Origin of the sequence: Bacillus sp. YBsi01 (assembly GCF_038406745.1) — a bacterium.
GTDB classification, from domain to species: domain Bacteria; phylum Bacillota; class Bacilli; order Bacillales; family Bacillaceae; genus Bacillus; species Bacillus siamensis.
Window position 1 is genome coordinate 3,080,001 of record NZ_CP151679.1, and the last position, 54,939, is coordinate 3,134,939.

The window sequence follows — 54,939 nt, forward strand, 5'->3', positions numbered from 1 at the left end:
AAAAGGCACAGATAGTGAGGAGGAACAAGGGTAATGTCGCTCAAGCATTTTATTCAGGACGCATTAAGCAATTGGATGAAGCAAAAGGGACCTGAAAGTGACATTGTACTCAGCAGCCGTATACGATTGGCCAGAAACTTTGAAAATATAAAGTTTCCTGCCCGGTATACGAATGAAGAAGCCTCATCCATTATTCAGCAATTCGAAGATCATTTTTCAGGGAAAGAACTGCCTGATATCGGTCAATTTCATTTAATCAGAATGAGTGAAGCTCAGCCTTTGGAAAAACGGGTGCTGATGGAAAAGCATCTGATCAGCCCGAATTTAACGGAATCACCGTTTGGCGGCTGTCTGCTTTCTGAAAATGAAGAAGTCAGCATTATGTTAAATGAAGAAGATCATATCAGAATTCAATGTCTCTTCCCCGGCTTCCAGCTTCTCAACGCCATAAAAGCGGCAAACCAGGTTGATGACTGGATTGAGGAGAAAGTGGATTACGCTTTTGGGGAGAAGAGAGGATACTTAACAAGCTGTCCTACAAATGTAGGGACGGGACTAAGGGCTTCGGTCATGATGCATTTGCCGGGTCTTGTACTAACTAGGCAATTGAATCGAATTATACCGGCAATTAACCAATTAGGTTTAGTTGTTAGAGGAATTTACGGGGAAGGCAGCGAAGCATTAGGAAATATCTTTCAAATTTCAAATCAAATCACACTTGGAAAATCAGAACAGGATATCGTCGATGATTTGAACAGTGTGGCTGCCCAGCTGATTGAGCAGGAACGCTCAGCCCGAGAAGCGCTTTATCAAACCTCGAAAATTGAATTAGAGGACCGGGTATTCAGATCTTACGGCGTTTTATCCAACTGCCGAATGATTGAATCGAAGGAAACGGCGAAATGCCTTTCTGACGTTCGGCTGGGGATAGACCTGGGGATCATTAAAGGGCTATCAAGCAATATACTTAATGAACTGATGATTTTGACACAGCCCGGTTTTCTCCAGCAATATTCGGGCGGCGCATTACGGCCGAACGAAAGAGACGTGAGAAGAGCGGCTCTTATCAGGGAAAGGCTGCATTTAGAAATGAGTGCAAATAGACAGGAGGATGATTCGATATGATGTTTGGAAGATTTACAGAGCGGGCTCAAAAGGTATTGGCACTGGCACAGGAAGAAGCACTGCGCTTAGGCCATACAAATATCGGAACTGAACATATATTATTGGGGTTAGTCCGTGAAGGTGAAGGGATAGCATTTAAAGCTTTAGAAGCGCTTGGCCTCAATTCAGATAAAATGCAGAAAGAAGTGGAAAGTTTGATTGGCCGAGGGCAGGAAAGCACCACCTCTGTCCCTCATTACACGCCTAGAGCCAAAAAGGTAATAGAACTATCAATGGATGAAGCCAGAAAGCTCGGTCATTCTTATGTAGGAACAGAGCATATACTTCTTGGGCTGATTCGTGAAGGTGAGGGAGTCGCCGCGAGAGTACTGAATAATCTGGGTGTCAGTCTCAATAAGGCGAGACAGCAGGTTCTGCAGCTTCTCGGAAGCAATGAGACAGGGGCATCTGGAGCAGGGACAAATAGCAGCGCAAACACGCCGACGCTTGACAGTCTGGCGCGTGATTTAACCGCGATTGCGAGGGAAGACAGCCTTGATCCGGTTATCGGCCGAAGCAAAGAAATTCAGCGTGTTATTGAGGTATTAAGCCGCAGAACAAAGAATAATCCCGTTCTGATTGGAGAACCGGGTGTAGGTAAAACTGCGATTGCTGAAGGTCTCGCACAGCAGATCATCAATAATGAAGTGCCGGAAATTTTACGTGATAAACGCGTAATGACATTAGACATGGGAACGGTTGTAGCAGGCACGAAATACCGCGGAGAATTTGAAGACCGTCTGAAAAAAGTAATGGATGAAATACGTCAGGCCGGCAATATTATTTTATTCATTGACGAATTGCACACACTGATCGGAGCTGGAGGAGCAGAAGGCGCGATTGACGCGTCGAATATTTTAAAACCTTCACTCGCTCGCGGAGAGCTTCAGTGCATCGGTGCGACAACGCTTGATGAATACCGCAAATATATCGAAAAAGACGCAGCTCTGGAGCGCCGCTTCCAGCCGATTCAGGTGGATGAGCCGTCAGTCGATGAAAGCATTCAGATCTTAAAAGGTCTTCGTGACCGCTATGAAGCGCATCACCGCGTATCTATTACCGATGAAGCAATCGAAGCGGCGGTTAAATTGTCTGACCGTTATATTTCTGACCGCTTCCTTCCGGATAAAGCGATCGATTTAATTGACGAAGCCGGTTCAAAAGTGCGTCTCCGTTCCTTCACAACGCCTCCGAACTTAAAAGAGCTTGAGCAGAAACTCGATGAAGTTCGCAAGGAAAAAGACGCTGCCGTTCAAAGCCAGGAGTTTGAAAAAGCGGCTTCTCTTCGTGATACGGAGCAGCGCTTGAGAGAACAGGTGGAAGATACGAAAAAAACGTGGAAAGAAAAACAAGGCCAGGAGAACTCCGAAGTTTCTGTAGAGGATATCGCAATGGTGGTATCCAGCTGGACCGGGGTGCCTGTATCTAAAATTGCGCAAACGGAAACAGATAAGCTTCTCAATATGGAAAGCATTCTGCACTCCCGCGTCATTGGCCAGGATGAAGCCGTTGTAGCCGTTGCGAAGGCTGTCAGACGTGCAAGAGCCGGTTTGAAGGATCCGAAACGTCCGATCGGTTCATTCATCTTCTTAGGCCCAACAGGCGTAGGGAAGACAGAGCTGGCAAGAGCGCTGGCGGAATCCATTTTCGGTGATGAGGAAGCGATGATCAGAGTGGATATGTCCGAATATATGGAGAAACATTCGACTTCGCGTCTTGTCGGTTCTCCTCCGGGATATGTCGGTTATGATGAAGGCGGCCAGCTGACGGAAAAAGTGAGAAGAAAACCTTACTCTGTCGTACTGCTTGATGAAATTGAAAAAGCGCATCCTGATGTGTTTAACATTCTCCTGCAAGTGCTTGAAGACGGACGCTTGACTGATTCAAAAGGACGCACTGTTGATTTCCGCAACACGATTCTGATTATGACGTCAAACGTCGGAGCGAGCGAGCTGAAACGCAACAAATATGTGGGCTTCAATGTGCAGGATGAATCACAAAACCATAAAGACATGAAAGACAAAGTCATGGGAGAGCTGAAGCGTGCCTTCAGACCTGAATTTATCAACCGGATTGACGAAATTATCGTCTTCCACTCCCTTGAGAAAAAACATCTTACAGACATCGTGTCGCTTATGTCTGACCAGTTAACAAAACGTCTGAAAGAACAAGATCTCTCTATAGAGCTGACGGATGCTGCAAAAGCAAAAGTAGCAGACGAGGGCGTCGATTTGGAATACGGCGCACGTCCGTTAAGAAGAGCGATTCAAAAGCATGTGGAGGACCGGTTATCAGAAGAGCTTCTCAGAGGCAATATTGATAAAGGCCAGCACATCGTTCTTGATGTTGAAGACGGCGAATTTGTCGTAAAAACAACTGCTAAAACGAACTAATATAGTGACAAACATGAGGCATACGTAAGCAAGTGTATGCCTCACTTTGTTATATAGAGAAATATTCGATAAGGAAGAGGTCTTACAGCATATATGGCTAAATCAAAAACAAAATTCATCTGCCACTCATGCGGTTATGAATCCGCAAAATGGATGGGGAAATGCCCGGGCTGCGGGGCTTGGAATACAATGGTGGAAGAAACCATCAAAAAAGCGCCGGCAAATCGGCGGGCGGCTTTCTCCCACTCCGTTCAAACCGTCCAGAAACCATCACCCATTACATCAATTGAAACATCAGAAGAACCCCGTGTTCAAACCAAGCTCGAAGAATTTAACAGAGTGCTTGGCGGCGGCGTTGTGAAGGGCTCGTTAGTATTAATCGGCGGCGACCCCGGCATCGGAAAGTCAACGCTCCTTCTTCAAGTATCCGCACAATTAGCAGACACGGCCGGCAGCGTGCTTTACATTTCCGGGGAAGAATCCGTGAAGCAAACGAAGCTGCGCGCTGACAGGCTTGGAATCAACAGCCAATTGTTACATGTTTTATCTGAAACCGATATGGAGTATATTTCGTCTGCTATACAAGAGATGAAACCCGCATTTGTTGTCGTAGACTCCATTCAGACCGTTTACCAAAGCGACATTACCTCAGCTCCCGGCAGTGTATCACAAGTAAGAGAGTGTACGGCTGAATTGATGAAAATCGCGAAAACAAACGGCATTCCGATTTTTATCGTCGGACACGTCACAAAAGAAGGATCGATCGCTGGGCCAAGATTGCTTGAGCATATGGTCGATACCGTTCTATACTTTGAAGGAGAGCGGCACCATACATTCCGTATTTTGCGGGCTGTAAAAAACCGTTTCGGCTCAACAAATGAAATGGGCATCTTTGAAATGCGGGAAGAGGGGCTTACAGAAGTGCTGAACCCTTCGGAAATTTTCTTGGAAGAGCGTTCTGCCGGGGCTTCGGGTTCGAGTATCGTTGCGTCAATGGAAGGAACGAGACCGATCCTGGTTGAAATTCAGGCGCTCATATCACCGACCAGCTTTGGAAACCCGCGCCGCATGGCTACAGGGATTGACCACAATAGGGTGTCGTTAATCATGGCTGTGCTTGAGAAGCGGGTGGGGCTTTTGCTTCAGAATCAAGATGCATATTTAAAAGTCGCCGGCGGCGTCAAACTGGATGAACCGGCGATTGATTTGGCAGTAGCCGTCAGCATTGCTTCAAGCTTCAGAGATACACCGCCGAATCCTGCAGATTGCTTTATCGGTGAAGTGGGTCTGACAGGAGAAGTCCGCAGGGTGTCAAGAATCGAACAGCGCGTAAAAGAAGCGGCGAAACTCGGCTTCAAGCGTATGGTCATACCTGAGGCGAATGCAGGCGGATGGACAATACCAAAAGGGATTGAGGTTGTCGGAGTAGCAAATGTTGCAGAAGCGCTTCGTACTTCATTAGGAGGATCATAATAGATGGAAAAAGAGAAAAAAGGGGCGAAACAAGAGCTTGACCTGTCTGCAATTCTGCAGTTCGTTGCACCGGGCACGCCGCTCAGAGCCGGGATAGAGAATGTACTGCGGGCAAATACAGGCGGCCTGATTGTTGTCGGATACAATGATAAGGTAAAGCAAGTCGTGGATGGCGGTTTTCATATTAATACATCATTTGCGCCCGCTCACCTATACGAGCTGGCCAAAATGGACGGTGCCATTATTTTAAGCGATTCCGGCCAGAAAATTCTTTATGCGAATACACAGCTTATGCCGGAAGCGACCATTTCTTCTTCAGAAACGGGAATGAGGCACCGTACGGCGGAACGGGTGGCGAAGCAGACCGGCTGTCTCGTCATCGCCATTTCTGAACGCAGAAATGTCATTACGTTATACCAGGACAGCATGAAATACACACTGAAGGACATAGGATTTATTTTAACAAAAGCAAACCAGGCGATTCAAACGCTTGAGAAGTATAAAACCATTTTAGACAAAACGATTACGGCTTTAAACGCTTTAGAGTTTGAGGAGCTCGTGACATTCAGTGACGTGCTGTCCGTCATGCACCGCTATGAAATGGTGCTCCGTATAAAAAATGAAATCAACATGTATATTAAAGAACTCGGAACTGAAGGCCACTTAATCCGTCTGCAGGTGATTGAACTGATTACGGATATGGAAGAAGAAGCGGCTCTTTTCATCAAAGACTATGTGAAAGAAAAAATCAAAGATCCGTTCGTGCTGTTAAAAGAGCTTCAGGATATGTCCAGCTATGATCTGCTTGATGATTCCATTCTGTTTAAGCTGCTTGGATATCCCGCTTCTACCAACCTTGATGATTATGTGCTGCCGAGAGGGTACAGACTGCTGAATAAAATTCCGCGTCTGCCGATGCCGATTGTTGAAAATGTGGTTGAGGCGTTCGGATTTTTGCCAAGCATAACGGAAGCCACTGTTGAAGAGCTGGATGATGTTGAAGGCATCGGCGAGGTGCGCGCCCAAAAAATCAAAAAAGGTTTAAAACGTCTTCAAGAAAAACACTATATAGATAGACAGCTTTAAGTATCGCTTAAACCTGTCAGAATCCGGGTATATTATTGTTAGTTTTTGTTTATTCTGATATTTGTAGGCTTTGACAGCCTGCTGAAAAATGTTACTTAAAAGGAGGTGGAGGTATGTTAAAACGAATAGTTCAGGCGTTCTTCATTATTGTGGGCGGCGTTGTCGGTATCTTTTTAATACCTGAATTGTTTGTACTGTCAAATATACAGGACATACCTTTAATAACAAACGCATATACGTCTGCTGCAATTGGTGCTATTATCTTTTTTCTCATCAGTATATGGACGACAGAATATGTGATTAATTGGGTGAAATGGATTGAAGATTCTTTGCTGAGAGCTCCGGTGCCGGATCTGTTATTCGGAAGTCTCGGATTGGTTTTTGGACTTATCATCGCATATCTCATTGTAAACGTGATTCCGCTGGACAATATTCCGTACCGTATATTCAGCACCATCATCCCGGTCTTTTTGGCTTTCTTTCTCGGTTATCTGGGCTTCCAGGTCGGATTTAAGAAAAAGGATGAACTGATCAGTCTGTTCTCCATTTCTGCAAGAATGCAGAAGAAAAAAGGAAGTGCCGATGAGGAGCAGGAGGAACAGGAGAAAAGGCTGAAAATCTTGGATACAAGTGTTATTATTGATGGGAGAATTGCAGATATTTGTCAGACGGGCTTTTTAGAAGGAGTCATTGTCATTCCTCAATTTGTGCTTGAGGAATTACAGCATATCGCTGATTCTTCAGATGTTTTAAAACGCAACAGAGGACGCCGCGGACTGGATATTTTGAATCGCATTCAAAAGGAACTGGATATTACGGTTGAAATTTATGAAGGCGACTTCGAAGACATTCAAGAGGTTGACAGCAAACTTGTCAAACTTGCGAAGCTGACATCCGGTGTCGTTGTGACGAATGATTTTAATTTAAATAAAGTATGTGAGCTTCAGAAGGTTGCGGTACTGAATATTAATGACCTTGCAAACGCGGTGAAGCCGGTTGTGCTTCCGGGTGAAGAAATGAATGTGCAGGTGATTAAGGACGGGAAAGAGCATAATCAAGGTGTGGCTTACTTGGATGACGGAACAATGATCGTTGTGGAAGAAGGCCGCAATTATATAGGGAAACATATTGATGTGCTCGTAACCAGCGTGCTGCAGACAGCGGCGGGGCGAATGATTTTTGCCAAGCCTAAGCTGCTTGAGAAGGCTCTTTAAGAGGGAGTTAATGATGGAGTATGTCGTAGTCATTCCGGCTGCCGGACAAGGGAAACGGATGAAAGCCGGGAAAAATAAGCTGTTCATCGGCTTAAAGGGTGCGCCTGTTATTATACACACACTGCGGGTTTTTGAAAGCCACGCGCCTTGTCAGAAAATAATCCTGGTGATAAACGAGAGTGAACGGGAAGATTTTCGCCAGCTGCTTGTCCAGTTTCCGGTTAAAGCGGAAATTGAGCTTGTCACCGGCGGGGCGGAGCGTCAGCATAGTGTATACGAAGGACTGAAAGTGATTGATGAGGAGTCCGTCGTCCTTGTTCATGACGGGGCGCGCCCGTTTGTCACGCATCAGCATATCGATAAACTCGTTGAAACAGCAGAAGAGACGGGAGCGGCTGTCCTGGCTGTTCCTGTGAAAGACACGATAAAACGGGCGGAAGGTTCCCGGGTTGCGGAGACCTTTGACCGTTCAAGCTTGTGGGCCGTTCAAACGCCGCAGGCTTTTCGTCTTTCTTTATTGAAAAAGGCGCATAGGGAAGCGGAAAACAAAGGCTTCTTAGGTACAGATGACGCCAGTCTAGTTGAGCGTCTTGATGGATATCAGGTGAGTATCGTTGAAGGCAGCTATACCAATATTAAGCTGACAACGCCGGATGATCTGATATCAGCGGAAGCAATCATGAAAGCGGAAAGTGGGAATCATAATGTTTAGAATCGGACAAGGATTTGACGTGCATCAACTAACGGAGGGCCGTCCTCTTATCATCGGCGGAATTGAAATTCCTTATGAAAAAGGGCTGCTCGGGCATTCCGATGCGGATGTATTGCTGCACACGGTTGCAGATGCGTGCCTCGGAGCGGTGGGTGAAGGAGATATCGGCAAGCATTTCCCGGATACTGATCCGGAATTCAAAGATGCGGATTCTTTTAAGCTGCTTCAGCATGTCTGGAACATTGTCAAAGAAAAAGGGTACGTACTCGGAAACATAGACTGCACGATTATTGCGCAAAAGCCGAAAATGGCGCCGCATATTGATGCGATGAGAAAACGAATAGCGGAAGGCCTTGAGGCAGACGTCTCTCAAGTAAATGTAAAAGCAACAACGACAGAAAAGCTCGGGTTTACCGGAAGAGCCGAAGGAATTGCCGCTCAGGCGACTGTTCTGATCCAAAAAGCCTGATCATTATTTTGATGCCCGGTCTATTTGGTGGTAGAATAGATACATATATTCGGCTAGAGGCTACAGACGAGATGAAAGGAAGTATTTGAACATGGGAAATGAAGTACGCGTCCGCTATGCACCGAGTCCGACCGGACATTTGCATATCGGTAACGCCAGAACGGCGCTTTTTAACTATTTATTTGCCCGCAGCCAAGGCGGAAAGTTTATTATCCGGATTGAGGATACGGACAAAAAGCGAAATATCGAAGGCGGGGAGCAAAGCCAGCTTAACTATCTGAAATGGCTCGGCATAGACTGGGATGAAAGTGTGGATGTCGGCGGAGAATACGGCCCGTACCGCCAGTCTGAACGGAATGACATTTACAAAGAGTACTATGAAGCGCTGCTTGAAAAAGGGCTTGCTTATAAATGTTTCTGTACGGAAGAAGAACTTGAGAAAGAACGTGAAGAGCAGATCGCCCGCGGGGAAATGCCGCGCTATTCAGGCAAACACAGAAACCTGACTCAGGAAGAGCAGGAGCAGTTTTTAGCCGAAGGAAGACAGCCGAGCATCCGTTTCCGCGTGCCGGAAGGAAAAATCATCACTTTTAACGATATCGTAAAAGGCGAGATTTCTTTTGAATCAGACGGTATCGGCGACTTCGTCATCGTTAAAAAAGACGGTACACCGACGTATAACTTTGCCGTCGCAATTGACGATTACCTAATGAAAATGACGCACGTGCTCCGCGGTGAGGACCATATTTCAAATACACCGAAACAAATCATGATTTTCCAGGCGTTCGGCTGGGATATTCCTGAATTCGGACATATGACGCTTATCGTGAATGAAAGCCGCAAAAAATTAAGTAAACGTGATGAATCAATTATTCAGTTTATTGAGCAGTATGATGAGCTGGGTTACCTGCCTGAAGCGCTGTTTAACTTTATCGGACTTCTCGGCTGGTCTCCTGTCGGTGAAGAAGAGCTCTTCACAAGAGAACAATTTATTGAAATTTTTGATGTGAATCGTTTATCTAAGTCACCGGCTCTATTTGATATGCATAAACTGAAATGGGTCAACAACCAATATGTCAAAGCGCTGGATCTTGATCAAGTTGTTGAACTGACCCTGCCTCACCTGCAAAAAGCAGGAAAAGTCGGCACTGAGCTTTCTGCCGAAGAGCGGGAATGGGTGCGTAAGTTAATCTCTCTTTACCATGAGCAATTGAGCTACGGTGCTGAAATTGTCGAGCTGACTGATTTGTTCTTTAAGGATGAGATCGAGTATAATCAAGAGGCAAAAGCCGTTCTGGCGGAAGAACAGGTGCCTGAAGTGCTCAGCGCATTTGCTGCGAAGCTTGAAGAGCTTGAAGAATTCACGCCAGAGCAGATCAAAGCCTCAATTAAAGCCGTTCAGAAAGAAACAGGCCATAAAGGCAAAAAGCTGTTCATGCCGATTCGTGTAGCGGTTACCGGCCAGACGCACGGTCCGGAGCTTCCGCAGGCTATTGAGCTGATCGGCAGAGAAACAGCCGTAAAACGCCTGAAAAGCATTTAAATATACGATTGTTGACAGGGAAGAGTATAAAACAATGACCATTACAGAAAGAATCTTCATCGGCTGAGAGAGATTCATGCGTTATGTTTTAGAAGTGCGCCCTTAAGACCTTTGAAGAACATTTCTGCGGAAATCAGTATTTAAAGGCGGCCGCCGCCGTTACCGGCTTTAAAGTTGGGAAAACAGCGTTTTGTTTTTCAAACAGAGTGGAACCGCGCGGTAAAAGCGTCTCTGTCATGTTTACATGCAGAGGCGCTTTTTTTATAGGCGGAAAAACAGACTGGAGCGGGGAGAGAATGGGGGGAAGCATGTGTTTTTTAAAATGCTAAAAGAAGACATAGATACAGTGTTCGATCAAGATCCGGCAGCAAGAAGCTATTTTGAAGTTGTTTTAACTTATTCTGGTTTACATGCTATATGGGCGCATCGGATTGCACATGCTTTATATAAACGGAGATTTTTCTTCCTTGCGCGCCTGATATCACAGATTGCCCGTTTCTTTACCGGAATCGAAATCCATCCCGGCGCGACCATCGGGAGAAGGTTTTTCATTGATCACGGTATGGGGGTCGTCATAGGGGAAACATGTGAAATCGGCAATAACGTGACGGTATTCCAAGGTGTTACTCTCGGGGGAACGGGAAAAGAAAAGGGAAAGCGGCATCCGACCATTAAAGATGATGCTTTAATTGCAACGGGGGCGAAGGTGCTCGGCTCTATAACAGTCGGGCAAGGCTCTAAAGTAGGGGCCGGCTCCGTTGTGCTGCGTGATGTTCCCGACTTTTCAACCGTTGTCGGCATACCTGGAAAAGTCGTCATTCAGAACGGAAGAAAGATCAAACGCGATCTCAATCACCAAGACTTGCCCGATCCGGTTGCTGACCGGTTAAGAGCATTGGAGCAGCAGATTTTTGAGCTGCAGGCTGAACTGGAAGATAAAAAAGAAAGGATCAACCAAAAATGACCATTACACTTTATAATACATTGACACGGAAAAAGGAAACATTCGTTCCTCTTGAGGAAGGAAAAGTAAAAATGTACGTGTGCGGACCGACTGTATACAACTATATTCATATCGGAAATGCCCGTCCGGCGATTGTGTATGATACCGTACGCAACTATTTGGAGTATAAAGGATACGATGTTCAATACGTATCGAATTTCACTGATGTTGATGACAAATTGATTAAGGCGGCCAATGAGCTCGGTGAGGACGTTCCGACCGTTTCTGAACGATTTATTAAAGCTTATTTTGAAGATGTGGGCGCCCTCGGATGCCGGAAAGCGGACCTTCACCCTCGGGTTATGGAGAACATGGACGCTATTATTGAATTTGTCAGCGAGCTGATTAAAAAAGGCTACGCTTATGAATCGGAAGGCGACGTCTATTTCAAAACAAGAGCCTTCGAAGGCTACGGCAAGCTTTCACAGCAATCAATTGATGAACTCAGATCGGGCGCCCGTATCCGTGTCGGTGAGAAGAAAGAGGATGCGCTGGACTTTGCTCTTTGGAAAGCCGCCAAAGACGGAGAAATTTCATGGGATAGCCCTTGGGGAAAAGGCCGCCCGGGCTGGCACATTGAATGCTCCGCAATGGTGAAAAAATATTTGGGTGACGAAATCGATATTCATGCCGGCGGTCAGGACCTGACATTCCCGCACCATGAAAACGAAATCGCCCAATCTGAAGCATTAACAGGCAAGACATTCGCAAAATACTGGCTTCACAACGGTTACATCAATATAGATAATGAAAAAATGTCAAAATCGCTCGGCAACTTTGTTTTGGTGCACGATATCATTAAGCAGTATGATCCGCAGCTTTTGAGATTTTTCATGCTGTCCGTTCATTACCGCCACCCAATCAACTATTCGGAAGAGCTGCTTGAGAAAACAAAAAACGCGTTTAACCGCCTGAAGACGGCCTACAGTAATTTAAACCATCGTTTGATTAGCAGCACGAATCTGACTGACAATGATGATGAATGGCTCGCTAAAATCGAAGAGCACCGCGCTGCATTTGAAGAAGCGATGGATGATGATTTTAATACGGCGAATGCGATTTCCGTTTGGTTTGATTTGGCGAAGCTTGCCAACTACTACATGCAGGAGGACAATACGGCGGATCACGTCATTAAAGCCTTCATCAGTATGTTTGACCGAATCGGATCCGTTCTCGGACTTACGCTCGGCGAAGAAGAGCTTGTCGATGAAGAGATAGAAGAATTGATCGAGAAGAGAAATGAAGCCCGCCGCAATCGCGATTTTGCTTTGTCAGACCAAATTCGCGATCAGCTGAAAAGCATGAATATCATTCTTGAAGATACGGCTCAGGGAACTCGCTGGAAGCGGGGAGAGTAAGCGGATGCTTCAATTTGAACAAATCAAAGATTCAAAGCAGTTAAACGGTCTTGCGCTCGCTTATATGGGTGATGCCATTTTTGAAATATATGTCCGGCATCACCTGCTTAAGCAGGGCCATACGAAACCGAATGACCTTCATAAGAAGGCGAGCCGGATCGTATCGGCAAAATCACAGGCAGACATTCTGTTCCGCCTTCAGGAAGAATCCTTTTTCACGGAGGAAGAGGAAGCCGTGGTGAGAAGGGGAAGAAACGCGAAATCAGGGACGACGCCTAAAAACACAGATGTACAGACGTACCGCCATAGTACAGCTTTTGAGGCTTTGCTCGGATATCTTTTTCTTGAGAAAAGAGAAGAAAGACTGAATCAGCTGATTACAGAAGCTATACAAGTCGGGACGTCAGGGAGGAAAACAAATGAGTCAGCAACATGATTACGTCATAGGAAAAAACGCGGTAATTGAGACGTTAAAGTCGGATCGCAAACTCTATAAGTTATGGATGGCGGAAAACACAGTAAAAGGACAGGCGCAGCAAGTTATGGTGCTTGCTAAAAAGCGCGGCGTCACCATTCAATTTGTGCCGAGAAAAAAACTCGATCAGATGGTGGAGGGGCAGCATCAGGGAGTTGTCGCTCAGGTGGCGGCATATGAATATGCACAATTAGACGAATTATATAAAAGAGCGGAACAGAGAAACGAACAGCCTTTCTTTCTCATATTGGACGAGCTGGAAGACCCTCATAATCTCGGTTCCATCATGAGAACGGCTGACGCTGTCGGCGCGCACGGCATCGTGATTCCGAAACGCAGAGCGGTCGGACTGACTTCGACGGTCGCAAAAGCTTCGACCGGTGCGATTGAACACATTCCCGTCGTGAAGGTGACCAACCTTGCCCGGACACTTGATGAAATGAAGGAGCGGGGGATTTGGGTCGTCGGAACGGATGCATCCGCCCGGGAAGACTACCGCTCTATGGACGGCAAGATGCCTTTGGCGCTCGTTATCGGAAGCGAAGGCAGAGGAATGGGCCGGCTTGTGAAGGAGAAATGTGATTTTCTCATTAAACTTCCGATGGCCGGAAAAGTCACGTCTCTGAATGCGTCGGTAGCGGCCGGCCTTCTCATGTATGAAGTCTACCGGAAACGCAATCCTTTAGGGGAATAAAGACAAATGGACATCCTATTAGTAGACGGATACAACATGATAGGAGCTTGGCCGCAGCTAAAGGATTTAAAAGCGAACAGTTTTGAAGAAGCGAGAGATGTGCTGATTCAGAAGATGGCGGAGTATCAGTCGTACACGGGAATTAAAGTCATTGTGGTGTTTGACGCACATCTGGTAAAAGGCATAGAGAAAAAACACACGAATCACAGAGTCGAAGTGATTTTCACACGGGAGAATGAAACGGCGGATGAGCGGATTGAGAAGCTTGCACAGGCGCTGAATAATATTGCGACACAGATTCATGTCGCAACCTCTGATTACACGGAGCAGTGGGCGATTTTCGGACAAGGGGCTCTCCGCAAATCCGCCCGGGAGCTGCTGAGGGAAGTGGATGCGATAGAACGCCGGATTCAAAGACGGGTTTCAAAGATCACTTCCGAAAAACCCCCGGGTAAAATCGAGCTGTCCGAAGAGGTTTTGAAAACGTTTGAAAAGTGGCGGCGCGGCGGCCTGGATTAGGTTGACGCTTTTTCGCCCATTAATGTATAATATTTCTATCTACGTGCGCCGGGGGGATCGCAGTGAATCTACAGAACAGCAAGGGAAAATTCAACAAAGTGCAGTTTTGCCAGTTGGAGGACGAGCAGGTCATTGAAAAGGTTCATGTTGGGGATAGTGATGCGTTAGATTACTTGATTACGAAGTACCGTAATTTTGTACGGGCGAAAGCCAGGTCTTATTTTTTAATAGGGGCCGACAGAGAAGATATTGTACAGGAAGGGATGATAGGCTTATATAAGTCTATCCGAGACTTTAGGGAGGACAAGCTTACTTCATTTAAAGCTTTTGCAGAATTATGCATTACCCGCCAGATTATTACCGCAATAAAGACAGCTACCCGTCAGAAACACATTCCTTTAAATTCTTATGTTTCTTTAGACAAGCCAATTTTTGATGAAGAATCAGACAGAACACTGCTTGATGTCATTTCAGGCGCAAAAACGTTAAACCCTGAAGAAATGATTATTAATCAGGAAGAATTCGATGATATTGAGATGAAAATGGGAGAACTGCTTAGCGATCTGGAGAGAAAGGTGCTTGTTTTGTACTTGGACGGAAGAAGTTACCAAGAAATTTCAGATGACTTAAACCGACACGTAAAATCAATTGATAATGCCCTGCAGCGCGTGAAGCGCAAGCTTGAGAAGTATTTAGAAATAAGAGAAATCAGCCTGTAGCGGGTTTCTATGTCATATTGACAGAATTTTTCTGACTGTGCTATTTTATTAAGATAAATGAATGTCTATTTAGGAAAAGGTGTATCGACATGAGAAAAAAGATTACGCTGGCATGCAAAACATGCGGAAATCGTAATTATACGACAATGAAAAGCTCTGCATCAGCGGCTGAGCGGTTAGAAGTTAAGAAGTACTGCAGCACTTGCAATTCACATACAGCTCATTTAGAAACAAAATAGTGTTCGCTTTTTAAATTGTGGAGGTCTTTTACATGCGCATGATGAGTTTCTTTAAAGATGTTGGGAAAGAAATGAAAAAGGTTAGCTGGCCTAAAGGCAAAGAGTTAACGCGCTATACGATCACGGTGATTTCAACGGTTATCTTTTTTGTTATCTTTTTTGCCCTCCTTGATACAGGAATTTCTCAATTAATTCGTTTAATAGTTGAATAATGATCAGCAATACGTGCTATAATAGATCATAATATCGTTTGCCAAAACCCGTTCAGCGGGTTTTTTATTGTGTTGAAAAAAGGATTCATAGGCTCTGAGCCTATTTTTTGTTTTACACTTCATTTTTAAATGCGGGGAGGGAAGGACTGCAGAGTCCTGATAGAATGGAAAAGAATTGGTATGTTGTTCATACGTATTCCGGTTATGAAAACAAAGTAAAAGCAAACCTTGAAAAACGTGTGGAATCAATGGGAATGCAGGATAAAATTTTCCGCGTGGTCGTTCCTGAAGAAGAAGAGACTGATATTAAGAACGGCAAGAAAAAAGTAGTCAAAAAGAAAGTGTTCCCGGGTTATGTGCTTGTTGAAATCGTCATGACTGATGATTCTTGGTATGTAGTCCGCAACACGCCGGGCGTTACCGGTTTCGTCGGATCAGCCGGTTCAGGCTCAAAGCCGACTCCGCTTCTTCCTGGCGAAGCGGAAACCATTTTAAAACGGATGGGCATGGATGAGCGGAAAACCGACATTGATTTTGAATTGAATGAGACAGTCAAAGTCATAGACGGGCCATTCGCCAACTTTACAGGATCAATTGAAGAGATTGATTATGATAAGAGCAAAGTGAAGGTATTCGTTAACATGTTCGGCCGTGAAACGCCGGTTGAACTGGAATTTACCCAGATCGACAAATTGTAATGTGAAAAAACTTGAAATTGCTATATATTAATGATAATATAGCAAAGGTACGTCTTGGACTAATCCAAGGCAGCTAGCTTGATATTTCGTCATTCATATAAAGAATGAAACCTTGAGTGGGAGGGTTTACCCTATTACCACATCACGGACTTAAGGAGGTGTGTCTCGTGGCTAAAAAAGTAGTAAAAGTTGTAAAATTGCAAATTCCTGCTGGAAAAGCTAACCCAGCGCCGCCAGTTGGACCTGCACTAGGTCAAGCCGGTGTAAATATCATGGGATTCTGTAAGGAGTTTAACGCTCGTACAGCTGACCAAGCTGGTTTAATCATTCCTGTTGAAATTTCGGTTTACGAAGACCGTTCATTTACATTTATTACAAAAACTCCGCCTGCTGCAGTATTGCTTAAAAAAGCAGCTGGAATTGAGTCTGGTTCTGGTGAACCAAACCGTAATAAAGTGGCAACCGTTAAGCGCGATAAGGTTCGCGAAATCGCTGAAACGAAAATGCCTGACTTAAACGCAGCAGACGTTGAAGCGGCAATGCGCATGGTTGAAGGTACTGCCCGCAGTATGGGTATCGTTATCGAGGATTAATTTGTTTCTTGTCGGGTTGCGAGTTTTCACAAGTTCGCAACCCTTATTCGTGGGAGGTTATTCCGCTATAACCACATAAGGAGGAAATTTTAAAATGGCTAAAAAAGGTAAAAAGTACGTTGAAGCTGCGAAGCTTGTAGACCGTGCAAAAGCTTACGACGTCGCTGAAGCAGTGGCGCTTACTAAAAAAACAAACACAGCTAAATTCGACGCTACAGTTGAAGTTGCTTTTCGTTTAGGGGTTGACACTCGTAAAAACGATCAGCAAATCCGCGGAGCAGTCGTGCTTCCTAACGGAACTGGTAAAACTCAGCGCGTGCTTGTATTCGCTAAAGGCGAAAAAGCAAAAGAAGCTGAAGCTGCCGGTGCAGATTTCGTTGGGGATACTGACTACATCAACAAAATTCAACAAGGCTGGTTCGATTTCGATGTAATCGTAGCTACACCTGACATGATGGGTGAGGTTGGTAAAATCGGTCGTGTACTTGGACCAAAAGGTTTAATGCCAAACCCTAAAACTGGTACAGTTACTTTCGAAGTTGAAAAAGCAATCGGCGAAATCAAAGCTGGTAAAGTTGAATACCGTGCTGATAAAGCTGGTAACATCCATGTTCCTATCGGTAAAGTTTCTTTCGAGGATGAAAAACTTGTTGAGAACTTCACAACAATGTACGATACAATCCTGAAAGCTAAACCTGCTGCAGCTAAAGGCGTTTACGTGAAAAACGTTGCTGTAACATCTACTATGGGACCTGGTGTCAAAGTAGACGCTTCAACTTTCAACGTAAAATAATATTTGACTTTAGATCAGCATTCTGATATGATTCAAAATGTTGTAAAATATAATATGTCATTTATACCGTAGACAGCAGGGGCCGCTGAGGCTTAATATCCTGCCGAGGTGTATATATATCACAGCTATTACGTTACGTATGCTTGTATATACAGCCTCCATGTCCACATGGAGGCTTTTTATATGAAATCGTCGTCACAGTCGTGATCACCTAGCGGTATAAGTGTTACACAAAATCTACAGGAGGTGTAACCATGAGCAGCGCAATTGATACAAAAAAAGTTGTTGTTGAAGAGATTGCTTCTAAACTGAAAGAAAGCAAATCAACGATCATCGTTGACTACCGCGGACTTAACGTTTCTGAAGTAACTGAACTCCGTAAACAGCTTCGCGAAGCTAACGTAGAGTTCAAAGTGTACAAAAACACAATGACTCGCCGTGCGGTTGAACAAGCTGAACTTGATGGTTTGAATGATGTCTTGACTGGACCGAATGCGATCGCATTCAGTACTGAAGATGTTGTCGCTCCGGCGAAAGTTCTTAACGAGTTCGCGAAAAACCACGAAGCTCTGGAAATCAAAGCGGGTGTTATCGAAGGTAAAGTATCTTCTGTTGAAGAAGTGAAAGCTCTTGCTGAACTTCCTTCACGCGATGGCTTACTTTCTATGTTGCTTAGCGTACTTCAAGCTCCAGTTCGCAACCTTGCACTTGCAGCTAAAGCAGTTGCAGATCAAAAGGAAGAACAAGGCGCTTAATCTGATTTTACCCTAAAATAAAACAAATGGAGGAATTTCAAATGGCTTTAAATATCGAAGAAATCATTGCTTCCGTTAAAGAAGCAACTGTACTTGAATTGAACGACCTAGTAAAAGCAATCGAAGAAGAATTTGGCGTAACTGCTGCTGCTCCTGTAGCTGTAGCTGGCGGAGCTGCTGGCGGCGCTGCTGAAGAGCAAAGCGAATTCGACCTTATCCTTGCTGGTGCAGGTTCTCAGAAAATCAAAGTTATCAAAGTTGTTCGTGAAATCACTGGTCTTGGCTTGAAAGAAGCTAAAGAACTTGTTGACAACACTCCAAAACCACTTAAAGAAGGTATTGCGAAAGAAGAAGCTGAAGAGCTTAAAGCTAAACTTGAAGAAGTTGGCGCTTCTGTAGAAGTTAAGTAATCTTCACTTGCCTGTAGGGGAAGCTCGCTTTTATGAGGCGGGCTTTTTCTTTGCTTTTCTTTAAGCGCCATTAAAAAAGGAGGTTCTAATAATGAGTGAACACTATTATTCAGAAAAACCTTCAGTCAAAAGCGATAAACAGACATGGTCATTTACACTGCGGAACAGATCTTATACATTCACAAGTGACAGCGGCGTTTTCTCAAAAAAGGAAGTTGATTTCGGTTCGCGTGTCTTAATTGAAGCGTTTGAAGAGCCTGAGGTTGATGGTGACTTCCTGGATGCAGGCTGCGGCTACGGCCCGATCGGTCTGTCGCTCGCCGGTGAATTTACAGACCGGACCGTGCACATGATTGACGTGAATGAAAGAGCCGTAGAGCTGTCAAATGAAAATGCAGAAAAAAACGGAATAAAAAACGTTCGGATTTATCAGAGTGATTTATTTTCAAATATTGATTCTGCTCAAACATTTGCTTCTATTATTACAAACCCCCCAATCCGCGCCGGAAAAAAAGTTGTCCATGCCATTTTTGAAAAAAGCGCTGAGCATTTAAGGGCTTCAGGTGAGTTGTGGATCGTTATACAGAAAAAACAGGGCGGGCCTTCTGCCATTGAAAAACTGAAGGAGCTTTTTGACGAAGTTTCCGTCGTTCAAAAAAAGAAAGGCTATTATATCATAAAAGCAAAAAAAGTTTGACTTGAATTTTCAGCTATGTTAATATTGTAAAATGCCAATGTATATATTTTGCATGATATGCTGAATAATCATAGTGCATGTATAAATTATACAAACATGGAAATGCTAATAAAATCGGTATTTGTTTTTGGATGTGGTTTTCTTAATTAGAAACCCTTTTTTCTTTTGTCTTGTAAAAGTATTTCTTCATCGTAAGGAATGCTTATTACACATATAATACGCATGATTTGAGGGGTGAATCAGTTGACAGGTCAACTAGTTCAGTATGGACGACACCGCCAGCGCAGAAGCTATGCTCGCATTAGCGAAGTGTTAGAATTACCAAATCTCATTGAAATTCAAACCTCTTCTTATCAGTGGTTTCTTGATGAGGGTCTTAGAGAGATGTTTCAAGACATATCACCAATTGAGGATTTCACTGGTAACCTCTCTCTTGAGTTCATTGACTACAGTTTAGGAGATCCTAAGTATCCCGTTGAAGAGTCAAAAGAACGTGATGTGACTTACTCAGCTCCGCTAAGAGTGAAGGTTCGTTTAATTAACAAAGAAACTGGAGAGGTAAAAGACCAGGATGTCTTCATGGGTGATTTCCCTATTATGACAGATACCGGTACTTTTATCATCAACGGTGCAGAACGTGTTATCGTATCTCAGCTTGTTCGGTCTCCAAGTGTATATTTCAGTGGTAAAGTAGACAAAAACGGTAAGAAAGGTTTTACCGCGACTGTCATTCCAAACCGTGGCGCATGGTTAGAATACGAAACTGATGCGAAAGATGTTGTGTATGTCCGCATTGATCGCACACGTAAGTTGCCGGTTACGGTTCTTTTGCGTGCTCTCGGCTTCGGTTCCGATCAAGAGATTCTCGATCTCATTGGTGAGAACGAATATCTCCGCAATACACTGGATAAGGACAACACTGAAAACAGTGACAAAGCGCTTCTTGAAATCTATGAGCGCCTTCGTCCGGGAGAGCCGCCTACAGTAGAAAACGCAAAAAGTTTGCTGGATTCCCGTTTCTTTGATCCTAAGCGATACGACCTTGCGAATGTAGGACGCTATAAAATTAATAAAAAGCTTCATATCAAGAACCGTCTGTTTAACCAGCGCCTTGCAGAAACACTGGTTGATCCTGAAACAGGTGAAATCCTCGCTGAAAAAGGGCAGATTCTTGACAGAAGAACACTTGATAAAGTACTGCCATACTTAGAAAATGGAATCGGCTTCAGAAAACTTTATCCTAACGGCGGCGTTGTCGAGGATGAAGTGATGCTTCAATCCATTAAAATCTATGCTCCTACTGATGCAGAAGGAGAGCAGACGATCAATGTGATCGGCAATGCTTACATTGAAGAGGCGATTAAAAACATTACGCCTGCTGATATTATTTCTTCTATCAGCTACTTCTTCAATCTCCTGCACGGAGTGGGCGACACTGACGATATCGACCATCTCGGAAACCGCCGCCTGCGTTCTGTAGGTGAGCTCCTGCAAAACCAATTCCGTATCGGTTTAAGCCGGATGGAACGTGTCGTACGTGAAAGAATGTCTATTCAAGACACAAATACAATCACGCCGCAGCAGCTGATTAACATCAGACCTGTTATTGCGTCTATTAAAGAGTTCTTCGGAAGCTCACAGCTTTCTCAATTCATGGACCAGACGAACCCGCTTGCTGAATTGACGCACAAACGCCGTCTGTCAGCTCTTGGACCGGGCGGTTTGACGCGTGAGCGTGCAGGTATGGAAGTACGTGACGTTCACTACTCTCACTATGGCCGTATGTGTCCGATTGAAACGCCTGAGGGTCCGAACATCGGTTTGATCAACTCATTGTCATCATTTGCGAAAGTAAACCGCTTTGGTTTCATTGAGACGCCATACCGCCGCGTTGATCCTGAAACAGGAAAAGTAACGCCTAGAATCGACTACTTGACTGCTGATGAAGAGGATAACTATGTCGTAGCCCAAGCGAACGCTAAGCTGAGCGATGACGGTTCTTTCTTGGATGACAGCATCGTAGCCCGTTTCAGAGGGGAAAACACCGTTGTAGCCCGCAACCGCGTGGATTACATGGACGTATCTCCTAAACAGGTTGTATCTGCTGCGACAGCATGTATTCCGTTCTTGGAAAACGATGACTCGAACCGTGCCCTTATGGGAGCGAACATGCAGCGTCAGGCTGTGCCTTTGATGCAGCCTGAAGCTCCGATCGTCGGAACGGGTATGGAATACGTATCCGGTAAAGACTCCGGTGCAGCCGTTATTTGTAAACACCCTGGTATCGTTGAACGGGTGGAAGCGAAAAACGTATGGGTGCGCCGCTATGAAGAAATTGACGGCCAAAAAGTAAAAGGCAACCTGGATAAGTACAGCTTGCTGAAATTTGTCCGCTCCAACCAAGGTACGTGCTACAACCAGCGTCCGATCGTCAGTGTCGGCGATGAAGTAGTAAAAGGAGAAATCCTTGCTGACGGCCCTTCAATGGAGCTTGGTGAACTTGCTCTCGGCCGCAACGTAATGGTCGGCTTCATGACATGGGATGGCTACAACTATGAGGATGCCATCATCATGAGTGAACGTCTTGTGAAAGATGATGTATACACATCTATTCACATTGAAGAATATGAATCAGAAGCACGTGATACAAAGCTTGGACCGGAAGAGATCACCCGCGATATTCCAAACGTAGGGGAAGACGCGCTTCGCAACCTTGATGACCGCGGAATTATCCGTATCGGCGCGGAAGTCAACGACGGAGACCTTCTCGTGGGTAAAGTAACGCCTAAAGGTGTAACTGAGCTTACGGCTGAAGAACGCCTTCTGCACGCAATCTTTGGAGAAAAAGCGCGTGAAGTCCGTGATACTTCCCTCCGTGTGCCTCATGGCGGCGGCGGAATTATCCACGACGTAAAAGTCTTCAACCGTGAAGACGGAGACGAACTTCCTCCGGGAGTGAACCAGCTTGTACGCGTATATATCGTTCAGAAACGTAAGATTTCTGAAGGTGATAAAATGGCCGGACGTCACGGAAACAAAGGGGTTATCTCGAAGATTCTTCCTGAAGAAGATATGCCTTACCTTCCTGACGGCACGCCGATCGATATCATGCTTAACCCGCTGGGTGTACCATCACGTATGAATATCGGTCAGGTATTAGAACTTCACATGGGTATGGCTGCCCGCTACCTCGGCATTCACATCGCGTCACCTGTATTTGACGGCGCGCGTGAAGAAGATGTGTGGGAAACACTTGAAGAAGCAGGCATGTCAAGAGACGCTAAAACAGTCCTTTATGACGGCCGTACGGGAGAACCGTTCGACAACCGTGTATCTGTCGGAATCATGTACATGATCAAACTGGCACACATGGTTGATGATAAACTTCATGCCCGTTCTACAGGTCCTTACTCACTTGTTACGCAGCAGCCTCTCGGCGGTAAAGCCCAATTCGGCGGACAGCGTTTCGGTGAGATGGAGGTTTGGGCGCTTGAAGCTTACGGCGCAGCTTACACGCTTCAAGAAATCCTGACTGTGAAGTCCGATGACGTGGTCGGACGTGTGAAAACATATGAAGCCATCGTCAAAGGCGACAATGTTCCAGAGCCTGGTGTTCCGGAATCATTCAAAGTATTGATCAAAGAGCTTCAAAGCTTAGGTATGGACGTGAAAATCCTTTCAGGCGATGAAGAAGAAATAGAAATGAGAGATCTAGAAGACGAGGAAGATGCGAAACAAGCTGACGGCCTTGCATTATCAGGTGATGAAGCGCCGGAAGAAACAGCATCTCCAGACGTTGAACGTGACGCAGTAACGAAAGAATAGTCTGTGATTGATAAAGGCAAGTGACATCGGTTAATCCGAAGATAAAAAGGGAGGTAGGCCCCTTGCTAGATGTGAACAATTTTGAGTATATGAACATCGGTCTTGCTTCACCGGATAAAATCCGTTCATGGTCTTTTGGTGAAGTGAAAAAGCCTGAAACGATAAACTATCGTACATTGAAACCTGAAAAGGACGGCCTGTTCTGCGAACGCATTTTCGGACCGACTAAGGACTGGGAATGTCATTGCGGCAAGTACAAGCGGGTTCGTTATAAAGGCGTAGTTTGTGACCGTTGCGGAGTTGAAGTAACGCGGGCTAAAGTCCGTCGTGAGAGAATGGGGCATATTGAACTGGCTGCCCCGGTTTCTCACATTTGGTATTTCAAAGGTATTCCGAGCCGTATGGGTCTTGTATTGGATATGTCACCGCGTGCGCTGGAAGAAGTCATCTACTTTGCTTCTTACGTCGTAACTGACCCGGCCAATACACCGCTCGAAAAGAAACAGCTTTTATCCGAAAAGGAATACCGTGCGTATCTGGATAAGTACGGAAACAAATTCCAAGCCTCTATGGGTGCGGAAGCCATTAATAAACTTCTGCAGGACATCGACCTTGTCAAAGAAGTTGATATGTTAAAAGAAGAGCTGAAAACTTCTCAAGGCCAGCGCCGCACACGTGCGATCAAACGCCTTGAAGTGCTTGAAGCCTTCCGTAATTCAGGAAACAAGCCGTCTTGGATGATTCTCGACGTGCTTCCGGTTATTCCGCCTGAATTAAGACCGATGGTTCAGCTTGACGGCGGACGTTTCGCAACGTCTGACCTGAATGACCTTTACCGTCGTGTCATCAACCGTAACAACCGTTTGAAACGCCTTTTGGACCTTGGTGCGCCAAGCATCATCGTTCAGAACGAAAAACGTATGCTTCAAGAGGCTGTCGATGCTTTAATTGACAACGGCCGCCGCGGACGTCCTGTAACAGGTCCTGGTAACAGACCGTTAAAATCTCTTTCTCACATGCTGAAAGGGAAACAAGGACGTTTCCGTCAGAACCTTCTTGGTAAACGTGTAGACTACTCAGGACGTTCCGTTATCGTCGTAGGTCCGCATCTGAAAATGTATCAGTGCGGATTGCCGAAGGAAATGGCGCTTGAGCTCTTCAAGCCATTCGTTATGAAAGAGCTTGTTGAAAAAGGTCTCGCTCACAACATCAAGAGCGCAAAACGCAAAATCGAACGCGTGCAGCCAGAAGTATGGGATGTACTTGAATCTGTCATTAAGGAGCATCCGGTCTTACTGAACCGTGCCCCTACGCTTCACAGATTAGGTATCCAGGCTTTCGAACCTACGCTTGTTGAAGGACGCGCCATCCGTCTTCACCCGTTAGTATGTACAGCTTATAACGCTGACTTTGACGGTGACCAAATGGCGGTTCACGTACCTTTATCAGCTGAGGCTCAAGCTGAGGCCCGCATTCTGATGCTTGCGGCCCAAAACATCTTGAACCCTAAAGATGGTAAACCGGTTGTTACGCCGTCTCAGGATATGGTATTAGGAAACTACTACCTGACACTTGAGCGCGCCGGAGCAGTCGGCGAGGGTATGGTCTTCAAAAATACGGACGAAGCGCTTCTTGCTTATCAAAACGGTTATGTTCACCTTCATACGAGAGTAGCTGTTGCAGCGAACTCCCTGAAGAATGTGACATTTACGGATGAGCAGCGTTCAAAACTGTTAATTACAACAGTCGGTAAGTTGGTCTTCAATGAAATTCTCCCTGAGTCATTCCCTTACATGAATGAACCTACGAAGAGCAACATTGAAGAGAAAACGCCTGACCGTTTCTTCTTAGATAAAGGTGCTGACGTAAAAGCTGTGATTGCAGAGCAGCCGATCAACGCACCGTTTAAAAAAGGTATTTTGGGTAAAATCATCGCGGAAATCTTTAAACGATTCCATATCACGGAAACGTCTAAGATGCTTGACCGCATGAAAAACCTCGGTTTCAGATATTCAACGAAAGCTGGTATCACGGTAGGGGTTTCTGATATCGTCGTTCTCGATGATAAGCAGGAAATCCTCGAAGAAGCACAAAGCAAAGTTGATAATGTCTTGAAACAGTTCAGACGCGGTTTAATCACCGAAGAAGAACGATATGAAAGAGTCATTTCAATTTGGAGTTCAGCGAAAGATGTTATCCAAGGCAAACTGATGAAATCATTAGACGAAGTCAACCCGATCTACATGATGAGTGACTCAGGAGCCCGTGGTAACGCATCTAACTTTACGCAGCTTGCGGGTATGCGCGGTCTGATGGCCAACCCGGCTGGACGAATCATTGAATTGCCTATCAAATCAAGTTTCCGTGAAGGTCTGACGGTATTGGAGTACTTTATCTCCACTCACGGTGCGCGTAAAGGTCTTGCCGATACCGCCCTGAAAACAGCTGACTCAGGTTACCTTACACGCCGTCTTGTTGATGTTGCGCAGGATGTTATCATTCGTGAAACAGATTGCGGAACTGACCGCGGTATTCTTGCAAAACCGCTTAAAGAAGGTACGGAAATCATCGAGCGTCTGGAAGAGCGTCTGATCGGACGTTTCGCCAGAAAACAGATCAAACATCCTGAAACGGGTGCTGTGCTCATTAACGAAAACGAATTGATCGATGAAGATAAAGCGCTGGAAATCGTTGAAGCCGGAATCGAAGAAGTGTGGATCCGCTCCGCGTTCACATGTAACACTCCTCATGGTGTATGTAAACGATGCTACGGACGAAACCTTGCAACCGGAACTGATGTTGAAGTCGGCGAAGCAGTAGGTATTATCGCCGCCCAATCTATCGGTGAGCCTGGAACACAGTTAACAATGCGTACGTTCCACACAGGCGGGGTTGCCGGAGACGATATCACACAAGGTCTTCCGCGTATCCAAGAGCTTTTCGAAGCGCGTAATCCTAAAGGTCAAGCGACGATTTCTGAGATTGACGGTACAATTGCCGAAATCAATGAAGTCCGCGACAAACAGCAGGAAATTGTTGTTCAAGGCGCTGTTGAGACACGTTCATACACAGCACCTTACAACTCACGCCTGAAAGTGGCTGAGGGTGATCAGATTACCCGCGGTCAAGTGCTGACAGAAGGTTCTATCGATCCGAAAGAACTTCTTAAAGTCACTGACCTGACAACGGTTCAAGAATATCTTCTGCACGAGGTTCAGAAGGTTTACCGTATGCAGGGGGTTGAAATCGGCGATAAACACGTAGAAGTAATGGTTCGCCAGATGCTTCGCAAAGTCCGTGTGATCGATGCCGGAGATACTGATGTTCTTCCTGGCACATTGCTTGATATTCACCAATTCACAGAAGCGAACAAAAAAGTGCTGCTTGAAGGCAACCGGCCTGCTACAGGGCGTCCTGTCCTTCTCGGTATCACGAAAGCTTCACTCGAGACAGATTCATTCTTGTCTGCCGCATCATTCCAAGAAACAACACGCGTTCTTACGGATGCTGCGATTAAAGGCAAGCGCGATGAGCTTCTCGGCCTGAAAGAAAATGTTATCATCGGTAAACTGGTTCCGGCCGGTACCGGTATGATGAATTACAGAAAAGTAAAACCTGTTTCAAACGTTCAGCCTTCGGAAGATATGGTTCCGGCTGAATAATGGAAACTGCTGCAGGAAAGGCTGTTTCGACAGCTTTTCCTCAGTATTACAATTATTCTGGCGGCGGACTGCACTAAAAAATGTCATACGATGTTGACATCCGTTCCGCAGAGTGATAATATAACCAAGGTGCTCGAAATAAAACCTGTTACTTTGGAGGATATGTTTATGTCTTATGATAAAGTATCACAGGCCAAATCAATTATTATTGGTACGAAGCAAACAGTGAAAGCTCTGAAACGAGGTTCAGTAAAGGAAGTCGTCGTGGCAAAAGACGCGGATACAGTTCTTACGGCTGGCGTTATCCAGCTTGCAAAGAACCGAGACATCGACGTCTGTATGGTAGATTCCATGAAAAAGCTCGGCAAAGCCTGCGGAATTGAAGTGGGAGCAGCAGCTGTTGCCATTATGTTATAGCGTACTTTTTGTTTTTATATAAGATTTCAATCTTGTGTAAAGACATTGTTTTTTGCCTAATGATGAACCACCTGGGTATGTGGGTTATAAAACGTAATGAAGGGAGGAACACAACATGCCTACAATTAATCAGCTAATTCGCAAGGGACGCGTGAGCAAAGTTGAAAACTCTAAGTCACCTGCACTAAACAAAGGATACAACAGCTTTAAAAAAGAGCACACTAACGTATCTTCTCCACAAAAACGCGGGGTATGTACTCGTGTGGGTACAATGACACCGAAAAAACCGAACTCAGCACTTCGTAAATATGCTCGTGTTCGTTTGACTAACGGAATCGAGGTTACTGCCTACATTCCTGGTATCGGTCACAACCTGCAAGAGCACAGCGTTGTACTGATCCGCGGCGGACGTGTAAAAGACTTACCGGGGGTACGCTACCACATCGTTCGTGGTGCGCTTGATACTGCCGGAGTTGAAAACCGTGCGCAAGGCCGTTCTAAGTACGGTACGAAACGCCCTAAAGCAAAGTAATTAAATAAATCATTAAAACTATGAAGGGAGGATATTCAGATGCCACGTAAAGGTCCTGTAGCAAAAAGAGATGTTTTACCTGATCCGCTTTACAACTCTAAGCTGGTATCCCGCCTGATCAACAAAATGATGATCGACGGTAAAAAAGGTAAATCTCAAACAATCCTATACAAGTCATTCGATATCATTAAAGAACGCACTGGCAATGATGCAATGGAGGTTTTCGAACAAGCATTGAAAAACATCATGCCTGTACTTGAAGTAAAAGCACGCCGTGTAGGTGGAGCTAACTACCAAGTGCCTGTAGAAGTTCGTCCAGAACGCCGTACAACTCTTGGTCTTCGCTGGTTGGTTAACTATGCGCGTCTTCGCGGAGAAAAAACAATGGAAGAGCGCCTGGCTAACGAAATTCTTGATGCAGCTAACAACACTGGTGCTGCCGTTAAGAAACGTGAAGACACTCACAAGATGGCAGAAGCGAACAAAGCATTTGCTCACTACCGCTGGTAGGATTCATATAATCAAAATAATAATTCCCTAATAAGGAAGGAGAAATTACCCAATGGCAAGAGAGTTCTCCTTAGAAAAAACTCGTAATATCGGGATCATGGCTCACATCGATGCCGGTAAAACGACGACTACAGAACGGATCTTGTTCTACACAGGCCGTATCCACAAAATTGGCGAAACTCACGAAGGTGCTTCGCAAATGGACTGGATGGAGCAGGAACAAGAACGCGGTATCACAATCACTTCTGCAGCAACAACTGCACAGTGGAAAGGTTACCGTGTAAACATCATCGATACACCGGGACACGTGGACTTCACAGTTGAAGTTGAACGTTCACTCCGTGTACTTGATGGTGCGGTTGCTGTACTTGATGCTCAATCAGGTGTTGAGCCTCAGACAGAAACTGTATGGCGCCAAGCAACAACTTACGGAGTGCCGCGTGTTGTATTTGTCAACAAAATGGACAAAATCGGCGCAGACTTCCTTTACTCTGTAGGAACTTTAAGAGACCGTCTTCAAGCTAACGCTCACGCAATTCAATTGCCGATCGGTGCTGAAGACAACTTCGAAGGTATCATCGACTTAGTAGAAAACGTTGCGTATTTCTACGAAGATGACCTTGGAACTCGTTCAGATGCGAAAGAAATCCCTGAAGAGTACAAAGAACAAGCTGAAGAGCTTCGCAACAGCCTGATTGAAGCTGTAGCTGAGCTTGATGAAGAGCTTATGGAAAAGTACCTTGAAGGTGAAGAAATCACTATCCCTGAACTGAAAGCTGCAATCCGTAAAGGTACACTGAATGTTGAATTCTACCCTGTACTTGTTGGTTCTGCTTTCAAAAACAAAGGTGTTCAGCTTGTACTTGATGCTGTTCTTGACTACCTTCCTGCGCCAACTGATGTTGCTGCAATCAAAGGTGTACGTCCTGATACAGATGAAGAGATCGTTCGTCATTCTTCTGATGAAGAGCCATTCTCTGCACTTGCATTTAAAGTTATGACTGACCCTTATGTCGGTAAGCTGACGTTCTTCCGCGTATATTCCGGTACACTTGATTCCGGTTCATATGTAAAGAACTCTACAAAAGGCAAGCGTGAGCGCGTAGGACGTATCCTTCAAATGCACGCTAACAGCCGTGAAGAGATCTCTACTGTTTACGCTGGAGACATCGCAGCTGCTGTAGGTCTAAAAGATACTTCTACTGGAGATACTCTTTGTGATGAGAAGGATCTTGTAATCCTTGAATCCATGGAATTCCCAGAGCCAGTTATCGACGTAGCGATTGAGCCTAAATCAAAAGCTGACCAAGATAAAATGGGTATCGCTTTAGCAAAACTTGCTGAAGAAGATCCTACATTCCGCACACAAACAAACCCTGAAACGGGTCAAACAATCATCTCTGGTATGGGTGAGCTTCACCTTGATATCATTGTTGATCGTATGAAGCGTGAGTTCAAAGTTGAAGCTAACGTTGGTGCTCCTCAAGTTGCGTACCGTGAGACATTCCGTAGCGGTGCAAAAGTTGAAGGTAAATTCGTACGTCAATCAGGCGGACGCGGTCAGTTCGGTCACGTTTGGATCGAATTTGAACCGAACGAAGAAGGCGCAGGCTTTGAATTCGAAAACGCAATCGTCGGTGGTGTTGTTCCTCGTGAATACATCCCAGCCGTACAAGCAGGTCTCGAAGACTCTCTTGAAAATGGTGTCCTAGCAGGATTCCCGCTAATCGACATCAAGGCGAAACTTTTTGATGGATCTTACCATGATGTTGACTCAAACGAAATGGCGTTTAAAGTCGCTGCTTCTATGGCATTGAAAAATGCAGTCAGCAAATGTAACCCAGTTCTTCTTGAACCAGTCATGAAAGTTGAAGTGGTTATTCCTGAAGAATACATGGGAGACATCATGGGCGATATTACTTCTCGCCGCGGACGCGTAGAAGGTATGGAAGCGCGCGGTAACGCTCAAGTTGTGCGTGCGATGGTACCTCTTGCTGAAATGTTCGGTTACGCTACTGCCCTTCGTTCTAACACGCAAGGTCGCGGTACGTTCACTATGTTCATGGATCACTACGAAGAAGTGCCGAAGAGCATTGCTGAAGAAATTATCAAAAAAAATAAAGGCGAATAATTGATTTTGCCACTTAACTCAAGTATAACTACTATTGTAAGATGAGGAAGTGAAAGCTTGCTTTCACTTTCTATCACTCTATACATCACTAATTAAAAGCTCTTAAGGAGGATTTTAGAATGGCTAAAGAAAAATTCGACCGTTCCAAATCACATGCCAATATCGGTACAATTGGACACGTTGACCATGGTAAAACAACATTAACTGCTGCTATCTCAACAGTACTTCATAAGAAATCTGGTAAAGGTACAGCTATGGCGTACGATCAAATTGATGGTGCTCCAGAAGAACGTGAGCGCGGTATCACAATCTCTACTGCACACGTTGAGTACGAAACTGACACTCGTCACTATGCACACGTTGACTGCCCAGGACACGCTGACTATGTTAAAAACATGATCACTGGTGCTGCGCAAATGGACGGAGCTATCCTTGTAGTATCTGCTGCTGATGGCCCAATGCCACAAACTCGTGAGCACATCCTTCTTTCTAAAAACGTTGGTGTACCATACATCGTTGTATTCCTTAACAAATGCGACATGGTAGACGACGAAGAGCTTCTTGAGCTTGTTGAAATGGAAGTTCGCGATCTTCTTAGCGAATACGACTTCCCTGGTGACGATGTACCAGTTGTTAAAGGTTCTGCTCTTAAAGCTCTTGAAGGCGACGCTGAGTACGAAGAAAAAATTCTTGAACTTATGGCTGCAGTTGACGAGTACATCCCAACTCCAGAACGCGACACTGAAAAACCATTCATGATGCCAGTTGAGGACGTATTCTCAATCACTGGTCGTGGTACAGTTGCTACTGGCCGTGTAGAACGCGGACAAGTTAAAGTCGGTGACGAAGTTGAAATCATCGGTCTTCAAGAAGAAAACAGCAAAACAACTGTTACAGGTGTTGAAATGTTCCGTAAGCTTCTTGATTACGCTGAAGCTGGAGACAACATCGGTGCACTTCTTCGCGGTGTAGCTCGTGAAGACATCCAACGTGGGCAAGTACTTGCTAAACCAGGTACAATCACTCCACACAGCAAATTCAAAGCTGAAGTTTACGTTCTTTCTAAAGAAGAGGGTGGACGTCATACTCCATTCTTCTCTAACTACCGTCCTCAGTTCTACTTCCGTACAACTGACGTAACTGGTATCATCAATCTTCCAGAAGGCGTAGAAATGGTTATGCCTGGAGATAACACTGAAATGATCGTTGAACTTATCTCTACAATCGCTATCGAAGAAGGAACTCGTTTCTCTATTCGTGAAGGCGGACGTACAGTTGGTTCAGGCGTTGTTTCTACAATCACTGAGTAATCGACTCGTTCATACATGCGGGGTCCCTTATGGGGCCTCGTTTTTTTGTTTCCCGGCTGATTCAATGTATAATAGAGATTATACAAATTTTAGGAGCAGTGCGATGAATGATAACTTCAAGACAAACAAACGGATTTCAATGCTTCAGCAGTTGCTGATTAACGACAGCGAACAGACCATTATGATTAATGGCGACGACAGGGATAATCCGCTGCTTCTGTTTTTGCACGGCGGTCCCGGCACCCCTCAGATCGGCTATGCGAGAAAATACCAAAACAAGCTGGAGAAGCATTTCACTGTTGTGAACTGGGATCAGAGAGGGGCGGGACTCTCGTATTCAAAAGATATTCCGGAATCATCTATGACTTTGGATCAGCTGACGGCCGACACCATTCATTTGACCGAACGTTTATGTAAGCAATTCGGCAGGCAAAAAGTATATATCGCAGGCTATTCGTGGGGATCAGTTTTGGCGCTTCACGTTCTTCAAAAGAGATCTGATTTGTATTATGGGTATATCGGTATCAGTCAAGTGGTTAATATCCAAAAGGAGGAAGCAGAAGCTTACCGGCAGCTGACAGCATGGAGCAGGGAGCGTAAGCACCGCTTGCTGCAAAAGACACTGGAATTTATCGGAGCGCCTCCATGGAACGGACAGATGCAGCGGTCACTGATTCTGCTTTGTATCGAGATGAAGGGAGGAGGCTTCACCCACAATCCGATCGGCGCTCTAAAAGCAGGCGGACGAATGCTGTTTGGGGAACCGTACGGTGTGAGAGGGAGCTTTTTGGCTGCGCGGGGACAAATGTTCAGCCTGAAACATCTGTGGGAAGATCTCATTTTCTTTGATGCCGGGGAATCAGTTTCTTCTATTGAAATACCATGCTGTTTTATGTCAGGCAAATTCGATTTGACGGTTCCGGGAACGACATCTTACGAATATTATCAGATGGTTGAAGCGCCGTATAAAGAATGGCACTGGTTTGAAAACTCAGCCCATTCGCCTCACTTGGAGGAGCCTGAGCGCTTTGCCGAAGTTGTCAGCCGGTTCGCATCTTTCCATCTCTGAAAGAAAACAGGCATATCCTTGATTAATCAAGACATCACCTGTATAATAATCAAAGTGTGAAAACCACAAGGTTCTTCAAATAAACCTTGCAACATACGTCTATTTTCTGTATAATAGTGTATGTTGGTCTTTGACTGCGATGAAGTGAGAGGTTGCTGACACACCCGGCCGCTTTGCCATGGCAAGGTGATCAGGTTTTTCTCACGGAGAACTGTCTAACGTGATGTAGGCGAAAAGGAGGGAAAATAATGGCAAAACAAAAAATTCGTATTCGTTTAAAAGCATATGATCATAGAATCCTTGATCAATCTGCAGAGAAGATTGTTGAAACGGCAAAACGTTCTGGTGCCAGCGTATCTGGTCCGATTCCGTTGCCAACTGAAAAATCAGTTTACACAATCCTTCGTGCGGTGCACAAATACAAAGATTCTCGTGAGCAATTTGAAATGCGTACACATAAACGTTTAATCGACATTGTGAACCCAACACCACAAACTGTTGATGCTCTCATGCGATTAGACTTACCATCTGGTGTCGATATCGAAATCAAACTTTAATTCAAAAATATAGAATGATCTTAATAGGAGGTGTGACGAATGACCAAAGGAATCTTAGGAAGAAAAATTGGTATGACGCAAGTATTCGCAGAGAACGGTGATCTTATCCCGGTAACTGTTATTGAAGCAGCTCCAAACGTTGTTCTTCAAAAGAAAACAGCTGAAAACGATGGCTATGAAGCGATCCAGCTTGGTTTTGACGATAAGCGTGAAAAGCTTTCAAACAAACCGGAAAAAGGACACGTTGCAAAAGCGGAAACTGCTCCTAAGCGCTTCGTTAAAGAATTACGCGGCGTGGATATGGATGCGTATGAAATTGGTCAGGAAGTCAAGGTTGAAATTTTCTCTGCAGGAGAAATCGTAGATGTAACAGGAGTATCTAAAGGTAAAGGTTTCCAAGGTGCAATCAAGCGCCACGGACAATCTCGCGGACCTATGTCTCACGGTTCACGCTACCACCGTCGTCCTGGTTCAATGGGACCTGTAGATCCTAACCGTGTATTCAAAGGTAAACTATTACCTGGACGCATGGGCGGAGATCAAATCACTGTCCAAAACCTTGAAATCGTAAAAGTTGATGCTGAGCGCAATCTTCTTTTGATTAAAGGTAACGTACCTGGTGCGAGAAAAACTTTAATCACTGTAAAAAGTGCTGTTAAATCTAAATAAGTCTCTTAGGAAAGGAGGAAATTGATCATGCCAAAAGTAGCATTATACAACCAAAACGGTTCTACTGCTGGTGATATCGAATTAAACGCTTCTGTATTTGGAATTGAGCCAAATGAGAGCGTAGTATTCGACGCTATTCTTATGCAAAGAGCTTCCTTACGTCAAGGATCTCACAAAGTAAAAAATCGTTCTGAAGTACGCGGCGGAGGTCGCAAACCATGGCGTCAAAAAGGTACAGGTCGTGCCCGTCAAGGTTCAATCCGTTCACCGCAATGGCGCGGAGGTGGTGTCGTATTCGGCCCAACACCACGCAGCTATTCTTACAAATTACCTAAAAAAGTTCGCCGCTTGGCAATCAAATCAGTATTGTCTTCTAAAGTGAACGACAACAACATTATTGTTCTTGAAGATCTTACTCTTGATACGGTTAAAACAAAAGAAATGACAGCTATCCTTAAAGGATTGTCTGTTGAGAAAAAAGCTTTAATCGTAACTGCGGATGCAAACGAAGCAGTATCTCTTTCTGCACGCAACATCCCTGGAGTTACAGTTGTTCAAGCTAACGGAATCAACGTGTTAGACGTTGTCAACCACGAGAAGCTTCTGATTACAAAAGCTGCGGTTGAAAAAGTAGAGGAGGTGCTTGCATAATGAAAGATCCTCGTGATGTTCTTAAGCGCCCCGTCATTACTGAACGTTCTGCTGATTTAATGACTGAAAAGAAATATACTTTTGAAGTTGATGTAAGAGCTAATAAAACAGAAGTGAAAGATGCAGTTGAAAGTATCTTTGGAGTGAAAGTTGACAAAGTCAACATCATGAACTACAAAGGGAAATCAAAACGTGTCGGCCGCTATACTGGTATGACTAGCCGTCGCAGAAAAGCGATCGTAAAACTTACTGCAGACAGCAAAGAAATCGAAATTTTTGAAGCTTAATTATCTGTAAAAAGAAGGAGGGAAATTCAAAATGGCGATTAAAAAGTATAAACCGACCTCTAACGGACGTCGTGGCATGACAACTTCAGATTTTGCTGAAATCACGACTGACCAGCCGGAAAAATCCTTGCTTGCTCCCCTTCACAAAAAAGGCGGACGTAACAACCAAGGTAAATTGACTGTACGTCACCAAGGTGGCGGACACAAACGCCAATACCGTGTTATCGACTTCAAACGCGATAAAGATGGTATACCTGGACGCGTTGCTACAGTTGAATACGATCCAAACCGTTCAGCTAACATCGCACTAATCAACTATGTAGACGGAGAAAAACGTTACATTCTTGCACCAAAAGGAATTCAAGTAGGTACTGAAATCATGTCCGGCCCTGAAGCTGACATCAAAGTAGGTAACGCACTTCCGCTTATCAACATCCCTGTTGGTACTGTTGTGCATAACATTGAATTAAAACCTGGTAAAGGCGGACAGCTTGTACGTTCAGCTGGTACATCTGCTCAGGTTCTTGGTAAAGAAGGCAAATACGTTCTTGTACGTCTTAACTCTGGTGAAGTTCGCATGATCCTTTCTGCTTGCCGTGCTTCTATCGGTCAAGTAGGTAACGAGCAGCACGAACTTATCAACGTTGGTAAAGCAGGACGCTCTCGCTGGAAAGGCATCCGCCCTACAGTCCGCGGTTCTGTAATGAACCCTAACGATCACCCGCACGGTGGTGGTGAAGGTCGCGCGCCAATCGGACGTAAATCACCAATGTCTCCTTGGGGCAAACCGACTCTTGGATTCAAGACACGTAAGAAAAAGAACAAATCTGATAAATTTATCGTACGTCGTCGTAAAAATAAATAACGGGGTTGTCTACGGTTCATTTCGGACCGTAGTGCAATCACGAAGGGAGGTTCCAAAATGGCTCGCAGCTTGAAAAAAGGACCATTTGTCGATGGACACTTGATGACAAAAATCGAGAAATTAAATGAAACGGACAAGAAACAAGTTGTAAAAACTTGGTCTCGCCGTTCAACTATTTTCCCACAATTTATCGGTCACACAATCGCAGTATATGACGGACGTAAACACGTGCCTGTATTCATTTCTGAAGACATGGTAGGCCACAAGTTGGGCGAATTCGCACCAACTCGTACTTACAAAGGCCACGCCAGTGACGATAAAAAAACAAGACGCTAAGAGAGGAGGCTTTTAAATGCAAGCTAAAGCTGTTGCAAGAACAGTCCGTATTGCTCCTCGTAAAGCACGTCTAGTAATGGACCTGATTCGAGGTAAGCAAGTAGGCGAAGCAGTATCTATCTTGAACCTAACTCCGAGAGCTGCTTCTCCAATCATCGAAAAAGTTTTAAAATCTGCTATCGCAAATGCTGAGCACAACTACGAGATGGACGCTAACAATCTGGTTATTTCTCAGGCATTTGTTGACGAAGGCCCAACGTTAAAAAGATTCCGCCCGCGTGCTATGGGACGTGCGAGCCAAATCAACAAACGTACGAGCCACATTACAATCGTTGTATCAGAAAAGAAGGAGGGATAAGTAGTGGGTCAAAAGGTAAATCCAGTCGGTCTTCGTATCGGAGTCATTCGTGATTGGGAATCTAAGTGGTACGCTGGTAAAGATTACGCTGACTTCCTGCACGAAGATTTAAAAATTCGTGAATTCATTAGCAAACGCCTTTCTGACGCTTCTGTTTCTAAAGTAGAAATCGAGCGCGCAGCAAACCGCGTTAACATTACGATCCACACTGCTAAGCCTGGTATGGTAATCGGTAAAGGCGGTTCTGAAGTTGAAGCACTTCGTAAAGCCCTTAACAGCCTAACTGGCAAGCGTGTACACATTAACATTCTTGAAATCAAAAGAGCAGATCTTGATGCTCAGCTTGTAGCTGACAACATCGCTCGTCAACTAGAAAACCGTATTTCTTTCCGCCGTGCGCAGAAACAACAAATCCAACGCACTATGCGTGCTGGAGCACAAGGTGTGAAAACAATGGTTTCCGGCCGTCTTGGCGGAGCTGACATCGCTCGTTCTGAATACTACAGTGAAGGAACTGTTCCATTGCACACTTTACGTGCTGACATCGACTATGCAACATCTGAAGCTGACACAACTTACGGTAAGCTCGGTGTAAAAGTCTGGATCTATCGTGGAGAGGTTCTTCCTACTAAGAAGAAAACTGAGGAAGGAGGAAAATAATATGTTATTACCAAAACGCGTTAAATATCGCAGAGAGCATCGCGGAAAAATGCGCGGTCGCGCTAAAGGCGGTACTGAAGTACATTTTGGTGAGTACGGTATCCAGGCTCTTGAAGCTTCTTGGATCACGAACCGCCAAATCGAAGCTGCACGTATTGCGATGACTCGTTACATGAAACGTGGCGGTAAAGTTTGGATTAAAATTTTCCCTTCAAAACCTTACACTGCTAAACCGCTTGAGGTACGGATGGGTTCCGGTAAAGGGGCTCCTGAAGGCTGGGTAGCTGTTGTAAAACCGGGCAAAGTTTTATTTGAGATTTCTGGTGTGTCTGAAGAGGTAGCTCGTGAAGCGCTTCGTCTTGCATCTCACAAATTGCCAATTAAAACGAAGTTCGTAAAACGTGAAGAAATTGGTGGTGAATCAAATGAAAGCTAATGAAATTCGTGACCTTACCACTGCTGAAATTGAACAAAAAGTAAAGTCTCTTAAAGAAGAACTTTTCAATCTTCGCTTTCAATTAGCGACAGGACAACTTGAAAATACTGCTCGCATTCGTGAAGTGCGCAAAGCTATCGCGCGCATGAAAACTGTGATTCGTGAAAGAGAAATTGCTGCTAACAAATAATCACTGAGGGGAGGTCGTGAGCATGAGCGAACGTAACCAACGCAAGGTTTACCAAGGCCGTGTTGTTTCTGACAAAATGGATAAAACCATCACTGTTGTTGTTGAAACATACAAAAAGGATCCTATTTACGGTAAACGCGTAAAATACTCAAAGAAATTAAAAGCACATGATGAAAATAATCAAGCTAAAATCGGAGACATCGTAAAGATCATGGAAACTCGTCCATTATCTGCAACTAAACGTTTTCGTCTAGTAGAAGTTGTCGAAGAAGCTGTTATTATCTAATAAAGTTCGGAATTCTTTTTCCGAAGGGAGGTAACAAATAATGATTCAACAAGAGACTCGTTTAAAAGTTGCTGACAACTCCGGTGCGCGTGAGGTACTTACTATTAAAGTTCTTGGCGGTTCTGGACGTAAAACGGCTAACATTGGTGATGTAATTGTTTGCACGGTTAAACAAGCAACACCAGGAGGCGTTGTCAAAAAAGGTGAAGTCGTAAGAGCTGTTATCGTTCGCACAAAAAGCGGAGCACGCAGAACTGACGGATCATACATCAGCTTCGATGAGAATGCATGTGTTATCATCCGTGACGACAAGAGCCCGCGTGGAACTCGTATCTTCGGACCGGTTGCTCGTGAATTACGTGAAAACAACTTCATGAAAATTGTTTCTCTGGCTCCAGAAGTTATCTAATGAAATAAATGCCTTACTCAAGGAGGTGCGATCAGGATGCATGTGAAAAAAGGCGATAAAGTTATGGTTATCTCTGGTAAAGATAAAGGCAAACAAGGTACGATCCTTGCTGCTTTCCCTAAAAAGGACCGCGTTCTAGTTGAGGGCGTAAACATGGTGAAGAAACACTCTAAACCGACTCAAACTAACCCTCAAGGCGGTATTTCTAATCAAGAGGCGCCAATTCATGTATCAAACGTTATGCCGCTCGATCCTAAAACAGGTGAAGTGACTCGCGTAGGATACAAAGTGGAAGATGGCAAAAAAGTTCGTATTGCTAAAAAATCTGGGCAAGTTTTAGATAAATAGTAATTAAAGGAAGGGAGGTCTATCTCATGAACCGCCTTAAAGAAAAGTACAATAAAGAAATTTCACCTGCTTTAATGACGAAGTTCAACTACGACTCTGTTATGCAGGTGCCGAAAATCGAAAAAATCGTAATCAACATGGGTGTTGGTGATGCTGTTCAAAATGCGAAAGCAATCGACAGTGCTGTTGAAGAATTAACGTTTATCGCAGGTCAAAAACCTGTCGTTACTCGTGCGAAGAAATCAATTGCTGGATTCCGTCTTCGTGAGGGAATGCCTATCGGTGCGAAAGTAACTCTTCGCGGAGAGCGCATGTATGATTTCCTTGATAAACTTATTTCTGTATCTTTACCGCGTGTACGTGACTTCCGCGGGATTTCTAAGAAATCTTTCGACGGTCGCGGAAACTACACTCTTGGTATCAAAGAACAGTTAATCTTCCCTGAAATTGACTACGATAAAGTAACAAAGGTTCGCGGAATGGACATCGTTATCGTAACGACTGCTAACTCTGACGAAGAGGCTCGTGAGCTATTAACTCAAGTAGGTATGCCGTTCCAGAAATAATCAATGAAAGGGAGGCGAAATCGTGGCTAAAAAGTCAATGATTGCGAAACAACAACGTACACCAAAGTTTAAAGTGCAAGAGTACACTCGCTGTGAACGCTGCGGACGTCCGCACTCAGTCATTCGTAAATTTAAACTTTGCCGTATTTGTTTCCGTGAGCTTGCATATAAAGGACAAATTCCTGGCGTGAAAAAAGCCAGCTGGTAATCCCCAAGAATGGGAAGGAGGTAATTATATAATGGTTATGACAGATCCAATTGCAGATATGCTGACTCGTATTCGCAATGCAAACATGGTACGTCATGAGAAGCTTGAAATTCCTGCTTCTAAATTGAAAAGAGAAATTGCTGACATTTTAAAGCGTGAAGGTTTCATTCGTGACGTTGAGTTCGTAGAAGACAGCAAACAAGGTATCATCCGCGTTTTCTTGAAATACGGACAAAACAACGAGCGCGTTATCACTGGTCTTAAAAGAATCAGCAAACCAGGTTTGCGTGTATACGCTAAATCAAATGAAGTACCTCGCGTACTTAACGGTCTTGGAATCGCGATTATTTCTACATCACAAGGTGTTTTAACGGACAAAGAAGCCCGTGCAAAACAAGCTGGTGGAGAAGTTCTAGCATACGTTTGGTAAGAAGTTTAACAAGAATGGAGGTGTTTTAGTATGTCTCGTGTAGGTAAAAAACTGCTTGAGATTCCTTCTGGAGTTACAGTAACGCTGAACGAAGGCAACACTGTATCTGTAAAAGGACCAAAAGGAGAATTAACTCGTACTTTCCATCCTGATATGGAAATCAAAATTGAGGACAACGTGCTTACAGTCACTCGTCCATCTGATCATAAAGAGCACCGTGCATTGCATGGTACGACTCGCAGTCTGCTTGGAAACATGGTTGAAGGCGTATCTAAAGGATTTGAAAGAGGTTTGGAATTAGTCGGTGTCGGTTATCGTGCGGCTAAATCCGGTAACAAACTTGTTTTAAACGTTGGATACTCTCACCCTGTTGAGATGGTTCCTGAAGAGGGCATCGAAATCGAAGTTCCTTCTCAAACGAAAGTAGTTGTAAAAGGTACAGACAAAGAGCGTGTAGGAGCTACTGCTGCTAACATCCGCGCTGTACGTTCTCCAGAGCCTTACAAAGGTAAAGGAATCCGCTACGAAGGTGAAGTTGTTCGCCGTAAAGAAGGTAAATCTGCTAAGTAAGACCGCTTAAAGTGAAGAAAGGAGTGACCAAGGATGATTACGAAAACTAGCAAAAATGCTGCTCGTCAAAAAAGACATGCTCGTGTTCGTGCTAAACTTTCAGGCACAGCTGAAAGACCTCGTCTGAATGTGTTCCGTTCAAACAAACACATTTATGCTCAAATCATCGATGATGTAAATGGCGTTACACTTGTTAGTGCCTCTACTCTCGACAAAGATTTGAACGTGGAAAGCACTGGTGACAGCGCTGCTGCTGCTAAAGTCGGTGAACTCGTTGCGAAACGCGCTTCTGAGAAAGGTGTTTCTGACGTAGTATTTGACCGCGGCGGATACTTATACCATGGACGTGTAAAAGCTCTGGCCGATGCAGCTCGTGAAGCCGGACTGAAATTTTAATAAAAAAAGGAGGGACACATGATTATGCGTCGTATTGACCCAAGCAAATTAGAGTTAGAAGAACGCTTAGTTACGGTTAACCGCGTAGCGAAAGTTGTTAAAGGTGGTCGTCGTTTCCGTTTCGCAGCTCTAGTCGTTGTCGGTGACAAAAACGGTCACGTAGGTTTCGGTACTGGTAAAGCACAAGAAGTACCTGAAGCAATCCGCAAAGCTGTTGAAGATGCGAAAAAGAATTTGATTGAAGTACCAATGGTTGGAACTACGATTCCACACGAAATCATCGGACGTTTCGGTGCAGGCAATATCTTGTTGAAACCTGCTTCTGAAGGTACTGGAGTTATCGCTGGAGGCCCTGTACGTGCGGTACTTGAGCTTGCTGGCGTTGCTGATATCCTTTCTAAGTCTTTAGGTTCTAACACACCGATCAACATGATCCGTGCAACACTTCAAGGTTTAAGTGAGCTTAAACGTGCCGAAGATGTTGCGAAGCTTCGTGGAAAATCTGTAGAAGAACTGTTAGGATAAGGAGGGAACATTAATGGCTAAATTAGAAATTACCCTCAAACGCAGTGTAATCGGTCGCCCGGAAGATCAGCGCGTTACTGTCAGAACACTTGGTTTAAAGAAAACGAACCAAACTGTCGTTCATGAAGATAACGCTGCGATCCGCGGTATGATTAATAAAGTATCTCATCTAGTTTCTGTTAAAGAACAATAAAAATAAATTATAGGCTAAGGAGGTGTCCTAATGAAACTTCATGAATTAAAGCCTTCAGAAGGTTCACGCAAAGTGCGCAATCGCGTAGGTCGTGGTATTGGTTCTGGTAACGGTAAAACAGCTGGTAAAGGTCACAAAGGTCAAAACGCTCGTTCCGGCGGCGGTGTGCGCCCTGGATTCGAGGGGGGACAAATGCCTTTATTCCAACGTCTTCCTAAGCGTGGTTTTACAAACATCAACCGTAAGGAATACGCTATTGTGAACGTAGACAAATTGAACGGTTTTGCGGAAGGAACGGAAGTCACTCCTGAACTTCTTCTTGAGACTGGTGTTATTAGCAAACTAAATGCAGGAGTAAAGATTCTTGGCAACGGTAAATTAGAGAAAAAATTAACTGTAAAAGCCAATAAATTCTCTGCTTCTGCGAAAGAAGCTGTTGAAGCTGCTGGCGGTACAGCTGAGGTGATCTAACTTGTTTAAGACAATCTCCAACTTTATGCGTGTGAGTGATATTCGGAATAAAATCATTTTCACATTACTCATGCTTATCGTCTTTCGCATAGGTGCGTTTATCCCTGTGCCATATGTTAATGCTCAGGCGTTACAGACACAAAGTTCGATGGGGGTTTTTGATCTCCTTAATACATTTGGCGGCGGTGCGCTTTATCAGTTCTCCATCTTTGCGATGGGAATTACGCCTTACATCACTGCTTCGATCATCATTCAGCTGCTTCAGATGGATGTTGTGCCGAAGTTTACCGAGTGGTCTAAGCAAGGTGAAGTCGGCCGCCGTAAATTAGCTCAGTTCACGAGATATTCTACGATTGTGCTTGGTTTTATCCAGGCATTAGGTATGTCTTACGGGTTTAACAACCTGGCAAACGGTATGCTGATTGAGAAATCCGGCATATCGACATATCTGATTATTGCTTTAGTACTCACTGGAGGAACTGCTTTTTTAATGTGGCTGGGAGAACAAATTACTTCCAATGGAGTAGGAAACGGAATTTCGATCATCATCTTCGCGGGGATTGTGGCTAGTATTCCGAAAACTGTTGGGCAGATTTATGAGACTCAATTTGTCGGCAGCAGCGATCAGCTGTTTATTCATATTGTGAAAATCGCCTTACTGGTGATTGCGATTCTGGCCGTAATTGTTGGTGTTATTTTCATTCAGCAGGCCGTACGCAAAATCGCGATTCAATATGCAAAAGGGCAAGGTCGTTCACCTGCTGGGGGAGGCCAGTCAACTCACCTTCCGCTTAAAGTGAATCCGGCAGGGGTTATTCCGGTAATCTTTGCGGTTGCGTTTCTTATAACGCCGCGTACTATCGCGTCATTTTTCGGAACAAACGATGTGACAAAGTGGATTCAAGCCAACTTTGACAATACACATCCGGTGGGCATGACGGTTTATGTCGCATTAATTATCGCCTTTACGTACTTCTATGCTTTTGTGCAGGTAAACCCTGAACAAATGGCAGATAACCTTAAAAAACAGGGTGGCTATATCCCGGGGGTTCGTCCAGGGAAAATGACTCAAGATAGAATTACGAGCATTTTGTATCGACTTACGTTTGTGGGTTCTATATTCTTAGCCGTGATTTCCATTCTTCCTATCTTTTTCATTCAATTCGCTGGATTGCCTCAAAGTGCACAGATTGGCGGAACATCTTTGTTAATTGTCGTGGGGGTAGCCTTGGAGACAATGAAGCAGCTGGAGAGCCAGTTAGTGAAACGTAATTACCGAGGATTTATGAAAAATTAGAGGACTGGTTTTAACCATTCCTCTAAATAAGAGAGGACGGGGGAAATCCGAATGAACTTAGTCTTAATGGGACTTCCTGGAGCCGGTAAAGGCACACAGGGAGAACGAATTGTTGAGGATTATGGGATACCTCATATCTCAACGGGAGATATGTTCCGTGCTGCTATGAAAGAAGAAACACCACTCGGACTCGAAGCAAAGTCTTATATCGATAAAGGCGAGCTCGTACCGGACGAAGTCACAATCGGCATTGTCAAAGAAAGACTTGGCAAAGATGATTGTGAAAGAGGTTTTCTTCTGGACGGATTTCCGCGAACAGTCGCTCAGGCTGAAGCTCTTGAAAACATTCTTGAGGAATACGGCAAGCCGATTGATTATGTCATCAACATTAAAGTAGACAAAGACTCTTTAATGGAACGTTTGACTGGACGCAGAATTTGCAGTGTTTGCGGCACAACCTATCATTTGGTTTTCAATCCGCCGAAAACGCCGGGTGTTTGTGATAAAGACGGAGGAGACCTTTATCAACGGGCAGATGATAATGAGGAAACCGTCTCAAAACGGCTTGAGGTCAACATGAAGCAGACTCAGCCTTTACTGGATTTTTATTCCAGGAAAGGATATCTTGTCAACGTCAATGGCCAGCAGGACATTAATGACGTGTACAAAGATGTGAAAGAGCTTCTTGGAGGATTGAGCAAATGATTATCTGTAAGACCCCTCGTGAGCTTAGCATCATGCGGGAAGCAGGGCGAATCGTGGCTTTGACTCATGAAGAGATGAAAAAGCACATTAAACCAGGAATCTCGACAAAAGAATTGGATCAAATTGCCGAACGTTTTATTGAGAAGCAGGGTGCAATCCCATCTTTTAAGGGGTATAATGGGTTTCGCGGGAGCATCTGTGTATCAGTTAATGAAGAACTCGTTCATGGAATTCCCGGTAAAAGGGTTTTGCGTGACGGTGACATTATCAGCATTGATATCGGTGCTAAATTAAATGGTTATCATGGTGACTCTGCTTGGACATATCCGGTAGGAAACATCAGTGATGATGATAAACGACTGCTGGAAGTGACAGAGGAGTCTTTATATAAAGGCTTGAAGGAAGCAAAACCAGGTGAACGTTTGTCGAATATTTCCCACGCAATACAAACGTATGTCGAAAATGAGCAGTTTTCAGTTGTTAGGGAGTATGTCGGACATGGTGTTGGTCAAGACTTGCATGAGGATCCGCAAATTCCTCATTATGGTCCGCCAAACAAAGGACCTAGGCTGAAGCCTGGTATGGTTCTCGCTATAGAACCGATGGTTAACGCTGGCAGCCGGTATGTGAAAACATTGGCTGATAACTGGACGGTTGTAACGGTAGATGGGAAAAAGTGTGCTCATTTTGAACATACGATTGCGATTACGGAAACGGGTTTTGATATACTGACAAAAGTCTAGATGATGAAATGAATTCCGTGACACATGTTTTTCATTCCGCACCTGGGCAGATTGTAGGTTTACAATTGGTCGGAGGAAAAACCGGCTAGCTGCTGTTATCGGAATGACGATTCATCATCATGTACTAAAGCAGACGGAGAAAAGCGTACATTTCATTCTCCTTAGAAAAAGAATATCAATCATTCACCCTTTATGATTGCGTATCTCCGGAAGTTCAGAACAGTATAAACGAAACAGGGCGTGTGACAAACGGATAACTGAGATTTTCTCTTTTGAAATTTGTCAGAGAGCAAGTTACTGATTTGAAGAAGGGAGAACACTTGAATGGCGAAAGACGATGTAATTGAAGTGGAAGGTACGATAGTCGAAACTCTGCCAAACGCGATGTTCAAAGTTGAACTCGAAAATGGCCATACGGTTTTGGCTCACGTATCTGGTAAAATCCGCATGCACTTCATTCGCATTTTACCTGGAGACAAAGTTACGGTAGAATTATCTCCATATGACTTAACTCGTGGCAGGATTACGTACCGTTACAAATAAAGCACTCCGGAAACTGAAGGAGGTTGGAAACACATGAAAGTGAGACCATCAGTTAAACCAATCTGCGAGAAATGTAAAGTTATTCGCAGAAAAGGAAAAGTAATGGTGATCTGTGAAAATCCAAAGCATAAACAAAAACAAGGATAATTAATAAGGAGGTGCCCAGAGAATGGCTCGTATTGCTGGTGTAGATATCCCACGTGACAAACGTGTTGTTATTTCTTTAACATATGTCTTCGGAATTGGCCGCACAACGGCTCAGCAAGTCTTGAAAGAGGCTGGTGTTTCTGAAGATACTCGTGTGCGTGATCTTACTGAAGAAGAACTTGGTAAAATCCGTGATGTTATTGACAAACTGAAAGTAGAAGGTGACCTTCGCCGTGAAGTTTCTCTTAACATCAAGCGTCTGATCGAAATCGGAAGCTACCGCGGAATCCGCCATCGCAGAGGTTTGCCTGTTCGCGGACAAAACTCTAAAAACAATGCGCGTACTCGTAAAGGTCCGCGTCGTACTGTAGCTAACAAGAAAAAATAAGTAAGTAAGGGAGGTACCTAAACAATGGCTGCTGCTCGTAAACAAAACACGCGTAAACGTCGCGTGAAAAAGAATATTGAGTCAGGAATCGCTCATATTCGTTCAACTTTCAATAACACGATCGTTACGATCACTGATACTCATGGTAATGCTCTTTCTTGGTCAAGTGCCGGAGCTCTAGGATTCAGAGGTTCTCGTAAATCTACTCCTTTTGCTGCGCAAATGGCTGCTGAAACAGCTGCTAAAGGTTCAATCGAACACGGACTTAAAACTCTTGAAGTAACTGTTAAAGGACCAGGTTCTGGCCGTGAAGCTGCAATCCGTGCTTTACAAGCTGCCGGACTTGAAGTTACAGCTATCAGAGACGTAACTCCTGTTCCTCATAATGGATGCCGTCCACCAAAACGTCGCCGCGTGTAATTTGTTTGTATAGATTTTGTGTCCCTGTCAATAATGGGTTATGATACAGTTATTTATGAAACGAATGCACCGACTCGTTGCCTGAGCACATACGGGACTAAACAATGGGGAATTTCGGATGGAATCTCATATGATTCTATTCGAGGTTTCGACGTTTTGAAGGAGGGTTTTAAGTAATGATCGAGATTGAAAAACCAAAAATCGAAACGGTTGAAATCAGCGACGATGCCAAATTTGGTAAGTTTGTCGTAGAGCCGCTTGAGCGTGGATATGGTACAACTCTGGGTAACTCCTTACGTCGTATCCTCTTATCCTCACTCCCTGGTGCCGCTGTAACATCGATCCAGATAGATGGTGTACTGCACGAATTCTCGACAATCGAAGGCGTTGTGGAAGATGTTACAACGATAATCTTGCACATTAAAAAGCTTGCATTGAAAATCTACTCTGATGAAGAGAAGACGCTCGAAATTGATGTACAGGGTGAAGGAACTGTCACAGCAGCTGATATTACACACGACAGCGATGTTGAAATCCTTAATCCGGATCTTCATATCGCGACTCTTGGTGAGAATGCGAGTTTCCGAGTTCGCCTTACTGCACAAAGGGGGCGTGGGTATACACCTGCTGATTCGAACAAAAGAGACGATCAGCCAATCGGCGTGATTCCGATCGATTCAATCTTTACGCCAGTTTCTCGTTTATCTTATCAGGTAGAAAACACTCGTGTAGGCCAGGTTGCAAACTATGACAAACTTACACTTGATGTTTGGACTGACGGAAGCACTGGACCGAAGGAAGCAATTGCTCTCGGTTCTAAGATTTTAACTGAACACCTAAATATATTCGTTGGTTTAACTGACGAAGCTCAGCATGCTGAAATCATGGTTGAAAAAGAAGAGGATCAAAAGGAAAAAGTTCTTGAAATGACGATTGAGGAACTTGATCTTTCTGTCCGTTCTTACAACTGCTTGAAGCGTGCGGGCATTAACACGGTTCAAGAACTTGCGAACAAGACGGAAGAAGATATGATGAAAGTTCGCAACCTGGGACGCAAATCACTTGAAGAAGTGAAAGCGAAACTAGAAGAACTTGGACTCGGCCTTCGCAAAGACGATTGATCTAGTTTCCATGTGAACTAGGATTTTCGTGTGTTTTTTATTTAGAAACAGCATTCCATTAAAGGAGGGGACATCACATGTCATACAGAAAACTAGGACGTACGAGTTCACAGCGTAAAGCTATGCTTCGTGATCTTACAACAGATTTGATCATCAACGAAAGAATTGAAACAACTGAAACACGTGCGAAAGAACTTCGCTCTGTTGTTGAAAAGATGATCACTCTTGGTAAGCGCGGTGACTTGCATGCTCGTCGTCAAGCTGCTGCATACATTCGCAACGAGGTTGCAAATGAAGAAAATAACCAAGATGCACTTCAAAAATTATTCTCTGACATTGCAACTCGTTACGAGGAGCGCCAAGGCGGATACACACGTATTATGAAGCTTGGTCCTCGCCGTGGTGACGGTGCACCAATGGCAATCATCGAATTGGTTTAATCACATATTTTTGTGTATCTAAAGAAGGGCGGGACAGTTTCTAACTGGATCTATGCCCTTTTTTTAGATACCAGAACTTTTTATTATGAGACAGAAAAGCAGAGCTATAGCTGAGAGGAGGCCAGGCACCCGTGGATCAAAAACAGCTTATATCCGTAAAAGACATCTTATTTCGATACCGCAAAGATGCAGAAAGGCCGGCGCTGGACGGTGTGAGTCTGGAGGTATACGAAGGAGAATGGCTTGCTATCGTAGGCCACAATGGTTCAGGGAAGTCGACTTTGGCCAGAGCGCTGAACGGACTGATTTTGCCTGAGGCCGGAGATATTGAAGTCGGCGGCATCAAACTGACTGAAGATACCGTGTGGGATGTGCGAAAAAAAATAGGGATGGTCTTTCAGAATCCCGATAACCAATTTGTCGGAACAACGGTTCGCGATGATGTGGCTTTTGGTTTAGAAAACAATGGTGTTCCGCGCGAAGAAATGATCGAGAGAGTAGATTGGGCTGTCAAACAAGTCAATATGCAGGATTTTCTTGATCAAGAGCCGCACCATCTCTCCGGAGGTCAAAAACAAAGAGTGGCGATCGCAGGGATTATTGCTGCGCGTCCTGATATTATGATTTTGGATGAAGCGACATCCATGCTTGACCCAATCGGGAGAGAAGAAGTCCTTGATACTGTCAGACGCTTAAAAGATCAGGGCACGGCCACCGTCATTTCGATTACGCATGACCTGGAAGAAGCCGCAAGGGCGGACAGAATCATTGTAATGAACGGCGGCAGGAAGTATGCAGAAGGCCCGCCTGAAGAGATCTTTAAATTAAATGAAGACTTGGTTCGCATCGGTCTTGATTTGCCTTTCTCATTCCAGCTCAGCCTGCTTTTAAAAGAAAGCGGACTGGCGTTAACGAAAAACCATCTGACTCAGGAAGGGCTGGTGAATGAGCTGTGGACATTAAAATCAAAGATGTAGAACATCGCTATCAAATGAAGACACCGTTTGAACGGCTTGCTCTGTATGATATCAATGCCGTGATAAAAGAGGGCAGCTATGTGGCCGTCATCGGGCATACAGGGTCGGGCAAATCAACGCTCTTACAGCATTTAAACGGTTTGCTGAGACCTACTAAAGGACAGCTGGAACTCGGCAGCACGATTTTGGCAGCCGGTAAAAAGAATAAAAATCTTAAGACTTTGCGGAAAAAAGTCGGAATCGTTTTCCAATTTCCCGAACATCAGCTGTTTGAGGAGACTGTGCTGAAGGACATCTCATTCGGACCGATGAATTTCGGTGTGAAAAAAGAAGACGCTGAACGAAAGGCGAAAGAGATGCTGGAGCTTGTGGGCCTCCCGGAAGACATTTTGGATCGTTCGCCGTTTGAGCTCAGCGGCGGTCAGATGCGCAGAGTGGCGATTGCCGGCGTTCTCGCGATGGAGCCGGAAGTGCTGGTTTTGGATGAACCGACGGCCGGCCTTGATCCCAGAGGGCGCCAGGACATTATGGACATGTTCTATGCGCTTCATAAACGCGGGAACCTGACTACCGTTCTCGTCACTCACAGCATGGAGGATGCCGCCCGCTATGCCGACGAGATGATCGTCATGCACAAAGGAACCATTAAAGCGACGGGAAGTCCGCGCGACTTGTTTGCAAAAGGTGAAGAGATGGCCGAAATGGGCCTGGATCTTCCTGAATCGGTGAAGTTTCAGAGACGGCTTGAGGCGGCTCTCGGCGTCAAGTATGAGAAACCCATGCTGACCCTGCAGGATGCCGCCAGCGAAATTAAGGCTTTCTTTCAGGAGGAAAAGGACCAATGATGGACAGCATGATTATCGGAAAGTATGTTCCCGGTTCATCGCTTATTCACCGGTTGGACCCGCGAACAAAACTTGTCAGCATCTTTCTTTTTGTATGTATCGTCTTTTTGGCAAACAACGTGCAGACGTACGCTTTGCTCGGTTTATTTACATTCGGGGTGATCGCCTTAACGCGAGTGCCTTTCAGCTTTTTACTGAAGGGGCTTAAGCCGATTATCTGGATTGTGGCGTTTACGTTTTTACTGCACATCTTCATGACGCATGAAGGGTCTGTCATTTTTCAGCTTGGCTGGTTTAAAGTGTATGAGGGCGGACTTGTACAGGGGATTTTTATCTCTCTCCGTTTCGTCTACCTCATCTTTATGACGACGCTGCTGACGCTGACGACAACGCCGATTGAAATAACGGATGGAATGGAGCAGCTCTTGAATCCATTTAAAAAGGTGAAGCTGCCCGTACACGAACTCGCGTTGATGATGTCGATTTCGCTGCGCTTTATTCCGACGCTGATGGAGGAGACGGATAAAATCATGAAGGCGCAAATGGCGAGGGGGGCGGATTTTACAAGCGGCCCGGTGAAAGACAGAATCAAAGCTGTTGTTCCGCTGCTTGTTCCGCTGTTTGTCAGCGCCTTTAAACGCGCGGAAGAGCTCGCAGTCGCCATGGAGGCGAGAGGCTACCAGGGCGGTGAGGGAAGAACGAAATACAGAAAGCTTGTCTGGACCGGCAAGGATACCGGAGCTATTCTGCTCATCATCGTATTAGCCGTATTATTGTTTTTCTTAAGAAGTTAGAGGTGCTGCTGAATGAGAATGAAATGTACCATTGCTTATGACGGGCATTTGTTTAACGGATATCAGGTTCAGCCTGGAAAACGGACCGTTCAAAGTGAATTGGAAAAGGCGCTGGCCGTCATCCACAAAACGGACGGCAGGGTGCCTGTCATTTCATCGGGCCGCACTGACAGTGATGTTCATGCTGCCGGGCAGGTCATTCATTTTGATACGCCGCTGTCCATTCCGGCTGAAAAATGGCCGTTTGCGCTCAATGCCCTGCTGCCTGATGATATTGCCGTCAAAACAGCAGAGATTGCGGATGATGGGTTCCATGCACGATTTAGCGCAGTCCAAAAGGAATATCGCTACTTTGTATATACGGAGAAACACCCGGACGTATTTAAACGACATTACGCTTACCATTTTGCATATCAGCTTAATGTGCAGAAAATGAGGGAAGCTTCAAGGCACCTTATCGGGACACATGATTTCACAAGTTTTTGCGCGGCTGATACCGCGGTTCAGGATAAAGTCAGAACAGTTTACGAACTGGATTGGACTGAGACCGGAGACGGCCTGCAAATGCGGATCACCGGAAACGGATTTCTGTATAATATGGTCAGAATCATTGCAGGAACGTTATTGGACATAGGAACTGGAAAATTTTCTCCTGATGATGTAAAAGCAATGCTGGAAGCGAAGGATCGCGAAGCCGCGGGGCGCACCGCACCGGGGCACGGGCTGTATTTATGGCGCGTTTGCTATGACAACTAAACCAGGTGTAACATTTTCTTGACAGAGTCTGCATAAAGTTATAAGATATCATATGGTATGTATTTCAACCCCACGATAAGCCCCGGAACTTATTGTGTTGTGAAATAGAACGTAACAGAAGTTTATTGAAAATGACAGATCATTTAGGAGGGAATTAAATGCGTACAACACCTATGGCTAACGCAAGTACTATTGAACGCAAGTGGTTAGTTGTTGATGCAGCAGGCAAGACTTTAGGACGTCTTTCTACAGAAGTTGCATCTATCCTTCGCGGAAAACACAAACCGACTTACACACCGCACGTTGATACTGGAGATCATGTGATCATCATCAACGCTGAAAAAATCGAGTTAACTGGTAAAAAGTTAACTGATAAAATCTACTACCGTCACACAATGCACCCAGGCGGTCTGAAATCAAGAACTGCTCTTGAAATGCGTACAAACTACCCTGAGAAAATGCTTGAGCTTGCTATCAAAGGCATGCTTCCAAAAGGTTCTCTAGGTCGTCAAATGTTCAAAAAATTGAACGTATACCGTGGTTCTGAGCATCCACATGAAGCACAAAAACCTGAAGTTTACGAACTTCGCGGTTAATTAAAAAGGAGGTTACCAATTTGGCACAGGTTCAATATTACGGTACTGGCCGTCGTAAAAGTTCTGTAGCGCGTGTGCGCTTAGTTCCAGGAGAAGGTCGTATCGTCGTTAATAATCGTGAAATCAGCGAGCACATTCCATCTCCAGCTCTAATCGAAGATATCAAACAACCATTAACTTTAACTGAAACAGCTGGTACTTATGATGTTTTAGTAAACGTACATGGAGGCGGCTTATCTGGTCAAGCTGGAGCAATCCGTCATGGTATCGCTCGTGCTTTGCTTGAAGCAGATCCAGAATACCGTGCAACACTTAAACGTGCTGGTCTTCTGACTCGTGACGCTCGTATGAAAGAACGTAAAAAATACGGTCTTAAAGGCGCTCGTCGTGCACCTCAGTTCTCAAAACGTTAATCGTTTTGGATTGCAAAAACCACAACTTCTTGGTTGTGGTTTTTTTGTATTTTTTTCTCATATCGAAGAGGTTATCCAATGTTTTTCTAGAATTGTTTTGTTATACTCTATTCATTACCAATAAGGAGCGCAGTTATAATGAATCAGTTAGCCATACATAACAGCAAGGCATGGGATAAAAAAGTTGAAACGGGCAATGAATGGACGGTTGCGGTTGATTCCCATACGATTGGTGAAGCGAAAAAAGGCAATTGGAGCATCAGAATGACCCCCGCAAAAGACGTGCCGGAGGATTGGTTCCCATCCATAGACGGTTTGAAGGTTCTTTGTCTCGCTTCAGGAGGAGGACAGCAAGGCCCGGTGCTGGCTGCTGCAGGAGCTGATGTCACCGTCTTTGACAATTCGGAAAAGCAGCTTGCGCAAGACAGAATGGTTGCCGAACGGGATCACCTTACACTTCGGACTGTCAAAGGCAGTATGAATGATCTGAGCTGTTTTGATGATGAGTCATTTGATTTTATCGTGCATCCGGTATCGAATTGCTTTGTTGATTCAGTTCTTCCGGTATGGAAAGAAGCCTATCGCGTATTAAAAAAGGGCGGATCGTTAGTCTCCGGTTTTGTAAATCCCGTCGTGTTCTTATTTGATATGGATTTAGAGCAGGAGGGCGTCCTAAAAGTAAAGTATTCCATTCCGTTTTCGGATGAAAAAGATCTGAGCAAGAAAAAAGTACAGGAACTCATTGAGAATCATGAAGCATTTGAATTCGGCCATACGTTAGAGGATCAAATTAAAGGCCAGATTGACGCAGGCTTCATGGTTGCGGGCTTTTATGAGGACAAGGGCGGCCTCGTTCTGGATGAATACATTAATACATACTCCGTAACAAGAAGCATCAAAATATAAAAACAGCATCCCGTCACCGGTGCTGTTTTTTTGCGGCTTTTTACTGCGGGCGGCTGATCACATTAGCTGAAACCGGTTCTATTCCAATTTCTCTGGCCCAAACCGATAGTTGTCCCATATGGTGAATCTCATGCGCAAGGATGTGGCGGAGAATATCGTCTTTATGAAAGGTTTGGTCCATCCAGCCCGGCTTAACAAGATTCGCTCCTTTGCCGGAGACCGCTTGAATGACATCCTCCCGATACTGTTCAGAGAGCTTCCGGAGATCCTGTATGCTGGCATAATCAGACTCAGCAGGCAAAACATCAGCTTTACCTAAAATGGCACGAGCCCAGCTGATCTCGACATCAATGATATGAAATAAAGTCCGCAAGATGCTCTCCATTCCGCCCGTCCGGGATTTCGTCAGTTCCTCTCGGCTCAGCTTCTCACATATCGCAAACCACTCATCACGCACCGTCCAATTGTATTGAAACAGCTTTTTCATAACGTCACCTCTGCTCTTTATTCTCCCAGTTAACATGAAACCCCTTCATTTGGGAGGATTTCCACTATCAACAAAGCATGCTTTTTCCTTATTCCTTTCAAAATAACAGTAAAAAGGAGAGTGAAATGGCAATGGCAGAGGTTTTATCTTTTTCAGACGTGAAACGGCAGAAGGATTATGAGCTTGAGAAAAATTTACTCAAGGAGCTGTCACTGACGCAAATCATTCAATCCGTAAAAGCGTGTCTTACCCCCTTGTTTCCCTTTTTTCAGGACGAAAACGGCATTCTCAGTGAAGGATGCATAGATTTTGCAATAGAAGCGTATTTATTAGGCGGCCGGTTCGGCGTCTTTGGCTATTATGGCGAGTCCTTGCAGAGGGCAAACGCGCGTTCGGCTGAAGAAGAGGAAGAACTGACGGTCGATTTTTTTGAATATCTTTGCAATTGGACGCATGAGCAATACTCTTCAGTAGAACAAAAAGAAATCTATGAAGCGTCCTGCCGGTTTATCAACAGCTGGTGGACGGAAGGATTCCTGCAAAGAGAAAAACAATGTAAGCTCCGCATGAGGTAATCATAATTTCTTCCCTTGTCCCATACTTATTAATAACGGGGACAAGCGGGAGGGAAAAGTATGAGAAAAAAACTGAAATGGCTCGGTTTTTTACTTGGCTTTATCATATTATTGTGTTTATTCCGGTTTCAATTTCATAATGATGATTCCTGGCGGCCGTGGAGCCTGCCGCTGAGCGGGAAAATCATCTATCTCGATCCGGGACACGGCGGACCGGACGGCGGCGCCACGGGAGGCAATCATCTTGAAAAAGATATTACTCTTGAGGTGGCCTCCAGGGTGAGAGATTATTTACAGGAGCAAGGGGCTTTGGTCATCATGACGCGGGAGACGGATACCGACTTGGCGCCTGAAGGGACGAAAGGCTACAGCAGACGCAAAGCGGAAGACCTTAGAAAGCGTGTGGAACTCATCAACCGTTCAGAGGCGGAGCTTTATATCAGCATTCATCTGAACGCCATACCGTCACCGAGATGGAGCGGCGCCCAAAGTTTCTACTATGGAAAATACGAAGAGAATGAAAAAGTGGCAAAGTATATACAAGATGAACTGAGAATTAACCTGGAGAATACGACGAGAAAGGCGAAACGGATACACGGCATATACTTAATGCAGAATGTAACCAAACCGGGCGCGCTGGTGGAGATCGGATTTTTATCCAATCCGGCAGAAGCGAAGAGGCTCGGCCAGCCTAAATATC

The 54,939-nt window shown here is 44.7% G+C and carries 71 protein-coding genes, 1 pseudogene and 2 other annotated features (2 of these 74 running past the window's edge); of the genes and pseudogenes, 71 read left to right on the forward strand and 1 reads right to left on the reverse strand.

The features are described from left to right. From AADZ70_RS15520 to AADZ70_RS15860, 69 genes and pseudogenes are all read left to right on the forward strand, one after another. Positions 1-34, forward strand: the 3' portion of a protein-coding gene (locus tag AADZ70_RS15520) for a UvrB/UvrC motif-containing protein (RefSeq protein WP_016935918.1). The gene continues 524 nt to the left of window position 1, outside the view; 34 of the gene's 558 nt are visible here — the last part of the coding sequence; the start codon falls outside the window, past its left edge; its stop codon occupies positions 32-34. Then, positions 34-1,125: a protein arginine kinase gene (locus AADZ70_RS15525; protein ID WP_016935917.1), complete on the forward strand. Its 1,092-nt coding sequence runs from the start codon at positions 34-36 to the stop codon at positions 1,123-1,125. The genes AADZ70_RS15520 and AADZ70_RS15525 overlap by 1 nt, the downstream gene beginning before the upstream one ends. Then, positions 1,122-3,557, forward strand: a complete 2,436-nt coding sequence (gene clpC / locus AADZ70_RS15530; RefSeq protein WP_016935916.1) for an ATP-dependent protease ATP-binding subunit ClpC — start codon at positions 1,122-1,124, stop codon at positions 3,555-3,557. Before AADZ70_RS15525 ends, clpC begins: the two co-directional genes overlap by 4 nt. 93 nt (positions 3,558-3,650) lie before the next feature. Further along, the gene (gene radA, locus AADZ70_RS15535; protein WP_016935915.1) at positions 3,651-5,030 is read left to right on the forward strand and encodes a DNA repair protein RadA; all 1,380 of its coding nucleotides are present in this window, start codon (positions 3,651-3,653) and stop codon (positions 5,028-5,030) included. A 3-nt stretch (positions 5,031-5,033) separates the two neighbouring features. Continuing rightward, positions 5,034-6,116 (forward strand): DNA integrity scanning diadenylate cyclase DisA, encoded by a 1,083-nt coding sequence (gene disA / locus AADZ70_RS15540; RefSeq protein WP_003156401.1) that lies wholly within the window; start codon positions 5,034-5,036, stop codon positions 6,114-6,116. A 113-nt stretch (positions 6,117-6,229) separates the two neighbouring features. Next, on the forward strand, positions 6,230-7,330 hold the full coding sequence (locus AADZ70_RS15545) for a PIN/TRAM domain-containing protein (protein WP_045927008.1): 1,101 nt from the start codon (positions 6,230-6,232) through the stop codon (positions 7,328-7,330). Positions 7,331-7,343: 13 nt separating this feature from the next. Continuing rightward, positions 7,344-8,042, forward strand: coding sequence for a 2-C-methyl-D-erythritol 4-phosphate cytidylyltransferase (gene ispD, locus AADZ70_RS15550; protein ID WP_342007299.1), 699 nt, complete (start codon positions 7,344-7,346; stop codon positions 8,040-8,042). Further along, positions 8,035-8,511 (forward strand): 2-C-methyl-D-erythritol 2,4-cyclodiphosphate synthase, encoded by a 477-nt coding sequence (ispF, locus tag AADZ70_RS15555; protein WP_016935912.1) that lies wholly within the window; start codon positions 8,035-8,037, stop codon positions 8,509-8,511. Before ispD ends, ispF begins: the two co-directional genes overlap by 8 nt. Before the next feature lie 91 nt (positions 8,512-8,602). Continuing rightward, positions 8,603-10,054: a glutamate--tRNA ligase gene (gene gltX / locus AADZ70_RS15560; protein WP_049627779.1), complete on the forward strand. Its 1,452-nt coding sequence runs from the start codon at positions 8,603-8,605 to the stop codon at positions 10,052-10,054. Between the two features lie 2 nt (positions 10,055-10,056). Next, positions 10,057-10,290 (forward strand) — a binding site (T-box leader). Between the two features lie 74 nt (positions 10,291-10,364). Continuing rightward, positions 10,365-11,018, forward strand: a complete 654-nt coding sequence (cysE, locus tag AADZ70_RS15565) for a serine O-acetyltransferase (protein ID WP_007410393.1) — start codon at positions 10,365-10,367, stop codon at positions 11,016-11,018. Continuing rightward, entirely contained in the window at positions 11,015-12,415 is a 1,401-nt protein-coding gene (gene cysS, locus AADZ70_RS15570) for a cysteine--tRNA ligase (protein ID WP_016935910.1), read from the forward strand. The genes cysE and cysS overlap by 4 nt, the downstream gene beginning before the upstream one ends. A gap of 4 nt (positions 12,416-12,419) precedes the next feature. After that, a complete protein-coding gene (locus tag AADZ70_RS15575; protein ID WP_016935909.1) occupies positions 12,420-12,851 on the forward strand; it encodes a Mini-ribonuclease 3 in 432 nt (143 codons plus the stop codon). After that, on the forward strand, positions 12,835-13,584 hold the full coding sequence (gene rlmB / locus AADZ70_RS15580; RefSeq protein WP_342007300.1) for a 23S rRNA (guanosine(2251)-2'-O)-methyltransferase RlmB: 750 nt from the start codon (positions 12,835-12,837) through the stop codon (positions 13,582-13,584). Before AADZ70_RS15575 ends, rlmB begins: the two co-directional genes overlap by 17 nt. Positions 13,585-13,590: 6 nt before the next feature. Continuing rightward, positions 13,591-14,103, forward strand: coding sequence for a ribosome-dependent mRNA decay endonuclease Rae1/YacP (rae1, locus tag AADZ70_RS15585; protein ID WP_013350802.1), 513 nt, complete (start codon positions 13,591-13,593; stop codon positions 14,101-14,103). A gap of 62 nt (positions 14,104-14,165) precedes the next feature. Beyond that, the gene (gene sigH, locus AADZ70_RS15590; RefSeq protein ID WP_003156415.1) at positions 14,166-14,822 is read left to right on the forward strand and encodes an RNA polymerase sporulation sigma factor SigH; all 657 of its coding nucleotides are present in this window, start codon (positions 14,166-14,168) and stop codon (positions 14,820-14,822) included. 89 nt (positions 14,823-14,911) lie between these two features. Beyond that, positions 14,912-15,061, forward strand: a complete 150-nt coding sequence (gene rpmG / locus AADZ70_RS15595; RefSeq protein ID WP_003156421.1) for a 50S ribosomal protein L33 — start codon at positions 14,912-14,914, stop codon at positions 15,059-15,061. A gap of 32 nt (positions 15,062-15,093) precedes the next feature. Beyond that, the gene (gene secE, locus AADZ70_RS15600; RefSeq protein WP_003156422.1) at positions 15,094-15,273 is read left to right on the forward strand and encodes a preprotein translocase subunit SecE; all 180 of its coding nucleotides are present in this window, start codon (positions 15,094-15,096) and stop codon (positions 15,271-15,273) included. 164 nt (positions 15,274-15,437) lie between these two features. Next, positions 15,438-15,971 carry a transcription termination/antitermination protein NusG gene (gene nusG, locus AADZ70_RS15605; protein WP_003156423.1) on the forward strand — a complete coding sequence of 178 codons (534 nt, stop codon included), beginning with the start codon at positions 15,438-15,440 and terminating at the stop codon, positions 15,969-15,971. A gap of 167 nt (positions 15,972-16,138) precedes the next feature. Continuing rightward, entirely contained in the window at positions 16,139-16,564 is a 426-nt protein-coding gene (gene rplK / locus AADZ70_RS15610; protein WP_003156430.1) for a 50S ribosomal protein L11, read from the forward strand. A gap of 94 nt (positions 16,565-16,658) precedes the next feature. Beyond that, a complete protein-coding gene (gene rplA / locus AADZ70_RS15615) occupies positions 16,659-17,357 on the forward strand; it encodes a 50S ribosomal protein L1 (protein ID WP_016935907.1) in 699 nt (232 codons plus the stop codon). Between the two features lie 48 nt (positions 17,358-17,405). Beyond that, positions 17,406-17,548 (forward strand) — a sequence feature (ribosomal protein L10 leader region). 63 nt (positions 17,549-17,611) lie between these two features. After that, positions 17,612-18,112, forward strand: coding sequence for a 50S ribosomal protein L10 (rplJ, locus tag AADZ70_RS15620; protein WP_003156433.1), 501 nt, complete (start codon positions 17,612-17,614; stop codon positions 18,110-18,112). A gap of 41 nt (positions 18,113-18,153) precedes the next feature. Continuing rightward, the gene (gene rplL, locus AADZ70_RS15625) at positions 18,154-18,522 is read left to right on the forward strand and encodes a 50S ribosomal protein L7/L12 (protein ID WP_151280360.1); all 369 of its coding nucleotides are present in this window, start codon (positions 18,154-18,156) and stop codon (positions 18,520-18,522) included. 91 nt (positions 18,523-18,613) lie between these two features. Next, on the forward strand, positions 18,614-19,219 hold the full coding sequence (locus tag AADZ70_RS15630; RefSeq protein ID WP_016935906.1) for a class I SAM-dependent methyltransferase: 606 nt from the start codon (positions 18,614-18,616) through the stop codon (positions 19,217-19,219). Positions 19,220-19,462: 243 nt separating this feature from the next. After that, a complete protein-coding gene (gene rpoB / locus AADZ70_RS15635; protein ID WP_003156440.1) occupies positions 19,463-23,044 on the forward strand; it encodes a DNA-directed RNA polymerase subunit beta in 3,582 nt (1,193 codons plus the stop codon). A 62-nt stretch (positions 23,045-23,106) separates the two neighbouring features. Then, the gene (gene rpoC / locus AADZ70_RS15640; RefSeq protein ID WP_016935905.1) at positions 23,107-26,706 is read left to right on the forward strand and encodes a DNA-directed RNA polymerase subunit beta'; all 3,600 of its coding nucleotides are present in this window, start codon (positions 23,107-23,109) and stop codon (positions 26,704-26,706) included. A gap of 168 nt (positions 26,707-26,874) precedes the next feature. Continuing rightward, on the forward strand, positions 26,875-27,123 hold the full coding sequence (locus AADZ70_RS15645) for a 50S ribosomal protein L7ae-like protein (RefSeq protein WP_045927004.1): 249 nt from the start codon (positions 26,875-26,877) through the stop codon (positions 27,121-27,123). Between the two features lie 115 nt (positions 27,124-27,238). Further along, complete coding sequence (gene rpsL / locus AADZ70_RS15650; RefSeq protein ID WP_003156445.1) at positions 27,239-27,655, forward strand: 30S ribosomal protein S12; 417 nt, start codon at positions 27,239-27,241, stop codon at positions 27,653-27,655. A gap of 39 nt (positions 27,656-27,694) precedes the next feature. Beyond that, entirely contained in the window at positions 27,695-28,165 is a 471-nt protein-coding gene (gene rpsG / locus AADZ70_RS15655; protein WP_003156447.1) for a 30S ribosomal protein S7, read from the forward strand. 52 nt (positions 28,166-28,217) lie between these two features. Then, positions 28,218-30,296, forward strand: a complete 2,079-nt coding sequence (fusA, locus tag AADZ70_RS15660) for an elongation factor G (RefSeq protein WP_016935903.1) — start codon at positions 28,218-28,220, stop codon at positions 30,294-30,296. A gap of 119 nt (positions 30,297-30,415) precedes the next feature. Then, positions 30,416-31,606, forward strand: a complete 1,191-nt coding sequence (tuf, locus tag AADZ70_RS15665) for an elongation factor Tu (RefSeq protein WP_003156451.1) — start codon at positions 30,416-30,418, stop codon at positions 31,604-31,606. A 103-nt stretch (positions 31,607-31,709) separates the two neighbouring features. Continuing rightward, positions 31,710-32,675 carry an alpha/beta hydrolase gene (locus AADZ70_RS15670; RefSeq protein WP_045927003.1) on the forward strand — a complete coding sequence of 322 codons (966 nt, stop codon included), beginning with the start codon at positions 31,710-31,712 and terminating at the stop codon, positions 32,673-32,675. Between the two features lie 248 nt (positions 32,676-32,923). Further along, entirely contained in the window at positions 32,924-33,232 is a 309-nt protein-coding gene (rpsJ, locus tag AADZ70_RS15675; protein WP_003156464.1) for a 30S ribosomal protein S10, read from the forward strand. A 39-nt stretch (positions 33,233-33,271) separates the two neighbouring features. Further along, entirely contained in the window at positions 33,272-33,901 is a 630-nt protein-coding gene (gene rplC / locus AADZ70_RS15680; RefSeq protein ID WP_007410402.1) for a 50S ribosomal protein L3, read from the forward strand. Between the two features lie 27 nt (positions 33,902-33,928). Continuing rightward, positions 33,929-34,552, forward strand: coding sequence for a 50S ribosomal protein L4 (gene rplD / locus AADZ70_RS15685; protein WP_016935901.1), 624 nt, complete (start codon positions 33,929-33,931; stop codon positions 34,550-34,552). Next, positions 34,552-34,839 carry a 50S ribosomal protein L23 gene (rplW, locus tag AADZ70_RS15690; protein WP_003156467.1) on the forward strand — a complete coding sequence of 96 codons (288 nt, stop codon included), beginning with the start codon at positions 34,552-34,554 and terminating at the stop codon, positions 34,837-34,839. The genes rplD and rplW overlap by 1 nt, the downstream gene beginning before the upstream one ends. 31 nt (positions 34,840-34,870) lie before the next feature. After that, positions 34,871-35,704 (forward strand): 50S ribosomal protein L2, encoded by an 834-nt coding sequence (rplB, locus tag AADZ70_RS15695; protein WP_003156470.1) that lies wholly within the window; start codon positions 34,871-34,873, stop codon positions 35,702-35,704. Between the two features lie 57 nt (positions 35,705-35,761). Continuing rightward, positions 35,762-36,040 carry a 30S ribosomal protein S19 gene (rpsS, locus tag AADZ70_RS15700; RefSeq protein WP_003156472.1) on the forward strand — a complete coding sequence of 93 codons (279 nt, stop codon included), beginning with the start codon at positions 35,762-35,764 and terminating at the stop codon, positions 36,038-36,040. A 16-nt stretch (positions 36,041-36,056) separates the two neighbouring features. Continuing rightward, a complete protein-coding gene (rplV, locus tag AADZ70_RS15705) occupies positions 36,057-36,398 on the forward strand; it encodes a 50S ribosomal protein L22 (RefSeq protein WP_003156475.1) in 342 nt (113 codons plus the stop codon). Positions 36,399-36,401: 3 nt separating this feature from the next. Then, on the forward strand, positions 36,402-37,058 hold the full coding sequence (rpsC, locus tag AADZ70_RS15710) for a 30S ribosomal protein S3 (RefSeq protein ID WP_003156476.1): 657 nt from the start codon (positions 36,402-36,404) through the stop codon (positions 37,056-37,058). Position 37,059: 1 nt separating this feature from the next. Next, positions 37,060-37,494 carry a 50S ribosomal protein L16 gene (gene rplP, locus AADZ70_RS15715; protein ID WP_003156478.1) on the forward strand — a complete coding sequence of 145 codons (435 nt, stop codon included), beginning with the start codon at positions 37,060-37,062 and terminating at the stop codon, positions 37,492-37,494. Then, positions 37,484-37,684: a 50S ribosomal protein L29 gene (gene rpmC / locus AADZ70_RS15720; protein WP_003156482.1), complete on the forward strand. Its 201-nt coding sequence runs from the start codon at positions 37,484-37,486 to the stop codon at positions 37,682-37,684. The genes rplP and rpmC overlap by 11 nt, the downstream gene beginning before the upstream one ends. 22 nt (positions 37,685-37,706) lie before the next feature. Then, the gene (gene rpsQ / locus AADZ70_RS15725) at positions 37,707-37,970 is read left to right on the forward strand and encodes a 30S ribosomal protein S17 (protein ID WP_016935900.1); all 264 of its coding nucleotides are present in this window, start codon (positions 37,707-37,709) and stop codon (positions 37,968-37,970) included. 40 nt (positions 37,971-38,010) lie between these two features. After that, positions 38,011-38,379, forward strand: coding sequence for a 50S ribosomal protein L14 (gene rplN / locus AADZ70_RS15730; protein ID WP_007410404.1), 369 nt, complete (start codon positions 38,011-38,013; stop codon positions 38,377-38,379). Positions 38,380-38,415: 36 nt separating this feature from the next. Further along, positions 38,416-38,727: a 50S ribosomal protein L24 gene (rplX, locus tag AADZ70_RS15735; protein ID WP_014469620.1), complete on the forward strand. Its 312-nt coding sequence runs from the start codon at positions 38,416-38,418 to the stop codon at positions 38,725-38,727. A 26-nt stretch (positions 38,728-38,753) separates the two neighbouring features. Further along, positions 38,754-39,293, forward strand: a complete 540-nt coding sequence (gene rplE / locus AADZ70_RS15740) for a 50S ribosomal protein L5 (RefSeq protein WP_003156487.1) — start codon at positions 38,754-38,756, stop codon at positions 39,291-39,293. 22 nt (positions 39,294-39,315) lie between these two features. Then, positions 39,316-39,501, forward strand: a complete 186-nt coding sequence (rpsN, locus tag AADZ70_RS15745) for a 30S ribosomal protein S14 (protein ID WP_003156488.1) — start codon at positions 39,316-39,318, stop codon at positions 39,499-39,501. 31 nt (positions 39,502-39,532) lie between these two features. After that, positions 39,533-39,931 (forward strand): 30S ribosomal protein S8, encoded by a 399-nt coding sequence (rpsH, locus tag AADZ70_RS15750; protein WP_003156489.1) that lies wholly within the window; start codon positions 39,533-39,535, stop codon positions 39,929-39,931. 30 nt (positions 39,932-39,961) lie between these two features. After that, positions 39,962-40,501: a 50S ribosomal protein L6 gene (rplF, locus tag AADZ70_RS15755; RefSeq protein WP_016935899.1), complete on the forward strand. Its 540-nt coding sequence runs from the start codon at positions 39,962-39,964 to the stop codon at positions 40,499-40,501. A gap of 33 nt (positions 40,502-40,534) precedes the next feature. Then, entirely contained in the window at positions 40,535-40,897 is a 363-nt protein-coding gene (gene rplR / locus AADZ70_RS15760; protein ID WP_013350816.1) for a 50S ribosomal protein L18, read from the forward strand. A 24-nt stretch (positions 40,898-40,921) separates the two neighbouring features. After that, positions 40,922-41,422, forward strand: a complete 501-nt coding sequence (rpsE, locus tag AADZ70_RS15765; RefSeq protein ID WP_003328273.1) for a 30S ribosomal protein S5 — start codon at positions 40,922-40,924, stop codon at positions 41,420-41,422. Positions 41,423-41,435: 13 nt separating this feature from the next. Further along, positions 41,436-41,615 carry a 50S ribosomal protein L30 gene (gene rpmD, locus AADZ70_RS15770; RefSeq protein ID WP_003156497.1) on the forward strand — a complete coding sequence of 60 codons (180 nt, stop codon included), beginning with the start codon at positions 41,436-41,438 and terminating at the stop codon, positions 41,613-41,615. A gap of 30 nt (positions 41,616-41,645) precedes the next feature. Next, entirely contained in the window at positions 41,646-42,086 is a 441-nt protein-coding gene (gene rplO / locus AADZ70_RS15775; RefSeq protein ID WP_003156499.1) for a 50S ribosomal protein L15, read from the forward strand. A gap of 1 nt (position 42,087) precedes the next feature. After that, on the forward strand, positions 42,088-43,383 hold the full coding sequence (secY, locus tag AADZ70_RS15780) for a preprotein translocase subunit SecY (protein WP_016935898.1): 1,296 nt from the start codon (positions 42,088-42,090) through the stop codon (positions 43,381-43,383). A 51-nt stretch (positions 43,384-43,434) separates the two neighbouring features. Beyond that, a complete protein-coding gene (locus tag AADZ70_RS15785; protein WP_016935897.1) occupies positions 43,435-44,088 on the forward strand; it encodes an adenylate kinase in 654 nt (217 codons plus the stop codon). Next, positions 44,085-44,831, forward strand: coding sequence for a type I methionyl aminopeptidase (map, locus tag AADZ70_RS15790; RefSeq protein ID WP_003156505.1), 747 nt, complete (start codon positions 44,085-44,087; stop codon positions 44,829-44,831). Before AADZ70_RS15785 ends, map begins: the two co-directional genes overlap by 4 nt. A 64-nt stretch (positions 44,832-44,895) precedes the next feature. Then, a pseudogene (locus AADZ70_RS15795) lies at positions 44,896-45,178 on the forward strand (RNA-binding protein). Further along, positions 45,156-45,374, forward strand: a complete 219-nt coding sequence (infA, locus tag AADZ70_RS15800; RefSeq protein WP_003156508.1) for a translation initiation factor IF-1 — start codon at positions 45,156-45,158, stop codon at positions 45,372-45,374. The pseudogene AADZ70_RS15795 and the gene infA overlap by 23 nt, the downstream one beginning before the upstream one ends. Positions 45,375-45,407: 33 nt before the next feature. Then, positions 45,408-45,521, forward strand: a complete 114-nt coding sequence (rpmJ, locus tag AADZ70_RS15805) for a 50S ribosomal protein L36 (RefSeq protein ID WP_003156543.1) — start codon at positions 45,408-45,410, stop codon at positions 45,519-45,521. Between the two features lie 22 nt (positions 45,522-45,543). Beyond that, positions 45,544-45,909, forward strand: coding sequence for a 30S ribosomal protein S13 (rpsM, locus tag AADZ70_RS15810; RefSeq protein WP_003156545.1), 366 nt, complete (start codon positions 45,544-45,546; stop codon positions 45,907-45,909). Positions 45,910-45,933: 24 nt separating this feature from the next. Continuing rightward, the gene (rpsK, locus tag AADZ70_RS15815) at positions 45,934-46,329 is read left to right on the forward strand and encodes a 30S ribosomal protein S11 (protein ID WP_007410409.1); all 396 of its coding nucleotides are present in this window, start codon (positions 45,934-45,936) and stop codon (positions 46,327-46,329) included. A 176-nt stretch (positions 46,330-46,505) separates the two neighbouring features. Beyond that, a complete protein-coding gene (locus AADZ70_RS15820) occupies positions 46,506-47,450 on the forward strand; it encodes a DNA-directed RNA polymerase subunit alpha (protein ID WP_003156549.1) in 945 nt (314 codons plus the stop codon). 77 nt (positions 47,451-47,527) lie between these two features. Further along, entirely contained in the window at positions 47,528-47,890 is a 363-nt protein-coding gene (gene rplQ, locus AADZ70_RS15825; RefSeq protein WP_003156550.1) for a 50S ribosomal protein L17, read from the forward strand. Positions 47,891-48,021: 131 nt separating this feature from the next. Then, a complete protein-coding gene (locus AADZ70_RS15830; RefSeq protein WP_016935896.1) occupies positions 48,022-48,867 on the forward strand; it encodes an energy-coupling factor ABC transporter ATP-binding protein in 846 nt (281 codons plus the stop codon). Beyond that, complete coding sequence (locus AADZ70_RS15835) at positions 48,843-49,712, forward strand: energy-coupling factor ABC transporter ATP-binding protein (protein WP_045927000.1); 870 nt, start codon at positions 48,843-48,845, stop codon at positions 49,710-49,712. The genes AADZ70_RS15830 and AADZ70_RS15835 overlap by 25 nt, the downstream gene beginning before the upstream one ends. Then, positions 49,709-50,506, forward strand: coding sequence for an energy-coupling factor transporter transmembrane protein EcfT (locus tag AADZ70_RS15840; protein ID WP_016935894.1), 798 nt, complete (start codon positions 49,709-49,711; stop codon positions 50,504-50,506). The genes AADZ70_RS15835 and AADZ70_RS15840 overlap by 4 nt, the downstream gene beginning before the upstream one ends. A 12-nt stretch (positions 50,507-50,518) precedes the next feature. Further along, positions 50,519-51,262: a tRNA pseudouridine(38-40) synthase TruA gene (gene truA, locus AADZ70_RS15845; RefSeq protein ID WP_342007301.1), complete on the forward strand. Its 744-nt coding sequence runs from the start codon at positions 50,519-50,521 to the stop codon at positions 51,260-51,262. Between the two features lie 158 nt (positions 51,263-51,420). After that, positions 51,421-51,858, forward strand: a complete 438-nt coding sequence (gene rplM / locus AADZ70_RS15850) for a 50S ribosomal protein L13 (protein ID WP_003156556.1) — start codon at positions 51,421-51,423, stop codon at positions 51,856-51,858. A gap of 20 nt (positions 51,859-51,878) precedes the next feature. Further along, positions 51,879-52,271 (forward strand): 30S ribosomal protein S9, encoded by a 393-nt coding sequence (gene rpsI, locus AADZ70_RS15855; RefSeq protein ID WP_003225846.1) that lies wholly within the window; start codon positions 51,879-51,881, stop codon positions 52,269-52,271. A 138-nt stretch (positions 52,272-52,409) separates the two neighbouring features. Further along, positions 52,410-53,177, forward strand: a complete 768-nt coding sequence (locus AADZ70_RS15860) for a class I SAM-dependent methyltransferase (protein WP_095242178.1) — start codon at positions 52,410-52,412, stop codon at positions 53,175-53,177. A gap of 40 nt (positions 53,178-53,217) precedes the next feature. On the opposite strand, the gene AADZ70_RS15865 is transcribed toward AADZ70_RS15860, so the two are convergent. Continuing rightward, positions 53,218-53,664: a DinB family protein gene (locus AADZ70_RS15865; protein ID WP_342007302.1), complete on the reverse strand. Its 447-nt coding sequence runs from the start codon at positions 53,662-53,664 to the stop codon at positions 53,218-53,220. 131 nt (positions 53,665-53,795) lie between these two features. Here AADZ70_RS15865 and AADZ70_RS15870 point away from each other — a divergent pair, with 131 nt between their 5' ends. Both AADZ70_RS15870 and cwlD read left to right on the forward strand, forming a co-directional pair. Next, on the forward strand, positions 53,796-54,239 hold the full coding sequence (locus tag AADZ70_RS15870) for a DUF2521 family protein (protein WP_029575198.1): 444 nt from the start codon (positions 53,796-53,798) through the stop codon (positions 54,237-54,239). 60 nt (positions 54,240-54,299) lie between these two features. After that, on the forward strand, positions 54,300-54,939 hold the 5' portion of the coding sequence (cwlD, locus tag AADZ70_RS15875; protein ID WP_264819508.1) for an N-acetylmuramoyl-L-alanine amidase CwlD. The gene runs 74 nt beyond the window's last position; only the first 640 of its 714 coding nucleotides appear in the window; the start codon lies at positions 54,300-54,302; the stop codon falls past the right edge of the window.

What these genes read in the sequence shown, in the direction of transcription:
- AADZ70_RS15525 (WP_016935917.1), top strand. Translation starts at nt 34, where the DNA reads ATGTCGCTCAAGCATTTTATTCAGGACGCATTAAGCAATTGGATGAAG.
- clpC (WP_016935916.1), top strand. Translation starts at nt 1,122, where the DNA reads ATGATGTTTGGAAGATTTACAGAGCGGGCTCAAAAGGTATTGGCACTG.
- radA (WP_016935915.1), top strand. Translation starts at nt 3,651, where the DNA reads ATGGCTAAATCAAAAACAAAATTCATCTGCCACTCATGCGGTTATGAA.
- disA (WP_003156401.1), top strand. Translation starts at nt 5,034, where the DNA reads ATGGAAAAAGAGAAAAAAGGGGCGAAACAAGAGCTTGACCTGTCTGCA.
- AADZ70_RS15545 (WP_045927008.1), top strand. Translation starts at nt 6,230, where the DNA reads ATGTTAAAACGAATAGTTCAGGCGTTCTTCATTATTGTGGGCGGCGTT.
- ispD (WP_342007299.1), top strand. Translation starts at nt 7,344, where the DNA reads ATGGAGTATGTCGTAGTCATTCCGGCTGCCGGACAAGGGAAACGGATG.
- ispF (WP_016935912.1), top strand. Translation starts at nt 8,035, where the DNA reads ATGTTTAGAATCGGACAAGGATTTGACGTGCATCAACTAACGGAGGGC.
- gltX (WP_049627779.1), top strand. Translation starts at nt 8,603, where the DNA reads ATGGGAAATGAAGTACGCGTCCGCTATGCACCGAGTCCGACCGGACAT.
- cysS (WP_016935910.1), top strand. Translation starts at nt 11,015, where the DNA reads ATGACCATTACACTTTATAATACATTGACACGGAAAAAGGAAACATTC.
- AADZ70_RS15575 (WP_016935909.1), top strand. Translation starts at nt 12,420, where the DNA reads ATGCTTCAATTTGAACAAATCAAAGATTCAAAGCAGTTAAACGGTCTT.
- rlmB (WP_342007300.1), top strand. Translation starts at nt 12,835, where the DNA reads ATGAGTCAGCAACATGATTACGTCATAGGAAAAAACGCGGTAATTGAG.
- rae1 (WP_013350802.1), top strand. Translation starts at nt 13,591, where the DNA reads ATGGACATCCTATTAGTAGACGGATACAACATGATAGGAGCTTGGCCG.
- rpmG (WP_003156421.1), top strand. Translation starts at nt 14,912, where the DNA reads ATGAGAAAAAAGATTACGCTGGCATGCAAAACATGCGGAAATCGTAAT.
- secE (WP_003156422.1), top strand. Translation starts at nt 15,094, where the DNA reads ATGCGCATGATGAGTTTCTTTAAAGATGTTGGGAAAGAAATGAAAAAG.
- nusG (WP_003156423.1), top strand. Translation starts at nt 15,438, where the DNA reads ATGGAAAAGAATTGGTATGTTGTTCATACGTATTCCGGTTATGAAAAC.
- rplA (WP_016935907.1), top strand. Translation starts at nt 16,659, where the DNA reads ATGGCTAAAAAAGGTAAAAAGTACGTTGAAGCTGCGAAGCTTGTAGAC.
- rplJ (WP_003156433.1), top strand. Translation starts at nt 17,612, where the DNA reads ATGAGCAGCGCAATTGATACAAAAAAAGTTGTTGTTGAAGAGATTGCT.
- rplL (WP_151280360.1), top strand. Translation starts at nt 18,154, where the DNA reads ATGGCTTTAAATATCGAAGAAATCATTGCTTCCGTTAAAGAAGCAACT.
- AADZ70_RS15630 (WP_016935906.1), top strand. Translation starts at nt 18,614, where the DNA reads ATGAGTGAACACTATTATTCAGAAAAACCTTCAGTCAAAAGCGATAAA.
- AADZ70_RS15645 (WP_045927004.1), top strand. Translation starts at nt 26,875, where the DNA reads ATGTCTTATGATAAAGTATCACAGGCCAAATCAATTATTATTGGTACG.
- rpsL (WP_003156445.1), top strand. Translation starts at nt 27,239, where the DNA reads ATGCCTACAATTAATCAGCTAATTCGCAAGGGACGCGTGAGCAAAGTT.
- rpsG (WP_003156447.1), top strand. Translation starts at nt 27,695, where the DNA reads ATGCCACGTAAAGGTCCTGTAGCAAAAAGAGATGTTTTACCTGATCCG.
- fusA (WP_016935903.1), top strand. Translation starts at nt 28,218, where the DNA reads ATGGCAAGAGAGTTCTCCTTAGAAAAAACTCGTAATATCGGGATCATG.
- tuf (WP_003156451.1), top strand. Translation starts at nt 30,416, where the DNA reads ATGGCTAAAGAAAAATTCGACCGTTCCAAATCACATGCCAATATCGGT.
- AADZ70_RS15670 (WP_045927003.1), top strand. Translation starts at nt 31,710, where the DNA reads ATGAATGATAACTTCAAGACAAACAAACGGATTTCAATGCTTCAGCAG.
- rpsJ (WP_003156464.1), top strand. Translation starts at nt 32,924, where the DNA reads ATGGCAAAACAAAAAATTCGTATTCGTTTAAAAGCATATGATCATAGA.
- rplC (WP_007410402.1), top strand. Translation starts at nt 33,272, where the DNA reads ATGACCAAAGGAATCTTAGGAAGAAAAATTGGTATGACGCAAGTATTC.
- rplD (WP_016935901.1), top strand. Translation starts at nt 33,929, where the DNA reads ATGCCAAAAGTAGCATTATACAACCAAAACGGTTCTACTGCTGGTGAT.
- rplW (WP_003156467.1), top strand. Translation starts at nt 34,552, where the DNA reads ATGAAAGATCCTCGTGATGTTCTTAAGCGCCCCGTCATTACTGAACGT.
- rplB (WP_003156470.1), top strand. Translation starts at nt 34,871, where the DNA reads ATGGCGATTAAAAAGTATAAACCGACCTCTAACGGACGTCGTGGCATG.
- rpsS (WP_003156472.1), top strand. Translation starts at nt 35,762, where the DNA reads ATGGCTCGCAGCTTGAAAAAAGGACCATTTGTCGATGGACACTTGATG.
- rplV (WP_003156475.1), top strand. Translation starts at nt 36,057, where the DNA reads ATGCAAGCTAAAGCTGTTGCAAGAACAGTCCGTATTGCTCCTCGTAAA.
- rplP (WP_003156478.1), top strand. Translation starts at nt 37,060, where the DNA reads ATGTTATTACCAAAACGCGTTAAATATCGCAGAGAGCATCGCGGAAAA.
- rpmC (WP_003156482.1), top strand. Translation starts at nt 37,484, where the DNA reads ATGAAAGCTAATGAAATTCGTGACCTTACCACTGCTGAAATTGAACAA.
- rpsQ (WP_016935900.1), top strand. Translation starts at nt 37,707, where the DNA reads ATGAGCGAACGTAACCAACGCAAGGTTTACCAAGGCCGTGTTGTTTCT.
- rplN (WP_007410404.1), top strand. Translation starts at nt 38,011, where the DNA reads ATGATTCAACAAGAGACTCGTTTAAAAGTTGCTGACAACTCCGGTGCG.
- rplX (WP_014469620.1), top strand. Translation starts at nt 38,416, where the DNA reads ATGCATGTGAAAAAAGGCGATAAAGTTATGGTTATCTCTGGTAAAGAT.
- rplE (WP_003156487.1), top strand. Translation starts at nt 38,754, where the DNA reads ATGAACCGCCTTAAAGAAAAGTACAATAAAGAAATTTCACCTGCTTTA.
- rpsH (WP_003156489.1), top strand. Translation starts at nt 39,533, where the DNA reads ATGGTTATGACAGATCCAATTGCAGATATGCTGACTCGTATTCGCAAT.
- rplF (WP_016935899.1), top strand. Translation starts at nt 39,962, where the DNA reads ATGTCTCGTGTAGGTAAAAAACTGCTTGAGATTCCTTCTGGAGTTACA.
- rplR (WP_013350816.1), top strand. Translation starts at nt 40,535, where the DNA reads ATGATTACGAAAACTAGCAAAAATGCTGCTCGTCAAAAAAGACATGCT.
- rpsE (WP_003328273.1), top strand. Translation starts at nt 40,922, where the DNA reads ATGCGTCGTATTGACCCAAGCAAATTAGAGTTAGAAGAACGCTTAGTT.
- rpmD (WP_003156497.1), top strand. Translation starts at nt 41,436, where the DNA reads ATGGCTAAATTAGAAATTACCCTCAAACGCAGTGTAATCGGTCGCCCG.
- rplO (WP_003156499.1), top strand. Translation starts at nt 41,646, where the DNA reads ATGAAACTTCATGAATTAAAGCCTTCAGAAGGTTCACGCAAAGTGCGC.
- AADZ70_RS15785 (WP_016935897.1), top strand. Translation starts at nt 43,435, where the DNA reads ATGAACTTAGTCTTAATGGGACTTCCTGGAGCCGGTAAAGGCACACAG.
- map (WP_003156505.1), top strand. Translation starts at nt 44,085, where the DNA reads ATGATTATCTGTAAGACCCCTCGTGAGCTTAGCATCATGCGGGAAGCA.
- infA (WP_003156508.1), top strand. Translation starts at nt 45,156, where the DNA reads ATGGCGAAAGACGATGTAATTGAAGTGGAAGGTACGATAGTCGAAACT.
- rpmJ (WP_003156543.1), top strand. Translation starts at nt 45,408, where the DNA reads ATGAAAGTGAGACCATCAGTTAAACCAATCTGCGAGAAATGTAAAGTT.
- rpsM (WP_003156545.1), top strand. Translation starts at nt 45,544, where the DNA reads ATGGCTCGTATTGCTGGTGTAGATATCCCACGTGACAAACGTGTTGTT.
- rpsK (WP_007410409.1), top strand. Translation starts at nt 45,934, where the DNA reads ATGGCTGCTGCTCGTAAACAAAACACGCGTAAACGTCGCGTGAAAAAG.
- AADZ70_RS15820 (WP_003156549.1), top strand. Translation starts at nt 46,506, where the DNA reads ATGATCGAGATTGAAAAACCAAAAATCGAAACGGTTGAAATCAGCGAC.
- rplQ (WP_003156550.1), top strand. Translation starts at nt 47,528, where the DNA reads ATGTCATACAGAAAACTAGGACGTACGAGTTCACAGCGTAAAGCTATG.
- AADZ70_RS15840 (WP_016935894.1), top strand. Translation starts at nt 49,709, where the DNA reads ATGATGGACAGCATGATTATCGGAAAGTATGTTCCCGGTTCATCGCTT.
- truA (WP_342007301.1), top strand. Translation starts at nt 50,519, where the DNA reads ATGAGAATGAAATGTACCATTGCTTATGACGGGCATTTGTTTAACGGA.
- rplM (WP_003156556.1), top strand. Translation starts at nt 51,421, where the DNA reads ATGCGTACAACACCTATGGCTAACGCAAGTACTATTGAACGCAAGTGG.
- AADZ70_RS15860 (WP_095242178.1), top strand. Translation starts at nt 52,410, where the DNA reads ATGAATCAGTTAGCCATACATAACAGCAAGGCATGGGATAAAAAAGTT.
- AADZ70_RS15865 (WP_342007302.1), bottom strand. Translation starts at nt 53,664, where the DNA reads ATGAAAAAGCTGTTTCAATACAATTGGACGGTGCGTGATGAGTGGTTT.
- AADZ70_RS15870 (WP_029575198.1), top strand. Translation starts at nt 53,796, where the DNA reads ATGGCAGAGGTTTTATCTTTTTCAGACGTGAAACGGCAGAAGGATTAT.